The organism is Marmoricola sp. URHA0025 HA25 (assembly GCF_054059435.1).
This window is the reverse complement of sequence record NZ_JBSSCD010000001.1, coordinates 3,649,764-3,706,911: the sequence shown is the minus strand read 5'-3', so window position 1 is coordinate 3,706,911 and position 57,148 is coordinate 3,649,764. Positions and strand designations below refer to the sequence as shown.

Annotated in this window: 52 protein-coding genes (2 of these 52 only partly in view); 34 read left to right on the top strand and 18 right to left on the bottom strand. The window is 65.6% G+C overall.

What is annotated here, in order from left to right; all coding sequences use genetic code 11:
* Both ACVW00_RS18245 and ACVW00_RS18240 read left to right on the top strand, forming a co-directional pair.
* Positions 1-188, top strand: the final stretch of a protein-coding gene (locus ACVW00_RS18245; protein WP_457112313.1) for an acyl-CoA synthetase. It extends 1,375 nt beyond the left edge of the window; only the last 188 of its 1,563 coding nucleotides appear in the window; its start codon lies off the left edge, out of view; the stop codon is at positions 186-188.
* Positions 189-267: 79 nt separating this feature from the next.
* Positions 268-633 carry a hypothetical protein gene (locus ACVW00_RS18240; protein WP_457112312.1) on the top strand — a complete coding sequence of 122 codons (366 nt, stop codon included), beginning with the start codon at positions 268-270 and terminating at the stop codon, positions 631-633.
* A 136-nt stretch (positions 634-769) separates the two neighbouring features.
* On the opposite strand, the gene ACVW00_RS18235 is transcribed toward ACVW00_RS18240, so the two are convergent.
* Complete coding sequence (locus ACVW00_RS18235; protein WP_457112311.1) at positions 770-1,582, bottom strand: IclR family transcriptional regulator; 813 nt, start codon at positions 1,580-1,582, stop codon at positions 770-772.
* A 109-nt stretch (positions 1,583-1,691) separates the two neighbouring features.
* Here ACVW00_RS18235 and ACVW00_RS18230 point away from each other — a divergent pair, with 109 nt between their 5' ends.
* The 5 genes from ACVW00_RS18230 to ACVW00_RS18210 all read left to right on the top strand — a co-directional run bounded on the left by ACVW00_RS18230 (position 1,692) and on the right by ACVW00_RS18210 (position 6,523).
* Positions 1,692-2,279, top strand: coding sequence for a helix-turn-helix domain-containing protein (locus ACVW00_RS18230; RefSeq protein ID WP_457112310.1), 588 nt, complete (start codon positions 1,692-1,694; stop codon positions 2,277-2,279).
* A 121-nt stretch (positions 2,280-2,400) separates the two neighbouring features.
* Positions 2,401-3,213 carry a 2-keto-4-pentenoate hydratase gene (locus ACVW00_RS18225; protein ID WP_457112309.1) on the top strand — a complete coding sequence of 271 codons (813 nt, stop codon included), beginning with the start codon at positions 2,401-2,403 and terminating at the stop codon, positions 3,211-3,213.
* Between the two features lies 1 nt (position 3,214).
* The gene (locus tag ACVW00_RS18220; RefSeq protein ID WP_457112308.1) at positions 3,215-4,174 is read left to right on the top strand and encodes an acetaldehyde dehydrogenase (acetylating); all 960 of its coding nucleotides are present in this window, start codon (positions 3,215-3,217) and stop codon (positions 4,172-4,174) included.
* A complete protein-coding gene (gene dmpG / locus ACVW00_RS18215; RefSeq protein ID WP_457112307.1) occupies positions 4,171-5,184 on the top strand; it encodes a 4-hydroxy-2-oxovalerate aldolase in 1,014 nt (337 codons plus the stop codon). Before ACVW00_RS18220 ends, dmpG begins: the two co-directional genes overlap by 4 nt.
* Before the next feature lie 397 nt (positions 5,185-5,581).
* A complete protein-coding gene (locus tag ACVW00_RS18210) occupies positions 5,582-6,523 on the top strand; it encodes an alpha/beta hydrolase (RefSeq protein WP_457112306.1) in 942 nt (313 codons plus the stop codon).
* A 77-nt stretch (positions 6,524-6,600) separates the two neighbouring features.
* Here the strand turns inward: ACVW00_RS18210 and ACVW00_RS18205 are convergent, their stop codons facing one another.
* Positions 6,601-7,017, bottom strand: a complete 417-nt coding sequence (locus ACVW00_RS18205; protein WP_457112305.1) for a helix-turn-helix transcriptional regulator — start codon at positions 7,015-7,017, stop codon at positions 6,601-6,603.
* A gap of 74 nt (positions 7,018-7,091) precedes the next feature.
* On the opposite strand from ACVW00_RS18205, the gene ACVW00_RS18200 reads away from it, so the two are divergent.
* A complete protein-coding gene (locus tag ACVW00_RS18200; RefSeq protein ID WP_457112304.1) occupies positions 7,092-7,382 on the top strand; it encodes a hypothetical protein in 291 nt (96 codons plus the stop codon).
* A gap of 139 nt (positions 7,383-7,521) precedes the next feature.
* On the opposite strand, the gene ACVW00_RS18195 is transcribed toward ACVW00_RS18200, so the two are convergent.
* Positions 7,522-9,078, bottom strand: coding sequence for a bifunctional 3-(3-hydroxy-phenyl)propionate/3-hydroxycinnamic acid hydroxylase (locus ACVW00_RS18195; RefSeq protein WP_457112303.1), 1,557 nt, complete (start codon positions 9,076-9,078; stop codon positions 7,522-7,524).
* Positions 9,079-10,288: 1,210 nt separating this feature from the next.
* Complete coding sequence (locus ACVW00_RS18190; protein ID WP_457112302.1) at positions 10,289-11,056, bottom strand: SDR family NAD(P)-dependent oxidoreductase; 768 nt, start codon at positions 11,054-11,056, stop codon at positions 10,289-10,291.
* Between the two features lie 511 nt (positions 11,057-11,567).
* Here ACVW00_RS18190 and ACVW00_RS18185 point away from each other — a divergent pair.
* The 4 genes from ACVW00_RS18185 to ACVW00_RS18170 all read left to right on the top strand — a co-directional run bounded on the left by ACVW00_RS18185 (position 11,568) and on the right by ACVW00_RS18170 (position 16,241).
* Positions 11,568-12,113 (top strand): VOC family protein, encoded by a 546-nt coding sequence (locus ACVW00_RS18185; RefSeq protein ID WP_457112301.1) that lies wholly within the window; start codon positions 11,568-11,570, stop codon positions 12,111-12,113.
* A gap of 658 nt (positions 12,114-12,771) precedes the next feature.
* Positions 12,772-13,695 (top strand): sugar ABC transporter substrate-binding protein, encoded by a 924-nt coding sequence (locus ACVW00_RS18180; protein WP_457112300.1) that lies wholly within the window; start codon positions 12,772-12,774, stop codon positions 13,693-13,695.
* A complete protein-coding gene (locus ACVW00_RS18175; protein ID WP_457112299.1) occupies positions 13,696-15,228 on the top strand; it encodes a sugar ABC transporter ATP-binding protein in 1,533 nt (510 codons plus the stop codon). It abuts the gene before it with no gap.
* A complete protein-coding gene (locus tag ACVW00_RS18170; RefSeq protein WP_457112298.1) occupies positions 15,225-16,241 on the top strand; it encodes an ABC transporter permease in 1,017 nt (338 codons plus the stop codon). The genes ACVW00_RS18175 and ACVW00_RS18170 overlap by 4 nt, the downstream gene beginning before the upstream one ends.
* Positions 16,242-16,341: 100 nt before the next feature.
* Here ACVW00_RS18170 and ACVW00_RS18165 read toward each other — a convergent pair whose 3' ends face one another.
* Positions 16,342-17,286: a LysR family transcriptional regulator gene (locus ACVW00_RS18165; RefSeq protein WP_457112297.1), complete on the bottom strand. Its 945-nt coding sequence runs from the start codon at positions 17,284-17,286 to the stop codon at positions 16,342-16,344.
* A gap of 86 nt (positions 17,287-17,372) precedes the next feature.
* Between ACVW00_RS18165 and ACVW00_RS18160 the strand changes: the two genes are divergently transcribed.
* The 15 genes from ACVW00_RS18160 (at position 17,373) to ACVW00_RS18090 (ending at position 34,026) form a co-directional block, all read left to right on the top strand.
* Positions 17,373-18,299: a LysR family transcriptional regulator gene (locus ACVW00_RS18160; protein WP_457112296.1), complete on the top strand. Its 927-nt coding sequence runs from the start codon at positions 17,373-17,375 to the stop codon at positions 18,297-18,299.
* A 244-nt stretch (positions 18,300-18,543) separates the two neighbouring features.
* Entirely contained in the window at positions 18,544-19,524 is a 981-nt protein-coding gene (locus ACVW00_RS18155) for an ornithine cyclodeaminase family protein (RefSeq protein WP_457112295.1), read from the top strand.
* Positions 19,525-19,539: 15 nt separating this feature from the next.
* Positions 19,540-21,024, top strand: a complete 1,485-nt coding sequence (locus ACVW00_RS18150; protein ID WP_457112294.1) for an NAD-dependent succinate-semialdehyde dehydrogenase — start codon at positions 19,540-19,542, stop codon at positions 21,022-21,024.
* 77 nt (positions 21,025-21,101) lie between these two features.
* On the top strand, positions 21,102-22,121 hold the full coding sequence (locus tag ACVW00_RS18145; protein ID WP_457112293.1) for a dihydrodipicolinate synthase family protein: 1,020 nt from the start codon (positions 21,102-21,104) through the stop codon (positions 22,119-22,121).
* Positions 22,122-22,713: 592 nt separating this feature from the next.
* Positions 22,714-24,102, top strand: coding sequence for an aromatic ring-hydroxylating oxygenase subunit alpha (locus ACVW00_RS18140; RefSeq protein WP_457112292.1), 1,389 nt, complete (start codon positions 22,714-22,716; stop codon positions 24,100-24,102).
* A gap of 3 nt (positions 24,103-24,105) precedes the next feature.
* Positions 24,106-24,660, top strand: a complete 555-nt coding sequence (locus tag ACVW00_RS18135) for an aromatic-ring-hydroxylating dioxygenase subunit beta (protein ID WP_457112291.1) — start codon at positions 24,106-24,108, stop codon at positions 24,658-24,660.
* Positions 24,657-24,872: a ferredoxin gene (locus tag ACVW00_RS18130; RefSeq protein WP_457112290.1), complete on the top strand. Its 216-nt coding sequence runs from the start codon at positions 24,657-24,659 to the stop codon at positions 24,870-24,872. The genes ACVW00_RS18135 and ACVW00_RS18130 overlap by 4 nt, the downstream gene beginning before the upstream one ends.
* Entirely contained in the window at positions 24,869-26,119 is a 1,251-nt protein-coding gene (locus ACVW00_RS18125) for an NAD(P)/FAD-dependent oxidoreductase (protein ID WP_457112289.1), read from the top strand. The genes ACVW00_RS18130 and ACVW00_RS18125 overlap by 4 nt, the downstream gene beginning before the upstream one ends.
* Before the next feature lie 26 nt (positions 26,120-26,145).
* Positions 26,146-26,979 carry an SDR family oxidoreductase gene (locus ACVW00_RS18120; protein ID WP_135839609.1) on the top strand — a complete coding sequence of 278 codons (834 nt, stop codon included), beginning with the start codon at positions 26,146-26,148 and terminating at the stop codon, positions 26,977-26,979.
* Positions 26,980-27,112: 133 nt separating this feature from the next.
* Positions 27,113-28,066: an MBL fold metallo-hydrolase gene (locus ACVW00_RS18115; RefSeq protein WP_457112288.1), complete on the top strand. Its 954-nt coding sequence runs from the start codon at positions 27,113-27,115 to the stop codon at positions 28,064-28,066.
* Positions 28,067-28,078: 12 nt separating this feature from the next.
* Entirely contained in the window at positions 28,079-29,005 is a 927-nt protein-coding gene (locus ACVW00_RS18110) for a fumarylacetoacetate hydrolase family protein (protein WP_457112287.1), read from the top strand.
* A gap of 183 nt (positions 29,006-29,188) precedes the next feature.
* Positions 29,189-30,601, top strand: a complete 1,413-nt coding sequence (locus ACVW00_RS18105; RefSeq protein WP_457112286.1) for an FAD-binding oxidoreductase — start codon at positions 29,189-29,191, stop codon at positions 30,599-30,601.
* A 546-nt stretch (positions 30,602-31,147) separates the two neighbouring features.
* Positions 31,148-32,080 (top strand): VOC family protein, encoded by a 933-nt coding sequence (locus tag ACVW00_RS18100; protein ID WP_457112285.1) that lies wholly within the window; start codon positions 31,148-31,150, stop codon positions 32,078-32,080.
* A gap of 109 nt (positions 32,081-32,189) precedes the next feature.
* The gene (locus tag ACVW00_RS18095) at positions 32,190-33,341 is read left to right on the top strand and encodes an alpha/beta hydrolase family protein (RefSeq protein ID WP_457112284.1); all 1,152 of its coding nucleotides are present in this window, start codon (positions 32,190-32,192) and stop codon (positions 33,339-33,341) included.
* A 220-nt stretch (positions 33,342-33,561) separates the two neighbouring features.
* Entirely contained in the window at positions 33,562-34,026 is a 465-nt protein-coding gene (locus ACVW00_RS18090) for a nuclear transport factor 2 family protein (RefSeq protein ID WP_457112283.1), read from the top strand.
* A 549-nt stretch (positions 34,027-34,575) separates the two neighbouring features.
* On the opposite strand, the gene ACVW00_RS18085 is transcribed toward ACVW00_RS18090, so the two are convergent.
* The 4 genes from ACVW00_RS18085 to ACVW00_RS18070 all read right to left on the bottom strand — a co-directional run bounded on the left by ACVW00_RS18085 (position 34,576) and on the right by ACVW00_RS18070 (position 39,426).
* Positions 34,576-35,376 (bottom strand): alpha/beta fold hydrolase, encoded by an 801-nt coding sequence (locus tag ACVW00_RS18085; protein WP_457112282.1) that lies wholly within the window; start codon positions 35,374-35,376, stop codon positions 34,576-34,578.
* A 417-nt stretch (positions 35,377-35,793) separates the two neighbouring features.
* Complete coding sequence (locus tag ACVW00_RS18080; protein ID WP_457112281.1) at positions 35,794-37,419, bottom strand: glycoside hydrolase family 3 protein; 1,626 nt, start codon at positions 37,417-37,419, stop codon at positions 35,794-35,796.
* A 61-nt stretch (positions 37,420-37,480) separates the two neighbouring features.
* Positions 37,481-38,191 carry a beta-phosphoglucomutase gene (gene pgmB / locus ACVW00_RS18075; RefSeq protein ID WP_457112280.1) on the bottom strand — a complete coding sequence of 237 codons (711 nt, stop codon included), beginning with the start codon at positions 38,189-38,191 and terminating at the stop codon, positions 37,481-37,483.
* On the bottom strand, positions 38,188-39,426 hold the full coding sequence (locus ACVW00_RS18070; protein ID WP_457112279.1) for an ROK family transcriptional regulator: 1,239 nt from the start codon (positions 39,424-39,426) through the stop codon (positions 38,188-38,190). The genes pgmB and ACVW00_RS18070 overlap by 4 nt, the downstream gene beginning before the upstream one ends.
* A gap of 269 nt (positions 39,427-39,695) precedes the next feature.
* Here ACVW00_RS18070 and ACVW00_RS18065 point away from each other — a divergent pair, with 269 nt between their 5' ends.
* The 5 genes from ACVW00_RS18065 to ACVW00_RS18045 all read left to right on the top strand — a co-directional run bounded on the left by ACVW00_RS18065 (position 39,696) and on the right by ACVW00_RS18045 (position 45,316).
* On the top strand, positions 39,696-40,424 hold the full coding sequence (locus ACVW00_RS18065; RefSeq protein ID WP_457113137.1) for an ATP-binding cassette domain-containing protein: 729 nt from the start codon (positions 39,696-39,698) through the stop codon (positions 40,422-40,424).
* Between the two features lie 32 nt (positions 40,425-40,456).
* Complete coding sequence (locus ACVW00_RS18060) at positions 40,457-41,509, top strand: ABC transporter permease (protein ID WP_457112278.1); 1,053 nt, start codon at positions 40,457-40,459, stop codon at positions 41,507-41,509.
* Between the two features lie 40 nt (positions 41,510-41,549).
* Positions 41,550-42,545 (top strand): sugar ABC transporter substrate-binding protein, encoded by a 996-nt coding sequence (locus ACVW00_RS18055; protein ID WP_457112277.1) that lies wholly within the window; start codon positions 41,550-41,552, stop codon positions 42,543-42,545.
* A 14-nt stretch (positions 42,546-42,559) separates the two neighbouring features.
* Positions 42,560-43,453: a cyclase family protein gene (locus ACVW00_RS18050; protein ID WP_457112276.1), complete on the top strand. Its 894-nt coding sequence runs from the start codon at positions 42,560-42,562 to the stop codon at positions 43,451-43,453.
* A gap of 117 nt (positions 43,454-43,570) precedes the next feature.
* Positions 43,571-45,316, top strand: a complete 1,746-nt coding sequence (locus tag ACVW00_RS18045; RefSeq protein WP_457112275.1) for a glycoside hydrolase family 3 protein — start codon at positions 43,571-43,573, stop codon at positions 45,314-45,316.
* A gap of 192 nt (positions 45,317-45,508) precedes the next feature.
* On the opposite strand, the gene ACVW00_RS18040 is transcribed toward ACVW00_RS18045, so the two are convergent.
* The 6 genes from ACVW00_RS18040 to ACVW00_RS18015 form a co-directional block, all read right to left on the bottom strand.
* A complete protein-coding gene (locus ACVW00_RS18040; protein WP_457113136.1) occupies positions 45,509-46,243 on the bottom strand; it encodes an IclR family transcriptional regulator in 735 nt (244 codons plus the stop codon).
* A gap of 77 nt (positions 46,244-46,320) precedes the next feature.
* Complete coding sequence (locus ACVW00_RS18035; protein WP_457112274.1) at positions 46,321-47,193, bottom strand: dioxygenase family protein; 873 nt, start codon at positions 47,191-47,193, stop codon at positions 46,321-46,323.
* Entirely contained in the window at positions 47,180-48,271 is a 1,092-nt protein-coding gene (locus tag ACVW00_RS18030; protein ID WP_457112273.1) for a maleylacetate reductase, read from the bottom strand. Before ACVW00_RS18030 ends, ACVW00_RS18035 begins: the two co-directional genes overlap by 14 nt.
* On the bottom strand, positions 48,268-49,251 hold the full coding sequence (gene tsdA, locus ACVW00_RS18025) for a gamma-resorcylate decarboxylase (RefSeq protein WP_457112272.1): 984 nt from the start codon (positions 49,249-49,251) through the stop codon (positions 48,268-48,270). The genes ACVW00_RS18030 and tsdA overlap by 4 nt, the downstream gene beginning before the upstream one ends.
* 37 nt (positions 49,252-49,288) lie before the next feature.
* The gene (mhpA, locus tag ACVW00_RS18020) at positions 49,289-50,854 is read right to left on the bottom strand and encodes a bifunctional 3-(3-hydroxy-phenyl)propionate/3-hydroxycinnamic acid hydroxylase MhpA (protein ID WP_457112271.1); all 1,566 of its coding nucleotides are present in this window, start codon (positions 50,852-50,854) and stop codon (positions 49,289-49,291) included.
* Positions 50,855-50,885: 31 nt separating this feature from the next.
* Positions 50,886-52,154: an MFS transporter gene (locus ACVW00_RS18015; RefSeq protein WP_457112270.1), complete on the bottom strand. Its 1,269-nt coding sequence runs from the start codon at positions 52,152-52,154 to the stop codon at positions 50,886-50,888.
* Positions 52,155-52,586: 432 nt separating this feature from the next.
* On the opposite strand from ACVW00_RS18015, the gene ACVW00_RS18010 reads away from it, so the two are divergent.
* A complete protein-coding gene (locus ACVW00_RS18010) occupies positions 52,587-53,567 on the top strand; it encodes an NADPH:quinone reductase (protein WP_457112269.1) in 981 nt (326 codons plus the stop codon).
* A 146-nt stretch (positions 53,568-53,713) separates the two neighbouring features.
* On the opposite strand, the gene ACVW00_RS18005 is transcribed toward ACVW00_RS18010, so the two are convergent.
* Genes ACVW00_RS18005 through ACVW00_RS17995 form a run of 3 tightly spaced genes read right to left on the bottom strand, consistent with a single transcriptional unit; the run spans position 53,714 to position 56,282 of the window.
* Positions 53,714-54,403, bottom strand: a complete 690-nt coding sequence (locus ACVW00_RS18005; RefSeq protein ID WP_457112268.1) for a 3-oxoacid CoA-transferase subunit B — start codon at positions 54,401-54,403, stop codon at positions 53,714-53,716.
* Positions 54,400-55,095: a 3-oxoacid CoA-transferase subunit A gene (locus ACVW00_RS18000; protein WP_457112267.1), complete on the bottom strand. Its 696-nt coding sequence runs from the start codon at positions 55,093-55,095 to the stop codon at positions 54,400-54,402. The genes ACVW00_RS18005 and ACVW00_RS18000 overlap by 4 nt, the downstream gene beginning before the upstream one ends.
* The gene (locus ACVW00_RS17995; protein WP_457112266.1) at positions 55,092-56,282 is read right to left on the bottom strand and encodes a thiolase family protein; all 1,191 of its coding nucleotides are present in this window, start codon (positions 56,280-56,282) and stop codon (positions 55,092-55,094) included. The genes ACVW00_RS18000 and ACVW00_RS17995 overlap by 4 nt, the downstream gene beginning before the upstream one ends.
* Before the next feature lie 71 nt (positions 56,283-56,353).
* Here ACVW00_RS17995 and ACVW00_RS17990 point away from each other — a divergent pair, with 71 nt between their 5' ends.
* A protein-coding gene (locus tag ACVW00_RS17990; RefSeq protein ID WP_457112265.1) for a LysR substrate-binding domain-containing protein crosses the window boundary here: on the top strand, positions 56,354-57,148 show its 5' portion. The gene runs 93 nt beyond the window's last position; the window shows 795 of its 888 coding nt (coding positions 1-795); the start codon lies at positions 56,354-56,356; its stop codon lies off the right edge, out of view.

Genomic DNA, 57,148 nt, shown 5'->3' with positions numbered 1-57,148 from the left:
TCGCCATCGTCTCCCTGGAGCCGGGCGCCTCGATCACCTTGGACGATGTTCGGGACCACGCTGCGAAACACCTCGCGCGGTACAAGCTGCCCAGCCGGTTGATGGTCGTCGAGGCAGTCCCACGAAACGCCTCTGGCAAGCTGGACAAGGGCAGCATTCGTCGACTCGTCGATGAGACCAGTGCCTGACGCCGACCTGTCGTCCATCAGCCTCGGGGACGTCAGGGTGCTGCGTCGTGATGGAGGCACCAGCTCGGTCAGGTTGAGCATGGATTTCGCAGGGAGCGAGGGGGAGGTCGAGCTCACGCGAGCCCGCAAGAGCCGGCTTCGCCACGCCTACCCGGTGGGCGAGCACGACGTCGAGGTCGCATTGTCCGGCTTCGCAGCTCCAGGCGCCTGGACCGAGGTGCTGGGGAGAGTCGTCGCCGCGGTGGAGGAGACAGATCCGTTCTGTCGTCGAGTCGTGATCGCTACCGACATCGATGACCTGGACGCGCTCCGCTCCGCAGAGAGCGCCGGCTTCCGCTACGTGCTCGACGTCGACCTCCAGGGCGGCTCGTATCGCCTTGCTGTCGCTGAGCCTGAATGGGTCACCAGTGTCGACATGGATCTCGACCGCGTGCCGAGTGCGTGAGCCCTGCTTGTGATCGCAGGCCGCCGCCGCCCTCAGGTTCGGCGGCTGCGCGACTCAACGCGTTCAGTCCTGTCGGTGTGACCCCACGGGAGGACCGCGCCGAAGAGCTGTCGCCGTTCGCCCCCGCGCGTTTCTGTCAGGAGGCGCGGGACTGGAGGGAACGGAACGTCGCACCGACGCCGGCACGCTTCAGTGCCTGGGAAGCCACGTGGCTCACCTTCCGAAGCGCGGCCGCGTAGGCCCGGGGGTCGAAGCCTTCTGCCGGCCCGGACACGGAAAGGCCGGCGACCGCCCGGTTCCCCACGCCGAAGACGGGAACGGCAACGCAGGCCAGGCCGGGAGCGCACTCCTCGAGTTCAAGCGCGATACCGTCGCGCCGGATCCGGTGCAGCTGGAGCGACAGATCCTCGGCGTCGATGATGCTGTTGTCGGTTAGCCGCTGGAGCTGGCCGTGCGAGGTGATGAGGTCAAAGGTCGAAGGGTCGTGAGCGATGAGGGCCTTGCCGATGGCCGTGCAGTGCGCCGGTACCCGGCCGCCCACCCGCGACGGCGCGGGAACCCGTCGGTGACCGTAGAGCTTGGCCAAGTAGACGACATCGGTGCCGTGCAGGGTTGCAAGGTGAACAGTCTCGTGGGTGAACTCGTACAGGTCCGCGAGGAACGGCGTGAGCACCTCACGGATCCGGTCCTGCTCCGGCGAGTAGACCGCCGTGCCGAGGTCGTGCAGGCGCTGACCGAACCGGTAGGAGCTACCGATCCGCTCGACCGCACCGTTCCTCTCCAGAAGCTGCAGGACCCTGAACGCGGTCGACTTGCTGAGGGAGGCGCGGCGGGCCAGCTCGCTCACCCCGACGCCGCTCGCTGCCTGCTCGCGGAAACAGGTCAACAGACTGAACGCCTTGTCGATCGCCGCCCGGTCGTCGCGTTCGGTGGTCATCATGTCGCTCATGGGAGTCTCCGGGTACTAGCGGCGAGTTCTTATAGATGACATCATGACCATTGAAAGTGACGGTATACAAGAGTGACGAACGTGAATTATAAGTGACAGGGCGCGATTCATGGAGAGCAATCAGCTGGTGGCGCGGAACGCGAAGCGGTTCAGGGTCGAACGTGGCTTGAGCCTGGGCGATGTGGCGCGCCGGTCGGGGCTGTCCAAGCAGACGCTTTCCAAGCTGGAGAACGGTGTCGGCAACCCGACGGTCGAGACGCTCGCCGCTCTCGGTGCCGCGCTCGACGTGTCGCTGCGGCGTCTCGTCACCGAGTGGGGCACGCCGGTCTTCGTGCAGCGGGCAGAGCAGGGCGAGTGGCAGGCGTCGAACGGACACCAGGAGCGGGCCCTGGACGAGATCTACGGTTCCGGATACGTCCGAACGACGCTCTTGCGCATGACGCGAGGAGACGACTCGGGCGAGATCGACGCACATGCCCCCGGTGCGCTCCACCACATCTACGTGGTGACGGGTCGTGTTCGCATCGGTCCGGTGACGGACCTGGTCGAGCTCAGCGCCGGCGACTTCGTACGGTTCCCGGGTGATGTGCCGCACCGGCAGATCTGCCTCAGCGACAAGGCAGTCATGCACATGGTGACGACACTCCCGCAGGTCAGGCAGTTCGCGCCGACGGCGCGCCCGGTCGAAGGCCAGTAGCTGCCAGCGGTGCGGGAACTCCGTGTGCCGCTGACCGGAACGGGCCGCACACTGGGAGGGGTGACTGCCGAGAGTTGCGTACGTCAGGGAATCGACCCCGGGAGTGTCAGACGTGCCGACGATGGAGAACAGTGCAGTCACCGCAGCGTTGGTGGACGAGGCGGCGTCCCGTCTTCTCGAAGCAACGCACACCCATGCTCCGTGCGCGCCGGTGCGCGAGCTGATCGGCGATGATGACGTTCACGCCGCATACGCAGTTCAGCAGGTCCTGACGGCAGCACGTGTCGAGCTCGGCTCGACGGTGGTCGGACGAAAGATCGGGCTCACCTCGAAGGCCGTCCAGGAGCAGCTCGGCGTCGGCCAGCCGGACTTCGGCATCCTGTTCGACGACATGGCGTACGTCGCCGGTGACACCATCCCGTTCGACGCCGTGCTCCAGCCCAAGGTCGAGGCTGAGGTCGCTTTCGTCCTGGCGGAGGACCTCATCGTCGGCCCGCTGACCCTCGAACAGGTCCGCGGCGCCGTTGACTACGCTGTCGCGGCAATCGAGATCTGCGGCAGTCGGGTCCAGAACTGGGACATCTCGTTCGGCGACACGGTCGCGGACAACGCCTCCGCGGGCGCATACGTGCTGGGGCACGAGCGCCGGCGCCTCGAGGACTTCGAGCCTCGCGAGGTCGAGATGCTCATGACCGTGACCGGCCAAGAGGACTCGACAGGACACGGGTCTGCGTGTCTTGGCGACCCGCTTCTGGCGCTTCAGTGGTTGGCGGTACAAGCGCGGGACTTCGGGGCACCGCTGCTCGCGGGTCAGGTGGTGCTCTCCGGTGCTCTTGGCCCGATGCGGCCGGTTGTCTCCGGTGCAGTCGCGGTCGCCCGGATCTCCGGCCTCGGCAGCGTCTCAATCCGCTTCTCCGACATCCAGGAGGCCTGAGGTGAGCAGCTCGAACGGCAAGTCCAAGGTTGCGATCATCGGCTCCGGGAACATCGGCACGGACCTCATGTTCAAGGTCATCCGCACTGCTGAGCACCTCGAGATGGGAGTCATGGTCGGCATCGACCCCGAGTCCGACGGCCTCGCACGAGCCGCCCGGCTCGGGTACGCGACCACCTCCGAGGGCGTCGAGGGCTTGATCTCCCTGCCAGAGTTCGACGACGTCGACGTCGTCTTCGATGCGACGTCGGCGAGGGCGCACGAGTACAACGCCGCGAAGCTTGCGCAGTACGGGAAGCGGCTCATCGACCTCACCCCGGCCGCTATCGGGCCGTACGTCGTACCTGCGGTCAACCTCGACGAGCACCTCGAGGCGCCGAACGTGAACATGGTGACGTGCGGCGGCCAGGCCACCATTCCGATCGTCGCCGCGGTCGCGCGGGTCGTGGCGGTCGCCTACGCCGAGATCGTGGCGTCGATCGCCAGCAAGTCCGCCGGCCCCGGGACGCGAGCAAACATCGACGAGTTCACCGAGACGACGAGCGCTGCCATCGTGAAAGTCGGTGGAGCCGATCGGGGGAAGGCGATCATCATTCTCAACCCCGCAGAGCCTCCGCTCATCATGCGCGACACCGTGTTCTGCCTGGTCTCGGCTCCGGACCCCTCGACCCAGGAGCAGATCAGGGCGAGCGTGGCCAAGATGGTCGAGGACGTGGCCGGGTACGTCCCCGGCTACCGCCTCAAGCAAGCGGTCCAGATCAACGAGATTCCGGCTGACCAGCCGTTGATCACCCTGACGAACGAGGGCGCCGCGCGCCCGACGCACCAGGTGTCTGTCTTTCTCGAAGTCGAAGGTGCAGCCCACTACCTGCCCGCGTACGCGGGCAACCTCGACATCATGACGTCGGCGGCCATCCAGGTTGCCGAGCGCATCGCTGCCCAGAAGGGAGCCGTTGCATGAGCACCCCCATCTACGTCCAGGACGTCACGCTGCGTGACGGGATGCACGCGGTGCGTCACCGGATCACTCCCGACGACGTGAAACGCATCGTGCTGGCCCTCGATGACGCCGGAGTCGACGCCATCGAAGTCGCCCACGGCGACGGCCTTGCTGGGAGCTCGGTCAACTACGGCCCTGGCTCCCACACCGACTGGGAGTGGATCGAGGCGGCGGCTTCGGTCCTGGAGAACGCACGACTCACCACTCTGCTGCTGCCCGGCGTGGGAACCATCCACGAGCTCAAGACGGCCTGGGACCTCGGGGTCCGGTCGGTCCGCATCGCGACGCACTGCACCGAGGCAGACATCTCGGCGCAGCACATCGCAGCGGCCCGCGACATCGGCATGGACGTCTCCGGCTTCCTCATGCTGTCTCACATGGCATCTCCGGGGACGCTCGCCAAGCAGGCGAAGCTGATGGAGTCGTACGGGGCGCAGTGTGTCTACATCACGGACTCGGGTGGCCGGCTCACGATGAACGACGTCGAGGCACGGGTCCTCGCCTACCGGGATGTTCTCGCACCAGGAACCGAGATCGGCATCCATGCGCACGAGAATCTGTCCCTCTCGGTCGCGAACTCCGTCGTGGCTGTCGAGAACGGGGTCTTCCGGGTTGACGCATCCCTGGCCGGACACGGGGCTGGTGCCGGGAACTGCCCGATCGAGGCTTTCATTGCGGTCGCGAACCTCTCGGACTTCAAGCACGGTTGTGACCTGTTCAAGCTCCAGGATGCCGCCGACGACATCGTCCGTCCGCTTCAGGACCGTCCAGTACGGGTCGACCGCGAGACCCTCGCGCTCGGTTATGCAGGGGTGTACTCGTCGTTCCTCCGCCATGCCGAGAACGCATCGGAGCGCTACGGCGTCGACGTCCGCGACATCCTCATGGAGTGCGGCGAGCGTCGGCTTGTCGGCGGCCAGGAAGACATGATCATCGACATCGCGCTCAACCTCCAGGCGCACGCCTCCTGAACGCCGGTCCGGGCGCGGTACTCCTGATGCGGACGACGTAGTTGTACCCGGGCTGGTACTACCGGCTCTCGGTCGCCGAGGGGCTCCTCGGACACGCAGTCGCGGATCGAACTGCTGACCTGCCGCTGGCCCTTGCAGCGGCACGGTGGCTCGGGCGGCGGTGCTGGTTGACCGAGTCGCCGAGCCCGACCGGGAGTAGGCGGGCGGCTCGGCGCCACTGTGCAGACTGCACAGGGACCGGCCGAGACTCTGTGCCGGGCGACGTTGCCACTCGCGGAGTCCGCGGTGGATCGTTCGTGACGCTGCCACGTCGTGGCGCGCGTCGTCCCGTTCACACGCCGCGCAGCCGGACCGGCCAGCGGTTCACGTTGGTGCTGATTCGAGGATCGAGGACGAGATGACTACCCCCACGCCCACTCGCACAGACGTGCACTTCCGGTCCGAAGAGGACGACTGCGCGGCTTGGCTGTACTTGCCCGACGGTGCCGGCCCCGAGCACCAGGTTCCGGTCATCGTGATGGCGCATGGGTTCTCCGGTGTCAAGGAGCAACGGCTCGACGCGTTTGCCGAGCGTTTCGTGGCCGTTGGATACGCATGCCTGGTCTTCGACTACCGCCACTTCGGGGAAAGCGAAGGGCTTCCGCGAGAGCTCGTCAACGTCAAGCGCCAACTCCAGGACTGGCGCAACGCGGTCGCGTTCGCTCGGTCGGTTCCCGAGGCCGACGCAAACCGAGTCATCCTGTGGGGCACGTCGTTCGCTGGCGGGCACGTCCTGGTGACTGCCGCGCACGATCCCGGGATCGCCGCTGTCATCTCTCAGTGTCCCTTCACCGACGGTCAGGCGGCAGGCTTGGCCATGCCCCGGCTGACGGCCCTCAAGCTGATGGGCAAGGCGTTCCAGGATGTCCTTGCTGCTCGCCTCGGACGGGAGCCCGTACGGGTCGACGCGATGGGACGACCGGGAGACCTGGCCGTGATGACCTCCCCCGACGCGTTGCCCGGGTTCAAGGCGCTGCTTGCAGCCTCAGGTTTGGACCAGGCGAAGATGGCCGTGCCGGCTCGCGTCATGTTCGAGGTCGGGACCTATGTCCCCGGGAAGAGCGCCAGGAAGATCGCCTGCGCAGCGCTGTTCGCGGTGTGCGACGGCGACAGCGTGGCACCGGCGAAGACAACCATCCGTCACCTCTCCAAGGCGCCCAAGGGCACCGTGAAGCGCTACGACGTAGGCCATTTCGACATCTACGTCGGCGAGGGTTTTGAGCGTGTAGTCAGCGACCAGGTCCTCTTCCTCGCCGCCAACGTGCCCCCACGGCAACTTCACCACACCGGGTCCCTGTGACCGGCAACCCACTCGGCGATCTATCGGCTGACCGGCCGGCCGTCATCGCCATGCTGGCCGTCGTCTGCCGCGACCAATCACCTGACGATCTGGGTGCGGCTCGTCAAGCCCATCTTGCTCAGGATGCTCTCGACGTGCGCCTCCGCGGTCCTGACTGAAACCACGAGCCGTTCTGCGATCTCACGATTGAACAGTCCGGTGGCGACGAGGCCAGCAACCTCTCGCTGTCTCCTGGTCAGTGGGGGTATCGAAGACCCGTCGGTTTCCGGGCCCTCCTCCGTGCCCCCGGGCGGCCCAGGCTCTGCCAAGGCGTATGCCAACATCGCTTCCGGCGTCATTCGCGCTCCGATGCTCCGTCGCGCGTCGAACTCCTTCGAGCCAGCGGCATCTCGAACGGCGTCGCGGATCTCTCTGCTCCAGCGAACGAGGTCGGCATACCCGAACAGGCACTTCCCGACCCGTTCCCACAACGTGTCAGCAGCACCGAAGTGCATGGCCGCGCGGCTCGGGTCTCCCTGTCAGCGCGGGAAACTGCCCGATCGAGCCGTTCATCGCGGTCGCGGACCTGATGGACTTCAAGCACGGCTGCGACCTCTTCGCACTCCAGGACGCCGCCGACGACTTGGTGAGACCGTTGCAGGACCGTCCAGTCCGTGTTGACAGGGAGACCCTGACCCGGGGGTACGCCGGCGTGTACTCGTCGTTCCTGAGGCACGCGGCAGTTCCCTCTGAGCGCTATGGGGTTGACGTGCGGGACCTGCTGATGGAGTGCGGCCGTCGCGGGCTGGTCGGTGGTCAGGAGGACATGATCTACGACATCGCCCTTAGCGAGGTTGCCGCGCGGGAGCACAAGGCATGAGGACGCGCTGATCCTCGGGCAAGCGCGGCACCGCCCGCGAAGCGAACCTGGCTTGTGCCGCTTGCGGATGCGATCGGCTGTCTTGTGCGCTGCGGGCTCGATGGTTCCCCGGGCCGTCACCACGCCGTGTGGGAGACCATCATTTGGCAGGGGCGACGGCGGGAAACTCCGGGACCGCCAGACCGCCGACGTCGGTGGCGGCGATGAAGCGGTCCGGTCGTACCGCCAGGACGCGTACGCCACTCTCCTCCAACCACGGGAGCAGCGTTCGTGCGGTGTCGACGCACGTATCGGGTCCGGATGCGTGCGCGTTGGCAGGACTCACTGTCACGTAACGGATGCCCAGCTGATCCCACCCATCCTTCTCGGCAGGGCTTAGCACGGTGGCGGGATCAACGGCAGCTCCAAGCAGCACGAAACCGTCGCCGAGAAAGTCGTCGAGAAGCATTCGCCGGCCGTGCGTCGTGGTGACCAGCGGCTGCGGGATCATCCGACCTACGAGTGAGCCGGACGAGAACTGGCCTCGGAACCAGCCGGCCGCTAGCCGTGGAGTGGAGCGCTCCACAGTCGATTCCTGTGCACCGGTTCGTGGGGTGAGGCGAGCTTGCTCCTCCGGGGACAGCTCCTGCTTGATGATGCGGCCGAGCTGCACGGCGAGGTCGGTGTAGTAGGCGACGTTCGGGCGCCGCTCTACCTCGTAGGTGTCGAGCCACTGCGGGGACAGCCTCCCGTTGATCACCCGGCCAAGTTTCCAGCCTAGGTCGTGAGCATCACGGATGCCGGACTGCATCCCGGCGCCCGCCCATGGCGGCATCATGTGGGCCGCGTCGCCGGCCAGGAAGACGCGTCCAACTCGCCAGGTGTCAGCCATCCGCGTGTGGTGCTGGTAGAAGGCGTGCTGAAGAATCTCCACGTCATCCTCGGAGACGCCGAGGGCCTGGAGCAGCTTCCAAACCTCCGTGCTGGTCGGATAGTCCGCCGGCGACTCGTCGGGCCGCAGCGGAATCTCCCAACGGTGATTGCCTGCCGAAAGGGCGACGTCCACGGCGGGGCGATTCTTGTCGGACCAGAAGGTCAGGATGTCGCGGTCGGGCCACCACCGCTTGACCCGGCAGTCGATGACGACCCACGACACATTCAGCGTTTCGCCGACCAACCGTGCACCGATCGCCGAACGCGTCTGAGAGGAACCGCCGTCGGCTGCGATGGCATAGCGCGCCCTCACGGATGTCGATCGGCGGGTGGCGACTTCGGTAGCGGTGACGGTCACTCCGTTGGCGTCTTGCTTGACGTCCGTGACGTTGTAGCCAAAACGAGTGTCGATCTCAGAACGCTCCTCGGCGCAGGCGCGCAGCTCGGCTTCCAGGGCTGGCTGGTAGATGTTGTAGAAACGCGGTTCCTTGCCGAGGAGCGACGGCGGGTGCTCGACGCGGTAGATCTCAGCGTGGTCGTAGGTCAACCAGCGCGACGCGCGTTGCGGTTCCAGCGTGGGTGCAACCCGGTCGTCGACCCCGAGGGACTGAAAGATTCGCACCGTCCAGTCGTTGACCGTCATGGCCCGCGCTCGCTGGTAGACCCCTTCCTCGCGTTCGAACGCGATCGTCGTGGCACTCTCGTGCGCCAGTGACAGGGCCGCCAGGATCCCGGTCGGTCCGTAGCCGATGATCGCTACATCGGCGTCGAACTGGTCGTCCATCTTCATCCTTGTCAATATTCGGTAGATCCCGCGGCGATGCTCGTGCGGCTACTACGGGTTGGCCGGCCGTTCCTTCTATGAACGCGCAGGTAGTGCATTCTCAGGCGACCTGGACGTGCGTTCACGGCTGTGCCCCGACTGCTCCTGCTGCACCCGGATCGGAGTCATGCCCTGCTCCTCGGCGAAGGTGACGACCTGCTGGAAGACGCCGGGGTCGGTGTACTCGGTGCAGCATGACCTCGGCGATGTTGCGCTGTTAGGACCTCCGAGAAGACTGTCGACCATCTCAGGCGAGCGAACTGACCGTCGTTCCGCAGTGCGGCACACAGATCGCATCACCTTTCAATGGGCGGGAACGGCCCGGGTCTCGACCTCCGCGATCCCTTCGGTGATGAGCGCCTCAGGTGTGATGTGTGCCCAGGTCTTTCGCCTTCACCGCTCTCACGTCGGCTCGCAAGGCCCAACCGGTCCGCAGGCGCGGGATGAGCCCATGCTTGCCCCACGGATCATCGGCTCGGTGCGTTGGCGAAGTCCTCGGCCTCACGAATCATCGATCCAGCGCGTTTTATCGCGGCCATCGCGGGGAATGAGTCCGCAGGGTGTCGCACGAAGTAGCCGCTCTGTGTTGCACCGAGGCAGACGAGTCCCTCGAACATGAAGACGGCTCCCCGTGCGATGGTCGATCTGGCATCGCTGAAACGTGCCCCTCGCGGAGGTCGCGGTGAGGACCGCATGCGTTTCACGACGGGTTGCCAACCCGTCCTGAGATGGGTGACGCCTTGGTACTCGCACCGGCAAGGGCGTCGACTGCCGCCCGGAGGGGCGCATCGGTCATCGTGGCGGTCATGATCTTCCTCAGGCGGGGTTGCGGCCGATGAAGAGCTCCCGGAACGGGTCCATGCTCGGCTCGAAACCCGAGTCGATGAGTCCCTTCCGCAGGGGGTACATCTGGCCGTCGTGGATACGCTGTGTCGGCTGGCGCAACGGTCCACCGTTCTCTGCCATCCCGGAGGCCTAGCCACCCGATCTTCTGCGGAGTCGTCGGTTGCTCGGCACGAGTTCGCCTGACCAGTTCGTGGGCGGTGACGACACCGCCGTCACTGCCCACGCAAGATGCCGAGGCGCGGGGCGAGGCGTCCCGCACTCGACTCTTCCGGCAGTGTCCCTGCTGTCGGAAATGATGATGCACAGCGACCCCTTGCGACCTGCACTAGTGCATCCGGATGCCACCGTCGACGTTGAACGCCGCTCCGGTGATGTGCCTGGCCCGGTCGGAGGCGAGGAACGCGATCATCTCCCCGATGTCGCGGGGAGTCTGGTACTCGCGCTGGGGAATGAGGTTGCGGAAGTGCTCCACGGCCTCGTCCAGCGTCATGCCTTCCCGCTTGGCCCAGTCGTCGAAGTCGTGCATCCCAGTTTCGAGCAGGCCCGGGTGCACGGAGTTCACCGTGATGCCGCGCGACGCGTACTCCGACGCCAGAGCATGGGTGATCCCGATGACCGCCGCCTTCGACGCGGTGTAGGGAAGAATGAAGGGCGATCCCATCTGACCCACGATCGAAGAGAGGTTGATGATCCGACCGCTGCCCTGCTCGACCATCCCGGGGAGGAAAGCCCGTGTGGTCACAAAGGTCCCGCGCGCGTTGGTGTCCATCACGCGGTCCCACTCCTCGTCAGAGATGTCGGTCACCGCACACGTGGGCGAGTTGACCCCGGCGTTGTTGACGAGGATGTCCACCCGACCGAACACCTCCTTTGCCCGCGCAGCCAGAGCGACCCCGGAGTCACTGTCGCGAACGTCGTGCTCCACGCCGATGGCCTCGCCCTCGAGCGCATTCGCGAGCTGTGCAGCCTCCGAGCCGCGCAGATCAGCCACCACGACCCTGGCGCCCTGCTCTGAGAGGCAAGCAGAGGTTGCTCGGCCAATGGCGCCGGCGCCACCGGTCACCACCGCCACGCGTCCATCGAGGTCCGGCATCATGCGCTCCCTTCGAGGGAAACGACTGACGATCGGGCCGAGTCGAACCCGCGAGTGTTCGCCAGGTCGAGCGGACAGACCCTGTTGCGTTCCGTTGCCGCTGACCCCATCGAACGTTGCACTACGAACCTCCCGGTATCGACTCGAGTTGTGACCTGCCGATCGACAGTAGTCTCAGGTGTTACGTCCTGCTAACAATGATTGGTGATCCCTGTGTATCGGCCAGGGCAATGCCTCGTCGCCGAGCGCGTCGCCGTGACGAGGCCGTTCGCGACGGTCGGGACCGTAGCCCCTCGGTTCGGAACGGCGGTCACACCGCAGCAAGCGGCCAGTCCTGGTGATTGATGAGATCGATGAGCTGCCTTGGGGAAGAGTTGTTGTTCGAACTGTGATGAGCGGCACTAGCCTCGCGAGAGTCGTTGTCCCGACTCGGGCTCGGGCTCATGACGAGACGCGGGAGCCTCTCAAGGGCCCCTCACCCCTTTGACGATCATCACGGAGAGTCCCACCCATGCACGACATGTCGTTCGTCGGACGATCCTTCGATCAGCTCTGCTTCGTGGTAGAGGATCTTGACGCAGCTGTGGAGACCTGGAGGCGCAACTTCGGCATCACGGCATGGAGCGTGTGGGAGAACCTGTCCGTCGGCCAGACGGAGAAGACCTATTGGGGCGAGCTCGCCGAGTTCGAGTTCAGCGTGGCCTATGCCTTTGCTGGCGACGTCCTCATCGAGTTGGCCCGGCACGACAGCGGATCCAGTGTCTACAAGGACTGGATGGACGAGAAGGGCGTTGGGCCCCATCACATCGGGTTCCGCGTCAGGGACGCCGCTGAGTACGCCGCCGCGGAGGAGGCGTATGTCGCGCGTGGCATCTCCAAAGCAATGAGCGGCTTCATCGAGGGCAGCGGAGTGGGACGAGGAAGCTGCCGGTGGGGCTACTTCGACACGCGCCAGACCCTCGGGTGCTACACGGAGATCTACTACCTTGACCCGGAGCTGATGGTCAGCATGGAGCGGATGAAGCGCGGGGAGGTCTTGGTGTCTCCGCCACTCTAGTGGCGTAGGGCCTACCTCGCCGGACCATCGACTGCGCCAGCTTCCGTCCGTCGCGTCGCCTCACCGCAGGCGAGGCGAGGCTTTGGGTGAGGCGTTCCTCGTCCTGGCGGGCAACACTCTTCACGAGCACGGCTGACCGGCCGCGCTCGAACCGGTGCCCGTGACGCTGTTCGACTCCCGTCATCGGCGCAACACATCATCGAGAGCGATCTGTCAGGATCGTTATCATCGATGCACTCAGGCATGACACGGGTGGCCATGCCGACTTCTAGGCGCGCGCGGTTTCTGGATGAACCACCAGAAGTGATGTCTGCGCATGCAAGATAACGATTTCTGCAATCGTTCGTGAATCCCTACAGTTCGGTGACGAAGGCCACACCGGCCGCCGATCTGGAGGCAAACAGTCATGCGTAACACCTCATTCCGACGACAAGCCGTCGTTCCTTTGGTCGGGATCGCCCTCGCGTGTGGGCTCAGTGCCTGCGGGTCGGACTCCTCTTCGGGCAGTGGCGATTCAGACTCTGGTGGTGGCGCCAGCACGAGCGTCGCCAGCTCCGCTGCTGACATCGACGCTAAGCTCGAGGCTGACTACAAGGGCACCTTCACGGCGCCACCCAGCTCCGCACCCCCTCACAAGGCCCATGAGAACGTGTGGGTGGTGGCATGCGGCAAGGTCGTGGTCGGGTGTGAGGCTCCCGCGGAGGGTGCCGTCGAGGCAGGCAAGGTCCTCGGGTGGAACATGACCATCGCCGACGGAGCTCTGGGGGTTGGGGACGGCTACAGCGTGGCCATCCGCCAGGCCGTCGCGGCGAAGGCCGACGCGATCATCGTGACCGGTATCGACTGCGACTTCGCCAAGGGCGGGCTGCAGGCCGCGAAGGATGCCGACATCCCGACGATCCTCTTCGGAGGCTTCGACTGCAAGGACACGCCTCTGTTCACCTCTGAGGTGAAGTACAACGAGGCGTACCCCACCTTCGAGGGCTTCTTGAAGGGGTGGGGCGCGGCGAAGGCGCGCTGGCTGATCAAGGCGACCGACGGCAAGGCCAAGGTGATCAACACCAGCATCACCGACTCCAAGACCGCTCTGTTCCCCGCGGAAGGCTTCGCCGACGAGCTGAAGAAGGACTGCCCCGACTGCAGCATCGTCGACACCCTCAAGTTCCAGGTCGCGGACGTGGCTGGGCCCCTGGCGCAGAAGTTCTCCGCCATTCTGCTCTCCCACCCGGACGCGAACGCGATCCAGCCGACCTTCGACTCGTTCATCCTCGCGGGGTCGATGCCGCAGGCCATCGCGTCCACGGGACGCAAGATGACGATCATCGGCGGCGAAGGTCTGGCTCCGGGCATCTCCCTGATCCACGCCGGGCAGGTCGGCGCGGCGATCGGGTGGGACAACGGCTGGGCGGGATGGGCCGCCATCGACACCACCATCCGCGTGCTGGCCGGCGAGGACACCGTGCCCGAGGGTTGGGGTTGGCAGACGGTCGACGCCGACCACAACCTCCCCGCCGATGGCAAGGGATATGCGGCCAACTTCGACTTCCGGAGCGCCTACAAGGCCGCGTGGGGTGTCTCCTAAGTGAACTCGCTCCCGGCGCTGTCGGTTCGTCAGCTCAGCAAGCACTACGGCGCGACACGGGCCTTGGTTGACGTCGACCTGACGACGCAACGGGGCAGCATCCACGCACTGGTCGGAGCCAACGGGTCTGGCAAGTCCACGTTCGTCAAGATCCTGGCGGGGATCGAGCGGGGGGACCACGGCGGCACGATCGCTGTGGGCCCCCAGGTCGTCCCGGCCTCAGGCATGAGCCCGGACCTGGCCAATGACCTGGGGCTCCGCTTCGTCCACCAAGACGTCGGTCTGTTCGACGGGCTGACGGTGTCGGAGAACATCGCCCTCGGACACGGCTTCGGCGCCCAGAGGCTCGGGCGGATCCGTTGGCGCCGGCTCGAGTCTGAGGCGGAGGCCCTCATCGACCGCTACCAGATCCACGCCACACCACGCTCCACGGTGGGTTCGCTCAACGCGGCGAGCCGGACGATGCTGGCGATCGCCCGAGCCCTGGGCGACGATCCTGACGAGGGGGAGCGCATCCTCATCCTTGACGAACCGACGGCGTCGCTGCCAGAGCGGGAAGCTGATCTGCTGGCTCAGATGCTCAAGCGGTTTGCCGCAGGTGGCCAGACGATCCTGTTCATCAGCCACCACCTCCGCGAGATCCTGCAGCTCGCGGACAACGTCACCGTCCTTCGCGATGGTCGTGTCGCAGCGGATGTCCCGGCCGCGGACCTGACCGAGGACCAGCTCGTGACTCACATCTGCGGACGGCGGATCCTGCAAGCCGCCGTGGCGGCCCGGAAGTCCGACGGCGGAGAGCAGACTTTGGCCGTCGAGGGGTTGGTGAGCGGGCGGCTCAACGGAGTCTCCTTCAGCGCGGACAGGGGAGAGATCGTCGGGATCGCAGGGCTGCAGGGTTCGGGACGCTCGACCCTGCTGCGCACCTTGTTCGGCCACCTCCCAGCGTCGCAGGGATCCGTGCGGTTGCGAGGCGAGACTCGAAGACTGGCGGAGCCGGCAGACGCGATTCGGGACGGCATCGCCTACCTGTCGGAGGATCGTCAAAGCGAGGCCGCGTTCGGTGGCCTCAGCATCAGGGAGAACGTGGTCGCGGCGTCGTTGCGCGAGTTCTGGCGCGGCTTGCGGATGGCCCACGGCGCGGAGTCGCGGGAGACACAGAGGCAGATCGAACGGTTCGGCGTGGTCACCTCCGGGCCGGAGCAGACACTCGACGCGCTCTCGGGTGGCAACCAGCAGAAGGTCGTGCTCTCCCGGTGGCTGCGGCGCAAGCCGTGGCTGCTGCTGCTCGATGAACCCACGCAAGGCGTGGATGTGGGGGCGCGGGCCGACATCCACGCTGCCCTGCGTCGTGAGGCCGAGAACAACACCACGGTGCTCCTGGTCTCCTCGGACTTCGAGGAGCTTTCCCTTGTCTGCGATCGCGTGCTGGTGCTGCGCGACGGAGTCGTGGCGGCCGAATTCCACGCCCCGGACATCCACCCCGACAGTCTGGTCCAAGAGTCCTACTTGGAACGTCAGGAAGAAGCGTCATGACCGTCACGGCCTCGGAGACCAACACGAACCGTCCACAGAGCAAGAGCCACGGCCTCTTCGCCGGCCTCGGGCAGCGGTACGGACTGCTCGTCATCCTCGCTGCGGTGGTGCTCTTCTTCAGCACCTACAGCAAGACGAGTGAGGCGTTCCCCAGCCAGGCCAACCTGATCACCCTGATCGGGAACTCGACAGTCGTCTCCGTGATCGCGCTCGCCATCGTCGTGCCGCTCACCGCGGGCGTCATCGACCTGTCGGCGGCGGCCACGACCGGCGCGTCGTCGATCGCCACCGCGACCCTGATGTCGCGGTTCGACGGGCCGCTGTGGTTGGCCGTCCTGGCGGGGCTCGTGATCGGCGCCGCCGTCGGCGCCACCAACGGTCTGCTTATCACCCGGCTCGGGTTGGACCCGATCATCGAGACGTTGGGCATGTCCATCCTGCTCGGCGGCGTGGCGATCTGGTACACCGGCGGGCTGACCATCACCGGGAACATCTCGACAACCCTGACGCAGTTCGGATCGCTGAACTGGTGGGGCCTGCCACGGCTCCTCGTGGTCCTGGTCCCGGTCGTCCTCGCCACCTGGTACCTGCTGGAGCACACGCCCTACGGGCGCCAGCTCAGCGCGATCGGTAGCAACCCGAAGTCAGCTCGCCTGGTCGGCATCCGGGTCGAGCGCATGATCCTGTCGAGCATGACCATCGGGGGCCTTCTCGCGGGGATCGCAGGGGTCCTGCTGTGCGCGCGGGCGGGGTCGGCCGACACCAACGCGGGTCCGAGCTTCCTCTTCCCTGCGCTCGCCGCCGTGTTCCTCGGTGCGACCACCATCAAGCCGGGACTGCCCAACCCCCTCGGCGCCATCGTGGGCGTCTTCTTCGTGGCGATCGCCGTCAGCGGGCTCAGCATCGCCGGAGCCGCAGCCTGGGCGCCGGGAGTCTTCAATGGTGGCTCGTTGCTGTTCGCGGTCTGGATGACGACTACGTTTGCGCGACGGCGGGGTAGAGCCGGACGATGAGGGGCCGCCCGACAGGGCAACGGGGGTCCGGGTCAGGCCGCCAGTGCTCGGCGCGGACCCGTATCCTCCGAACGAGGCTGATCTGCCTGGAAGCGGTCCGTCAGGCGATGTCGACCGCCGAGCCCACCAGTCGTGCGGCATGGGTCCTCAGTGCCTCGCGCAACCAGGCGTGGCCGGGATCGTTGTCGAGCCGACGCAGCCACACCATGGTCTCGCTGATCGGCTGGAGTTGCATCGGTGGTTCGACCAGTCGGATGCCCGCCGCCGCCGCGATGCGTGACGCGGGTATCCGCGGGATGAGAGTGATCAGGTTGGTGTGGCGGAGCATGAACGGGGCGACGGCGAATCCGGCGCGCACCTCCACGCGCCTCGGGATGCCCAGCACGTTGAGGTTGGAGTCCCCGGCCGAGGGGCTACCGTCGGTGCCCTCCGCGGCGAGGTACGGCATCGTGCTGAATTCCTCGACTGAGATAGCGCCTGTGACGTGGTCGTTGTCCTTGTCCGCCGCCAAGACGTAGCGATCGCGGTAGAGCACCTCCCAGCGCACCTCGTCGGACCAGATCTCGGAGCGAGACGCCATGAGCTCCCGTGGTAGGACCACAAGGTCGGCCTGACTCCGGAAGAGGGTGGGGGCGAAATCCTCGTCGAGGGGCTGGATCTCGACTCGGATGTTGGGTCTGACCGGCGTGATGTCGACGAGCAAGGGGTGCAGGAGTCCGACGGCGGCGTGACCTGTCGCCATGATCACGAACGTGCGCTGATCCGTATCGGGGTCGAAAGACCGGGACCCCGTGAGCGCCGCCTGTATCTGGATGAGCGTCGCGCGGACGGGATCGATCAGTGTCTCGGCGACCGGCGTCGCCACCATCGAACGGCCGCTGCGCATCAGGATGGGGTCGTCGAAGAGCCTCCTGATCCGGGCCAGTGTGGAACTCATGGCCGACTGGCTGATTCCGAGCCGCTGAGCCGCGCCGGTCACGCTCCTCTCATCCATCAGCGCCTCAAATGCTACCAGGAGATTGAGATCGACGCGGTTCAGGTCCACGACTGCGATCATAGGACCGCCCCTTCTCGGAGGCGACGCGGCATCGAAAGCCGGCCCGTGCGTCCTGGTCTGTCTACGATGGCCTCGTGGACCTCGCGGACGTCGATATCAATCTGTTGGTTGCATTCGATGCATTGATGACCGAAGGCGGCGTCACGGCTGCAGCAAACCGGATGCACGTCGGCCAGTCGGCCATGAGTGCCACGCTCTTGCGGCTCCGTCGGCTGCTGGACGACCCGGTCCTGGTGCGGACCGGGCGGACGATGGCGCCGACGCCACTTGCCCTCTCACTGACGGGTCCCATCCGCGAGGCCCTCAACCAGATCGACCAGGTCCTGACAGAGCGGCCCACCTTCGACCCCGCGCGGGATCACCGGACGTTCTCCATCAGAGCCAGCGAGTACGCCACAGTGGCGGTTCTGCACCCACTGAGCGTCAAGCTCCGCAACATTGCTCCGAACGTCAGTCTCCGGATCTCCCCGGTCATGCCGAGGTTCATCGAGGACCTGACCCACAACGACTTCGACCTCGTCATCGTCCCGCCGCAATTCGTCGGCGCCGGCAGCCCGGTCCACTCCCAAGTCCTGTACGAAGACCCTTACGTCGTTGCCGTCGACAAGTCGCACCCCGACGTGAAGGACAGCATCGACCTGGCGCTGTTCACATCGCTCCCGTATCTCGCACAAAAGAGCTCGGGGAACCGGGCGTTGGTGGAGGTACAGCTGGACCGGCTCGGCATCGAACGTCGAACCGAGGTCACGACGGACTTCGGTCTGGCGCCGTTCCTCCTCCGAGACACCCTGCTGGTGGCCCTGATCCCGGTGAGCTTCGCGTCGTTCCTCGCCGAGGGGGTCGGCCTCAAGCTGCTCGAGCCGCCGATGCGACTGGACCCAGTGACGGAGTCGATGTTCTGGACCTCCCGCCGAGACGACGAGCCGGCTCACCGCTGGCTCAGGGCCCAGCTCGTCGAGATGGCGGGCCCCTTGGGGTCGCAGCACAGTCGCGGCGACTAGAACTCGGCAGCACCGCGGCCCGAGGCTACGCGGCGCCAGCGACACCGCACGTCGGAGGGGAGTCATCGACGAAATCGGTGTGTCGATATTGATGTTAGCCGTTTCCCCTGATGTGACGACCTCCATACAGTATGGCTGCCGGCCCTGAGGCGAGGAAGTTGCGGGGAACCAGCTGCCGAGGCGCCTGGAGCGAGCCTCGGTGTCGCTGAGCCACTCGGTCCATCAGGCACAGGAGGTCCCGCCCATGACCCTGCTTCTCGACGACGCAGTCGTTCGCGAGGTCTTCTCCTGGAGCGCAGCGGCAAGCGCGCTGCGCGAGGCCTACGCCGCCGACGTCGAGCCCGCGCGCTTCCCACCCAGGAGCATGGCTCGCGGCGACCAGGCCTGGCTCCGGACTCTGAGCGGCGCGCCGGGGGACACCGGGCTGATGGGTCTGAAGTCCATCGCAGCCGCGCTGAGCTCCAGGCGCGTGAGCTACCTGATCTCCCTGTTCGACCAGTCGTCGGCCGAGCTCGTGGCGCTCCTCGACGCGCACTCGATCACCGGCTACCGGACCGCTGCCACCTCCGCACTAGCGGCAGACATGCTCGCCACGAAGGGCGCCATGTCCGTCGCCGTGATCGGTTCGGGCTTCGAGGCGCAGAACCACCTCCGTGCCGTCGCCGCCGTGCGAGCGGTCGCCGAGGTCCGTGTCTTCAGTCCTCGACCGCAGAGCCGTACACGGTTCATCAGCGAGCTGTCGGAGCTCGGTCTTGCGATCTCCGCGGAGGACGAGGCGGAAGCGGCCGTGCGGGATGCGACCCTGGTGATCTGCGCGGCACGCTCCCGCGACGAGTCCCCGACCCTGCTGGGAGAATGGCTCGCTCCCGGGTCGACGGTGGTCTCGATCGGGTCCACCCTCCCCGAACAGCGTGAGGTGGACCCCGAGACGATGCGGCGCGCCGATCTCATCGTGGCCGATGAGCTGCGGGAGGTCCTGGATGAGACAGGTGACGCTCTCGCCGCCCGTCGCGACGGCGTCGACCTCGAGAGCAAGACGGTGTCCCTGTCCGACCTGGTGTCCGGCCGGGTGCCGGGACGACGGGACGACCAGCAGGTCCTGCTCTACAAGTCCGTCGGTGGCGCGATCCAGGACCTGGCCGTCGCCGCTATGTGCGTGGCCCGCGCCCGGCAGGCCGGACTCGGCGCCACCCTGCCGGTCGAGATCACACCCGTGGCGAAGTAGGCGAGGACGATGCACGTGACAGTGGAGAATCACGACGGTCTGTCCCGACGAATCCGCACCACTCCCTACGTCGACGGCCTCTGGGTCGACGTAGGCGAGTCCGGCACGATCGATGTCGACAACCCCGCGACGGGGGAGGTCGTCGCCACCGTTCCGGCGATGAGTCGCGGGCAGGTGCGTGACGCCATCGAGGCCGCGCACCGCGCGTTCCCCGCCTGGCGCGACCGGTCCGGCAAGGACCGCTCGACGGTGCTCCGGGCCTGGGCGGAGCTCGTCACGGCCAACATCGAGCACCTCGCTCACCTAATCGTGCTCGAGGAGGGCAAGCCACTAGCCGAGGCTAGGGGCGAGGTTGCGTATGCCTGTTCCTTCATCGAGTGGTTCGCTGAGGAGGCCAAACGCATCAGCGGCGAGGTGTTCATGGCGCCGCAGGCATCTGGTCGCATCGTGGTCCTGAAGGAGCCCGTCGGTGTCTGCGCCGCCATCACGCCGTGGAATTTCCCCGCCGCGATGATCACCCGCAAGGCTGCGCCGGCGCTGGCCGCCGGGTGCACCATGGTGGTCAAGCCGGCCGAGCAGACCCCGCTGACCGCTTTCGCACTGGCTGAGCTGGCCGTCGAGGCGGGCGTGCCGCCAGGGGTCTTCAACATCGTGACGGGCCATCCAGAGGAGATCGGACCCGAGCTCACGACACACGAGCTGGTGCGCAAGATCAGCTTCACCGGATCCACGCAGGTGGGTCGGCTGCTCCTCGCACAGGCGGCGGGGACGGTGAAGAAGGCGTCGATGGAACTCGGCGGCAATGCCCCTATCCTCGTGTTCGACGACGCCGACCTCGACATGGCGCTCTCCGGTGTCATGACGGCCAAGTTCCGCAACTCGGGGGAGTCCTGCATCGGGGGCAACCGCGTCTACGTGCAGGCGGGGATCTACGACGCCTTCGCCGCTGCACTCGCGGAGAGGGCCGCCTCACTCGTCGTGGGCCCAGGCCTGGAGACCGACAGCCAGATCGGGCCTCTGATCGACCAGGCGGCCGTCGCCAAGGTTGAGGCGCACATCGCCGACGCGACCGTAGGCGGCGCCTCGGTCCTCAGCGGCGGGACCGTCGACCCACGCGGTGGCCGATTCTTCACTCCGACCGTCCTCGGCAACGTCCTGCCCGGCATGCTCGTGACCAGGGAGGAGACGTTCGGCCCGGTCCTGCCGCTGATCAGGTTCGAGAGCGAGGCCGACGTCGTCGCGTGGGCCAACGACTCCGAGTACGGGTTGTCCGCATACGTGTTCACCCGGGATGCCGAGCGGACCTGGAGGGTCGCGGGAGCCCTCGAGGCGGGCATGGTCGGGATCAATACCGGACTGATCTCCAATGAGATCGCCCCCTTCGGCGGCATCAAGCAGTCGGGTCTTGGCCGCGAGGGGTCGGTCCACGGGATCGACGAGTATCTCGAGCTCAAGTACCTCGCCTGGGAGAACGCCCGCGGCGTACCTCTGTCCGAGTGACCGCCCCCCGACATCACTTCCCGACCCTACGCGCCGACCCGGCGCACAGATCGCCTATCGAAACCTGAGGAGTTGCCATGCCTAGCTACACCCGACCCGAGGCCCGCGAGTGGGCGCGCGAAAAGCTCATCGGTGCAATCAACTGCACCATTCCCTCGTTCACCTCCGACCTGCGGGGAATCAACGAGAAGGCAATTCGGCACGACATCGCCCTCGCCAAGCAGCACGGGTTCATCGGCACCCTGGGGGTCTCGGAAGTGGCGATCTCCGTGCCGGAGTACACCGACTTCTTGCAGATCTCGAAGGACGAGGGCGGCGACGACTTTGTGCTCGTGCACCACGCGAGCTGGAGCAACCTGGAGCAGAATCTCGAGGCGTTGAAGGGTGCGGAGGAGGCGGGGGCGGACATCGTGCTGCTGGCCTACCCGCCGAACTTCTACCCGGAGACCGAGCAGGAGATCTACGAGTACACCAAGGCGGTGTGTGACGCGACCGACCTCGCGGTGATCCTCTTCCCGATGTACTTGTGGGGCTTCAGCCCGCGGATCCACCCCTCCGACATTCCCGTGCGTCTGATCCGCCGGCTCCTGGACGATTGCCCCAACATCGCTGTGATCAAGGCTGAGGGTGGGTTCCCCCACTACATGGGGGCGATCGAGTGCCAGCGTCACTTCGGCGAGGAGGTGGTGATCTCCGTGCCCATCGAGTCGGACATGATCTCGCTGGGCCAGCTCTTCCCGATCCAACTCTCCGCCACCAGCGATCACGAGTACTACGGACCGATGATCCCGCGCATCATGGAGTTGCTGCGGGCAGAGAAGTTCGACGACGCCAGCGAGCTGTTCTGGCAGATTCACCCCGGTCGCAAGGTGAAGGCGAGCCTGGGTCCCGTGATCGGTGGCGGCGCATTCATCAACCGACAGTTCTGGAAGTTCCAGGGCTGGCTCCAGGGCTACAACGGGGGGCCGTTGAGGCAGCCCACTCAGCGCATCCACGACGCGCAGATGAAGGCTCTGCGCCAGGCGCTGGTGGACTCGCAGCTTGAGCCGAGCATGGACCCGTTCCGTGAGTTCTTCATCGGACGTAACCCGGTCTGATCGTCCCATCCGGGATGCCCTCAACCAGATGGCAGCGGAGATCGAGCTCGACAGGGTCGGCATCGATCCTCGAACCGAGGTCCGGACGGACGTCGGTCGAGCCCGTTCCTCCTCCGCGACACCCTGCGGGAGACGCTGGTGCCGTCATGCTTCGAGTCGTTCCAGCGGAGGGTGATGCGCTGAAGCTGCTCAAGCCGCCGATGCGGGTGCATCACAGACGCAGGAGTCTGCGTGCGTTGGCTTCCATGTCGATCGGCAGCCGTTCGACCTCGGCCGGAGAGGGCTGGCCCGAGGGCTGCGAAGGCGGGCCGTTGTGGCAGGTCACTTATCCCACTCAGCGCGTGACGCGCAGATGAGGGCTCGTGGGCCCGTTTCGTGAGTTCTTCACCGGTTGCGATCCGGCGTGATCTGGGGCGTGGAATCGACCGCGTGGCGGGTTGAATGATCGACGTGGTCGATGGATCTGGATTGATGCCAGGCGTCTTTTCATGATGTGACCGGTGCCATACCGTGGACTCATCACGGGAGTGTCGAGCCGCACGCCTCGGGTCGCGGTGCCATCGCAACAACGCCAGTTCTGCAAGGGAGAAGCATGACCGTCACGACGCCTGCCACGTCTGCCCACGCCAGTGTTGCCGCGACCCTGGAGCGGGTCGAGCAGGCTCTCGACAACGATCGCCTGCCCGTCGAGATCTTCAACGACGAGGCCGTCTTCAAGGCTGAGATGGATCAGATCTTCGGCACCTGTTGGGTGTTCCTCGCGCACGAGAGCGAGATCCCGAAAGCCGGGGACTTCGTCCAGCGACGCATCGGGGTTGATCCGGTGATTGTCACGCGGGATGGCAAGGGTGGAGTCAACGTGCTCTCGAACTACTGCCGCCACCGCGGTACGCAGGTCTGCCAGACCGACGCGGGCAACTCCCGGTTCTTCAAGTGCCCGTACCACGGCTGGACCTACTCGAACGATGGCGACCTCGTGGGCACCCCGAACAAGCATGGGGCCTACGCCGAGAACTTGGATCTCAAGGAGTGGGGGCTGTATCGGGCGCCGCGGGTGGACAGCCGGTACGGCTTCATCTTCGCCTCGCTCGCGGCCGAGGGCCCGACGCTGGACGAGTACCTCGGCGGCGCGGGGTGGATGCTCCAGATGATGGTCGGGCTGCACCCGGATGGCATGAGGGTGGCGGGACCCCCGGAGCGCTACAAGCTGAAGGCCAACTGGAAGACGGGCTCCGAGAACTTCGCGGGCGACACCTACCACGTCGGGACGCTGCACTACAGCAATGAGGAGATCGGCCTCGCACCCGACCTCAAGAGCAACGTCGAGGTGACCCGCACCTACGACTTCGGCAACGGCCACTACACCATCGGCTTCCCGTTCGTCGAGCTGGCCGGGCCGTTCGCTGCGTTCTGGGGTTACGACCCGGAGACGGCTGCCAAGTTCGACCTGAGCGGACTTGACGAGACGCAGCGCCACATGGTGGAGAACGAGCCACCGATCGTCGGCACGATATTTCCGAACCTGAGCTTCCTGCGGTCGCCGGCCCCGATCCGTGTCGGCGAGATGGAGATGGCCGTCATCACGACGTTCCGCCAGTGGCAGCCTGTCGGCCCAGGTGAAATGGAGCTGTGGAACTGGCAGTTCGTGTGGACCTTCCAAACCGAGGAGCAGGCTCTCGAGGCCTACACCATCGGTCAGTTCACGTTCGGTTCCGCCGGCACCTTCGAGGTTGACGACACCGTGGCCTGGGAGGGAGCTCCCAAGGCGGCGAAGAGCCCCTGGATGCGCCGGCAAGAAATGGAGTTCAGCTTCGGACAGGCCCATACGAGCCCCGTGAACCGCGAGCCCGACCCGACCTACAAGGGTCCTGGGATCAAACGCCCCAGCGGCTTCGGCGAGCACAACCAAATCAGCTTCTACAGGCATTGGGTCAACACGCTGCGCCACGGCACGCAGGCGACGAGCGTTCAGGAGGGCTGACGCATGGCAATCACCGAGGCGAGTCCCGCAGCAACGGCGCCGGTCGACGCGATGGCTCCGGTCGACCCGGAGTTGCTCGCAACCGTCACGCAGTTCTTAGCGCTCGAAGCCAAGCTCTTGGACGAGGGCCGCGAGGAGGACTGGTTGGAGCTCCTCGACGAGGAACTGCTCTACGTCGTCCCCATCAGGCTGGCCACGGAGAACCGGGCCGATGAGATCCAGCGCGGCGCCTTCCGCATCCGCGACACCAAGTACCACGTGCGCATGCGTCTCCAGCGGCTCGGGACCGGGCACGCCTACTCCGAGATCCCGCCGTCGCGGACCATGCGGCTGGTGGGCTCCGTCCTGGTGCAGCGCACGGCGGAAGCGGACGTCGTCGACGTCACCAGCGCGCTGCTTGTCTACCGCCAACGCGGCATCGACGACCACTTCGACCTCATTCCCTGCCGACGCAACGACACGCTGCGGCTCACGGCAGAGGGTCCTCGACTCCTCACTCGCGAAGTGGTGCTCACCGAAGTCGGCATCGCCACACCCAACCTGGGCATCTTCCTGTGACAGGACAGGTCGAGGTCCTGCTCGACACCAAGCTCTGCAACAGCTACGGCGTCTGCGTGACGATCATGCCGGACGTCTTTGACACACCTGCGGGCAGTCCTATCGCTGTGCTCCTGCGAGACCGGGTCGAGGCAGACGAGAGAAATGACCTCGAAGAGGCCATCCGGGCCTGCCCAGCCCAGGCGTTGGCCTTGCGCGAGTCACCGTCATGACCACGAAGGGTGCTGCTCTAGAGAACGCGGTCATCGTCGGCGCGTCCGCGGCGGGCCTGAGCGCGGCCGACGGACTGCGCGAGGGAGGGTACGACGGACGAATCATCATCTTGGGCGATGAGCAACACGAGCCCTACGACCGGCCGACCCTATCGAAGAAGCTGCTTGTCTCTCAGGGGGAGCCGCAGCTGCACGCGCTGCGCACACCGGAGCGGCTGGAAGCCGACAACGTGACCCTTCTGCTCGGCCACCGGGCGGTGGGCCTCGACGTCGACCGCCACTACGTGGTGACCGAGAACGGCGACGCCGTCCCCTGGGACGCCGTGATCATCGCGACCGGGAGCCGGCCGCGAACCCTGGTAACCACCGAGGCGGAGCCCCTTCCCGTGCTCCGCACTCCAGCGGACCTCCGCCTCTTGCGCGCGGCGGCGGCGCGCTACGGCCAGGTCACCCTGATCGGCGCTGGACTGATCGGGCTGGAGATCGCTGCCAGCCTGTCCGGGCACCAGGTCGAGGTGACCGTGATCAACGACCTCGAGCTCCCGTTGCGCAACATCCTCGGCGAGCCCGTGGCCGAACAGGTCCGCGAGCTGCATCGGCGTCACGGCGTCGACCTCCTGCTGGGCGTCAGCGTCGAGGACGTCAGCGGTGGGCCGGGCTCGTACGCGGTCCAGCTCTCGAACGGCAGCACACACCGCACCTCGTTCGTCCTGGTCGGCATTGGCGTAGAGGCCAACGACGAGTGGCTCGACGGGTCAGGCGTGGCGCTGGATGCGGGTGTGGTGGTGGATGTGGCAGGTCGCGCGAGCGTTCCAGGGGTCTGGGCGGCGGGTGACGTGGCTCGGCTGTTGTCGCACCCCTCGCTGCCCGAGTCGACCCGCGTCGAACACTGGACACACGCCATCGCGCACGGCCGCCACGTCGGCCTTAACGTCGCGAGGGGATCCCACGACGCCTACACCGCCGTGCCCTACTTCTGGACTGAGCAATACGGGCGGCGGTTCCACGGCTACGGCCGCATCCGGCCTGACGACACGGCACTGGTCGTCGAAGGAGCTCTCGACGAAGAGGAGTACTTGGTCCTGTACGGCAGTGGCGAGAAGCTCCACGCCGTGGTCTCGTGCGGGTGCGTCCGGTCCCTCAGGGGCTACCGCAAGCTCCTCGAACGCAACGGCACCTGGCGCGAAGCTCTGGACCTGGCCGGCCACTCCGACCCAGTCCACGACGTCGCCCTCCACACCAGATGACGCAACAACTAACGTAAGGAAGAACGTTGAAGCTTCTTGACGACCACATCGTCCTCGTGACCGGCGGTGGTTCCGGTTTGGGGCTGGGTGTCGCGCGGCACCTGCTGACAGAGGGTGCGCAGCTCGCGGTGCTCGAAGTCGACCCTGACAAGGTGAAGGCTCTGAGCGAGGAGTTCGGTGACAGCGCGCTGGTGCTTCAAGGAGACGTGCGCAGCATCGGAGATCTCCAGGACGCGCGCAGCGCGATCGTGGAGCGTTTCGGCAGGTTGACCTCGATCGTCGCGACCCAGGGGATCTGGGATGGCAACGTTCCGCTGGTCGACATCCCTGTCGAGCAGATCGACGCGCTGTTCGATGAGGTTTACTCCATCAACGTCAAGGGCTATGTCCTGACCGCGAAGGTGTTCCTTGATCTGATCCAGGCCGAGCGGGGTGGCCTCGTGCTGACGGCGTCCCAGGCGGCTTTCGCTGCTGATGGTGGCGGTACCGCGTACACCTCCAGCAAGGGTGCGGTGCGCAGCCTGGTGAACCAGCTCGCGTTCGAGCTCGGACCGGAGATCCGAGTCAACGCTGTGGCGCCTACGGGGATCGCCAAGAGCGAGATCCGGGGCCCCGCAGCACTCGGTCTCGAGCAGTCCAAGCAGTCCGACATCCCAGCCGACGCGTTCCGGTTCGAGTTCGAGTGGCTGACTCCGCTACAGCACCTGCCCTCGCCGGAGGAGTACGGCCCGCTGTACGCCTTCCTCGCGTCGCGCCACAACACGGTGATGACAGGACAGACGCTCATCGCTGACTCCGGCACGTTGAACCGCGCCCTGGGGTCGATGACCGCCCTAGTCAGGTCGATGCCGGACCGCTGACCGGCCCCTTCCCCGCATCCGCGGGCGAACCCGCGTTGCGGTCGGTGTCTGAGCGACGCTCGAAGGCACGCCGTCCGCGGTACCAACGCGGTGCCGTGTGTTCGCTTCTCCCTCCTACCGAAGAAGGGCACCCATGAGTCACCGTGTGGAAGGCGGGCGGTTTGCGCCTCCGGAGACCGCTGTCGAGGTCAGCGACGGCATCTTCGCCTACGTGCAGCCGGACGGCAGCTGGTACATCAACAACACCGGCTTCATCGTCGGCTCGCGCGGTGTCGTCAGCGTCGACGCATCATCGACGGTGGACCGGACCCGCGCATTCTTGGCAGCCATCGCCAGAGTCACCGAGGCGCCCGTCCGCACCTTGATCAACACTCATCACCACGGTGATCACACCTACGGCAACTTTCTGTTCGAGGGTGCCACCATCGTCGGTCGGGAGGGCATCCGCGAACTCATCATGCAATTCGGTGGTCCTGAGGCTCTGCCCCCGGTGTGGGACGAGGTCGACTGGGGGGACGTCACGCTCGCTCCACCGTTCTTGACCTTCACCGACCAGGTGAAGGTCTACACCGACGACCTCGAGTGCCAGGTCACCTACGTCGGCACACCGGCGCACACGACGAACGACTCGATCGTCTGGATCCCCGAACGACGTGTCCTCTTCAGCGGCGACCTGCTGTTCAGCGGCGGGACCCCGTTCCTGATGCAGGGCTCCATCGCCGGCTCGCTCGAGGCTCTCCAGCGACTCTCCGCCCTGGGCGCCGACACGATCGTCCCTGGGCACGGACCCGTGTGTGGACCCGAGGTGATCGACACGGTCACCTCCTACCTGCACTTCGTCCAGAAGGTCGCCGCCCAGGGCATGGCTGCTGGCCTCACTCCGCTCGAAGCCGCTCATGAGACTGACCTCGGCGACTTCGGCGAGCTGCTCGACCCCGAACGGATCGTCGGGAACCTTCACCGGGCTTACGCCGACCTCCACGCAAAGACGAGCGACACCGCGCTGGGAGCTCCGATCGACGCGGTCGCGGCCATGGCGGACATGGTCACCTACAACGGCGGTAAGCCGCTCTCCTGCTACGCCTAGAAGGGAACTAGCATGCGTTGGGCCAGCCATATCAGCGGCAGAGACGGTCGAGAGCACGCCGCTCTCGTCGAGGCCGACAGCCTGCTGAGCGTCGAGGAGTCGCTGCTCGAGCTCTTGCAGTCGGACGGCACCCTCGGTGCCCATGCCGCCAGGGCCCGGACAAACCCGTGGGACGTCGTTCCTCTCGCAGGAGCGTCTCTCGTCGCACCGGTGCCACGACCTCCCTCCGTCCGGGACTTCATGGCGTTCGAGCAGCATCTCGTCAACTGCTCCGCCGCCATGGGTACCTCGGTCCCCCCGGTGTGGTATGACCAGCCGGTCTTCTACTTCACCAACCCCGCTGCGATCACGGGCCCCTACGACGACGTCCCCATGGCGCCCGGCACCGCTCAGTACGACTACGAGCTCGAGGTCGCGGCGGTCATCGGACGACCTGGGTCGGACCTGGCGCCGGCGGACGCGGAGGCCTACATCGCTGGTTACGTGTTGTTCTGCGACTGGAGTGCTCGAGACCTGCAGAGCAAGGAGATGACCATTGGCCTTGGTCCGGCCAAGGGCAAGGACACGGCGACCAGCCTCGGCCCCTTCCTGGTCACACCGGACGAGCTCGAGGCTCGCCGATCGGGGAAGGGCTACGACGTCGCCATGACGGCATCGGTCAACGGCACCACCTACAGCCAGGGAAACTGGCGAGACCTCTTCTGGTCGTTCGGGCAGATGCTCGCCTACGCCTCCCGGGGCACCGAGCTGCGGGCCGGCGATGTCATCGGCAGCGGAACCGTCGGCACCGGCTGCATCCTCGAGCTGTCCCAGGTGCACGGGGGAGACCGCTACCCGTGGCTCCAGCCCGGCGACCGGGTCGAGCTCGACGGCGGCCCGCTCGGCCGGATCTCGGCGCAGGTCAGCCCCAGCGCGGCTGACCCGGTTGCGCTGTCGTGACAGCCTGCCGTCGGAACCAAACGGTTGCGCACGCTCGGTGGCTGAGCCTTGATGCGGGGCTGATGGTCGGGGAGCCCACCCAAAGGGGTGGACATGGGCGCCCGAGATCTGTCGTTTAAGGACGCCGGAACGACCCGCGAGGTGCCGGAGCGCATCGACGCCCGAGCAGTCAGTCGCATGTAGATGCACGAGCTCAGGGGACCGGCGCCCATTGGCGAGCTGGCAGACGTCCTCCCAGTCGGCTCCGTCCTGGTGGACCCCGACCTCGTCACGACGTACCGCTACGACCGCGCCAAGGACCCTCGCGCGGGCACACCCCGAGCTGTAGTGCGTGCGACGTGCACGTCCGACGTCCAGAAGGTGTTGAAGTGGGCCAGCGAGCACGGCGTGCCCGTGGTGCCACGAGGTGCGGGGTCCTCCCTCTCGGGTGGCGCTTCGGGCATTGACGGAGGTGTCACCCTCAGCCTCGAACGGATGCGTGACATCACCGTCGACCGTCTCAACAGGGTCGCGGTCGTCGGCGCTGGTGCCATCACCGCGGACGTGAAGTCGGCCGCGGCAGCGCGCGGCCTCTGGTACCCACCAGATCCGTCGTCGGTGGAGCTGAGCTCCATCGGAGGGAACGCGGCGACCAACGCGGGCGGCCTGTGTTGCGTGAAGTACGGCGTCACCAGCGACTACGTCCTCGGGATGGAGGTCGTCCTCGCCGATGGGACAGCGCTCCGCCTCGGCGGGCCTCGACTCAAGGACGTCGCGGGACTGGCGCTGCTCAAGCTCTTCGTCGGGTCAGAAGGCACTCTCGGCGTCATCACGGAGCTCACGCTCCGCCTGCTCCCGCTCCCAGCTGGCGCGGCGACGCTGGTGGCATCCTTCAGGTCGCTGGACGCGGCCGTCGAGGCGGTGGTCGAGCTGACTGCTCGAGTCCGGCCGTCCATGCTCGAGCTGATGGACAAGATCTCGATCAACGCCGTCGAAGACATGACTCGAATGGGCCTGGACCGTGCCGCCGAGGCGCTCCTCCTGGTGGGCACCGACTCGCCGGGCGAATCCGCCGTCGAGGAGCTCGCCCTGATCCACGAGGTCTGTGGTCGCCACGGCGCTAGTGAGACCTACACCACGACAGACTCTGCCGAAGGCGAGGCCCTCCTTGCGGCACGCCGCGCTGCCCTACCTGCGCTCGAGACCCTCGGTTCGCTCCTCATCGAGGACGTCGGCGTGCCGGTTCCGGCGCTGCCCTCGCTGGTGCGACGCATCCAGGCGACAGCGGCTCGCCACGATGTCCTCATCGCCGTCGTTGCGCATGCAGGCGACGGTAACGTCCACCCGGTGATCGCCTACCCGACCGGCGACTGCGACGCAGAAGCTCGCGCGCGACGTGCCTTCGGTGACATCATGGACGCTGCGATCGAGCTCGGTGGAACGATCACCTGTGAGCACGGCGTCGGTCGTCTCAAGGCACCGTGGCTGGCCGATCAGGTCGGTCGAGACGTGATGACGGTGACCGCACGGATCAAGGATGCGTTGGATCCGCGCGGCATCCTCAACCCCGGAGTCATCCTGGAGACCGGGGACCCCTCGCCGGAGGTCAGCTCCTGAGCGGGTTCCGGTGCTGGAGGACCGAGACCGGCTCGTTGGGACATCGTGCGGCTCGGCCGGGCTCACTATGCTCGCGGCTCGGACTCGGATATCGGATATCGGATGCGATCGTGGTCCCATCGCCACGACGTACGCAGGCTATTCGTCAACCATTCACGCAGCAGGTCAGCATTTCATTCCAATTCCGATCTCAATGATATCCGTGGCCGGTGAATGTCGGAATAGGTACGCGAGCCAGCAATGTATCGAACTATACGTCTGTAGGCGCGCCCACTGGATGGGCAGACCCATTGACGAGATGGATCGAGACCATGCCCGTCCGTGCCCAGTCCAGCGGGGTCGCCGTGTCAGGCGGCTGAGGTCGACGCCCATAACCCAGCGCCGTTGGCGTGCCCGCGGCTACGTTGGCGCCTCGGCCCACGGTCCGGAGAATCGACGGAGTCGATGCACTGATATCGAAGGTCATTGTTGGTGAAGATGTGAGGTTCGGTACTAAGTTGTGAATTGCCGGCGATTCGTTCGGTCCCCGCGTGAGGAGCGTATTTCATGTCCCTGGCTTTCCGGCCCATCACCCATCTGCGTCACGTCGGAATTGCTATTCCCAGCTATCGACAGGCCGTGGACTTCTACCAGAACGTCTGGGGTCTCGTCCCGGTCGCGCAGGACAGCGGGGTGACGTTCTTCGGGACGCCAGCCGATCCAGAGCACTACATCCTCCGGGTCCGTGAGGACCGACAGAAGCGGCTCGACCTGATTGCGTTCGCTGCCGACTCGCCGACAGACGTGGACCTCCTGGCCGAGCGACTGATCGAGAGGCAGATCAAGATCGATCGGGACCCGGACAAGCTGAGCACTCCGGGCGGTGGCTACGGTGTGCGCTTCTTCGATCCTGACGGCCGACTCATCGAGGTGTCGGCCGATGTCGAACTGCGGCCGTCCCGCCGGCTCGAGGAGAAGGAGTCCATTCCCCAGAAGCTCAGCCACGTCGTCATCAACTCGACGAATGTGCATGCGACGAAGGCCTTCTACGAGGACGTCCTGGGGTTCCGGTTGTCCGACTGGCTGGGCGACTTCATGTGCTTCATGCGGTCCGGACCCCAGCACCACATCTTGGCCATCTCCCAGGCTCCGAGCCACTCGCTGAACCACATCTCGTTCGAGATGCGCGGCCTCGACGAGTACATGCGCGGCACGGGTCGGATGATCCGCCACGGCCACCGGCCGTTGTGGGGGCCGGGGCGCCACGGCGCGGGCGACAACACCTTCTCCTACTTCCTCGACCCGTTCGACAACATCATCGAGTACACCACCGAGCTGTCTCTCGTGGACGAGGACACGTGGCTGCCGCAGGTCTGGGACCCCACCTCGCCCGACACCCAGGACCAGTGGGGGACCGGTGGCGCCATGACGGAGGTCATGCTCCCCATCATGCTGAAGCAGCGGGACGACCTGGGTCTCTGGGCGCCGTCCCCCGTGTGAGTCCAGGTCCGGGGCCGACTGCTTCCCCTCGGTGGGGCAAGGCCTGCGGACGAGCGAGTAGTGCAGAGGAGTCCAATCCATGACTGAGCCGCACCCGGAGGTGCACTGAATGTTCGAGTACTTCAGCGGGCCTAGGTACATCTGGAACCTCAGCGTCTGCGGGACACTGAACTGCGGCGGCGCCATCGACGAGGTCGACCGGGCGTGCCGGCCGGCTCGCGAGGCGCAGGACATGGACTCCGGCAGCAAGCTGTTCATGCAGGGCTGGAAGGCGGTGGCGGACGAGGTCGCCGACCTGGCGCGCGCCTCCGAGGCTGCGGGCCACCCGCGGACCGCGGGGCAGCAGTGGTACCGCTCCGGGCTCTACGCCTCCCACGCCGAGCGGATGCTGGGGAACTCCGATCCGGGGCGGCGCGAGCTCTACCAGCAGGCGCTGGATGCCTTCGCCAAGGTGTTCGAGATCGCCGACCCGGCGACGACCCGGGTGGAGGTCCCGTTCGAGGGCACGACGCTGCCGGCGTACTTCTCGAATGCGTCCAAGGACGGCGAGCCCGTGCCGTGCATCGTGATGTGGAACGGCCTGGACTCCACCAAGGAGCAAATGTACACGTCGGGCTGGCCGCAGGAGATGCGCGAGCGCGGCATCTCGGTGCTGATGGTCGACAACCCGGGCTCGGGCGAGGCGCTGCGCTTCCAGGACCTCAAGTCCCGTATCGAGTCCGAGCACTGGGCCGCGGCTCAGGTCGACTGGCTCGCGTCCCGCTCGGACGTCGACAGCGACCGGATCGGCCTGGTGGGCTGGTCGCTCGGCGGCTACTACTGCCCGCGCGCGGCCGCGTTCGAGAAGCGGTTCAAGCTGCTCGCCATCTGGGGCGCCAACCACAACTGGGGAGAGGTCCAGAAGAAGCGGCTGCAGCGTGAGGGCGAGAACCCGGTGCCGCACTACTGGGAGCACGTCCTGTGGGTGTGGGGCTTCGATGACGTCGAGAAGTTCATCGAGTACGCCGAGGGCGTCAACCTCAACGGCGTCGTCGAGAAGATCACCGTCCCGTTCCTGATCACGCACGGCGAGAACGACCGGCAGATCCCGGTCGACTACGCGCACCAGTCCTACGACCAGGCCGTCAACAGCCCGAAGCGGGAGCTGCGCATCTTCACCGTCGAGGAGGGCGCGGCCGAGCACGTCGGTCTTGACCACATGCCGCACATCAACGCCTACATCGCCGACTGGGTCGAGGACACGTTCGCCGCGATCTCCTGAACCTCGCTCGGCGGGTCGGGCACCGCAGGGGGACAGGGCACCGCCGCCAAAGACATCACCGGCTGGCCTCGCGTCTCCCCCGGGCTTGCCCGCCACCGGTTGGATACGGAGCACGACATGAGGAGCGGTCCTCCGTAGAGGTCGGGACCTGCCGTGCCGCACCAGCCATACGTCGATCTAACTGAAGATGCCCATCAAACCCTCGAGAAAGCGAACGACGATGCCCGTCTCCCAACCACCAACCGACCCGACCCAACAGCTCCAGTGGCTCGTCGATCGAGCAGCGATCAGTGACGTTCTCGTAGACTTCGCGCGCGCACTCGACGAGAAGGACTGGGAGGGTTACGCGAACCACTATGTGGACGACGGAGTTCTGAGCTTTCCGGGCGGGGCCGGCCACGAAGGTCGGACCGGTATGGCTGACTTCGCGGCTGCGAAGCTCGGCCGCTACGCCGGCACTCACCACCTCGGCAGCAACTACGCGATCAGCGTGGAGGGCGATGTGGCGACAGCACGGGCATATCTGATCGTTGTCCACATCTTCGATGCAGCTGATCCGACCCGGCATGCGGATGGCGGCGGCTGGTACAACTGCCGGCTCCGCCGTACCGCCGACGGCTGGCGGCTGACCGAGGTGGCGCTCCAGGTGTCCTATCTCTCCGGCGAGATGATGCTTCCGCTCTGACGGCGATGTCATGCGCTCCCGGCCCGCGTGGGCCGAGGGTCAGGGGCGGCCACAGACGCCGCGCGGTCTACGGGAGCGCCGCGGTCTCTGGATCGTCGACGGGGCGGCCGACGATGTCGCTGACGTAGGCGCGCGAGGCGGGAAGGAGTCGGGTCGGAGGCTCCTGGGGGAGCATGGGATCGCGGAAAGGGAAGTGTCGGTCGCGCAAGCGCCACCCGGCCACTGCTGGCCGTGAGCGCGGACCGGTCTGTCTGACCGGCAATCATCAAGAGTCCAGCATTCGACAGAATGATTCCAGAAAAGGATCCCTGCAACCTCAGGACAGCACTCTCTCCGATGCAGACCTCGCCGAGAACAGCGCCTTGGATGAGCAGCTCTACCCCGGTCCTCACCGTCACACCCGCTGAGAGTGCCCCACGAATCGTCACACCGCTGTCGACGGCGTCGACATGGAAGTCACCCTTGAGGACGGTCATGTCCGATCTCCTAGCGGCCAGGATGGGTCAAGCCTTGCGAGCACGCATGGACCGTTCGCTCGTCCTCCCCATCTCATAGTCCATCCGCGAACGAACGAATCAGTGCCGCCATTGCTTCCGGATCGGTCAGAAAAGCGTCGTGAGCTTCGCGGGGAATCTCAACGATCCGGCTGTTCGGCAACACTCGGTTCAGCTGTCGAGAGGTCTGGGTAAGCCAAGGCGGACTCAGCTCACCGATGATCAGCAAGACCGGGGCGTGCAGCGCGGCGAATCGAGCGAGGTCAGGGTCGAAGGTGTCGATTGCACGAACCTCCCGAGCCCAGGTACTGACCATGGAAGCTCGCACGGGCCACACGGGAGTGCGACGGAAGTCATTGATCGCGGACTCAGGCAACTTCAAGAAGTTCTTCAGTCCGAAGGCAAGAGCACCGTCGAGATCCTCTTCCTGAACGACTCGTTCGAACTCCGGCAGCGCTTCGCCACCGACCGGGCCATCCAACGGTATCGGCGGTTCGTAAAGGATGAGGGCGTTAGGCGGTTTGCGAACCGCTTGCTCGAGGGCTATGAGCCCGCCGTATGAGTGGCCGAGAAGCACTGCGTCGGGGCCAGCGAGCTCCAGGACAGCTGCAATGTCTTCGCGTTCGCGCTCGATGGTGTGCAGTGCATTGTCTCCGCTTGATGCTCGGCCACGCCGATCGATCGCGTACGTCATCACGTCGTCCACCAGCGTCTCGGCGAGTACTTGCCAGTCGCGGGCGGCGCACAGAGCACCTGGTGAGACGACCAGCGGCCGGCCGTCGCCAGTGATGCTTACGCCAATTTCCGTGCCATCCGGCGAAACGACGTGCTTCTGCTCGGTACTCGTCTCGGTCATTCCTTGTCTCCTGCCAGGGCTCAGTAAGGATCGTTGGACTCGAATCGTTGACGCCGGCGTTCAGCCTCGAGCGCATAAGGTCCGGAGAGATCTTGGATCGCGCCGGCGTACGCCAGATGGATCAGGATGAACTTCATAGGGCAGCGCCAAGTCCGGCTCCTCGGCTGCTCGCATGCAGGGCGCTCTCCAGCAATCGTCTTCGCGACAGAGCCCACTCTTGCTCTCATGGAGCGCGCCGACTGCGGGTGATAAGGCCTTCGCGATTGCTCTGGAGGGCGAAATCAGCAACTCCATGAACGAGGCCCACCGTCGACTCAATCTCGGGCCGATGAGTGCCTGTGATGAGTCCGCCCGGTCCGCGGTTCGAACACTCGGTAGCACTCGCAACCGCGGAGATGGGAAGGTCCGGACTCATGACTACGACCGAGTTTCGGAGCAGCCAGCAAAGGGATCGACGGGGCTGCTGCCCTCGAACTCGGCTCGACCGGCAATGCAGTCGAGGATCGCGTTCACAGTGTGGGGCGAGGGGCTGTAGCCATTGACTGCTGTCCCTATGGATGGCATGTCCTGGAGGTGGTAAGGATCTGCGACAGAAACGAGCATCGAAGGCACATCCGGCCACCTTGGGGCGTCGGGGCCCTGCGGATATGACCAGCGCACGCGTGAGGTGTTCGACTCGCTCGTGAACGTCATGTTCGCGAAGTAGATCACCAGGTCCGCAGTGCCTTGGATCTGGCGTTCGCTGCGAGGCGTCCGACCTTCACCCGGAATTGACCTGAGTTGTACCTCGCAGCCGAGCTGTTCGAGACCACGTGCAAATTCGTGGGCGAGTCCGGCGGCCGGCTGGTAGAACGTTGCGCTGTCGCCAATCACGTAGACGAGAATCTTGCGATAGCGGGCAGCATTGACCGGCAGAACGTGATCCGCGTCCTTCACCAAGGTGATCGACTGACGTGCAACATCCTCAAGCCATTGATGAGGAACGTCGGCAGCGGCTTCGCGGCGGTCAAGTTCCGCTGTTCGTTCATCCGGTGTCTGGAGAAGGCCAAGCCGCGCCTTGGTGGTGAGCACGCGTGTGACTGCTTCCCGCAGACGATCCGCGGGAAGCGCTCCGGAACGGGTTGCTGCAAGGAGCGCTTCAAAGTCCTCGGCCACGTAATCTGAGCCGAGCAACATGTCGCAGCCTGCGTTGATCGCTTCGACCACCGCCTGGTCGCGGGGCATCACCCGGGTGAATCCGGCCATTAGATTGTTGTCCGACACGACCATGCCCGTGAAACCGAGCTCGTCCCGGAGAAGGTCGACGAGCAACCTTCGACTCAGGGTCGCGGGGCGGAGATCCTGTCGATCAGAGCCGTAGCCCGGCAGCGCGATGTGCGCAGCCATCACCGTCATAACGCCCGCATCGATCGCTGCCTTGTACACGTGCCCGAATGTGGACGACCAGGCATCGTGCCCCAGTGAGTTGATCGACGTCAGCAGGTGCTGGTCACGATCGTCGACACCATCGCCCGGCCAGTGCTTGGCCGCGGCCGCGACGCCACCAGCCTGAAGGGCAGTGATGTACGCAGCACCCATCTTCGCAACCAGCTCCGGATCGCTGCCGAATGCCCTGGTGTTCGTGATCGGGTTGCGATGGCTGAGAGCGATATCGATCACCGGCGCAAAGGCCCAGTTGATGCCCATGGCCCGAGCCTGGGTCGCGCAGAAAGTTCCCAGTCGTCCGGCATGCGTGGGATTCCCGGTGGCGGCGACCTGCATCGGACTGGCGAACAGCACGCCGTCGGTGATGAATGTGTTGGTGCCCGACTCGAGGTTGGCCGCAATGAGGGGACGCACCCGACTCCGCGACTCGAACTCCTTGATCGTTTGGGTGGTCCGGGTTCGGTTGGACCCGCCCGAGATCAGGAAACCCCCAGGTTTGAGGCCAAGCTCCTCGTACGGCCGCAACGTCGTGGTCGCATCTATGTCCCTGTGGTAGACGCACAGCAACTGGCCAACCTGCTCCTCAATCGGCAGCGACAGCAACAGGTCGTCGACCAAGCCTGTGAGGGCCACTCGATGAGCTCGCGGCGAGGCCGGGTCGGCTGCGAAGGAGGACACGTCAATCTCTCCTGACGTCCGGGGGGTACGGGCCGAAGACCACGTCCAACGGGATATCGGTGAGCGACGCGACGACCAGATCAGCGTGCGCGAGGACGTCTCGATCCCCGACTCCTATAGCAACGCAGCCTGCACGATGGGCGCCGTCAATGCCTGCGAGTGAATCTTCGATGACAACGCAGGCGCGGGCGGGCACACCGATGGCTTGCGCGGCGCGAAGGAAGATCTCCGGGTCCGGCTTCGTGTGCCTCAGCGCGGCTGCGTCGACGATCGCGTCGAAGTAGCCGGCGATGCCGACGCTTTGTAGGATCCTCGCGGCGTTCCGGCTCGACGACGCGAGCGCCAGAGGGATCCCCTTGGCACGCAGCCACTTGAGCATGTCAGCTGCGCCGGCAAGGAGAGCTGTGGCGTCGAGCAGATCAACCTGCTCCTGGTACCAGGCGTTCTTCCAGTCGGACATTTCCATTCGCTGATCCGTCGCAAGCTCCATTCCGCCCGTACGTACGACGATCTGGAGTGCCTCGTCTCGGCTCACGCCCTTGAGGAGGTCACCGGTTGCCGTGTCCAGAGTGAAGCCGAGTTTGGCGGCGACCTGCTGCCAGCCTTCGAAGTGCAAGCGTGCGGTGTCGACCAGCACTCCATCGAGGTCGAGGAGCGCTCCTCGGAGTGGAAGCCGCGGGGCAAGCTCGGAGGTCACGTTGATGTTGTTCATGCCGAGGTGCTCGGCTGCGCAAGCTTCTGGCCAGAGGAGATGTTGAAAAGCGAGTCAGCTACGGGAATCTCAAGCTGTTCGCGCAGCGCGGCAAGGGCGAGTTCGACCGCCCCGACGACTTCGGCGCGATCTCCCAGTTCTGCGGAAACCACCTCGACTTGCTCGCCGAGCGTGCGGGCGGCGCCGGTTCGAACTCCGCGCTGGACCGCGTCGACCAATGTGTTGCCAACTGAGCTGAGCTCGCCACCCAGGATGATGCGCGAGGGGGCAAGGAGGTTCGTGACATTCGCAAGGACGAAGCCGAGGTGCTGACCTGCGTCGGCGACCGCACGCACGAAGGACGGCTCGCCTGCCAGGCAGCGCGCCACGATGTCCTGCAAGGAGGGCTCGGAGCCATGGACGCGTGCCAACGCGGTGGCAATGGCGCCGCCAGCGGCGTAGAGCTCGAGGCATCCCCGACCACCGCAGGCACAGAGTGGTCCGGTGTCGTCGACCGACATGTGCCCGATCTCGCCGGCAGCATTGAGGCCTCCGTGGTAGAGCCGCGAGCCGAGGACAAGTCCTGCACCAAGGCCGTGCGCCGCCTTGACGTAGATGAAGTCAGCGCAGTCATTGCCCGCTCCACGGCGCGCCTCGCCGATCGCGCCCAGGTTCGCGTCGTTCTCGATGACCACTGGAACACCGAGGGCTTGAGCGATCCTGCCGCTGACGTCCTCGACCGACCATTCCCTTGCGAGTCGTCCGGGACGTGTCGGCTCGAATGGCACCGGCACACCGATCGCTGCCAGCACAACCGCCGACGTCGAGCGATCAGCGTCCTGGACCACACGGTCACGGAGTTCGGAAAGCCGCGACAAGTCAGACTGGAGCCGCCAGGCCACCCCTCTCGGGTCCGTGATCTCGGCCAAGATGGTGCCAGCTGAGTCGGCGAGCGCAATCCGCACATGTCGATGGCCGAGGTCGACACCCAGGACGAGTTGTTCACCCTCGACCAGCGACACCTCGGTGACCCGACGGCCGCCACGGGTGCTCGACGCGACGCGCACGACCTCGTCGGCGACCAGTTCCTTGACCAAAGCGGATACCGCTGCCGGGGAGAGCCCTGTCTCGCGGCTGAGCTCAGCCTGGCTGAGAGGGCCCCGGCTGCCGAGCGCGCCGAGGAAGCGTCTGCGGTTGGCGCGTCGCAACGACTGTGCGCTGCCTGCGCCACGCCGGTCGCCGAGAGGAAGATCCATGCCCGAAGACTCGCCCAGGAGCCAAGGCGATGTCAAGAGATGAACGCATGAATGCCAGCGGCAAAAATGTTGAGCGCGACTGTGTTCACATCATGAACCAAGAGGATGGATACTCACTACTTTTGGTTCATCTCTTGACAACAGTGTGACCGCAGTCTCATGGTTGCCGCATCACCTCTTCGGAGGGGACGCGGCGGCCTGAGTTCCGCATCGATCGATTTCCTAAGGAGTGCGACGTGAGCGCAAGCACCGTGATCGGCTGCCGGCGTGTGGCGAAGCAATTCGGGCACGTGCAGGCTCTGCGCGACGCGACAGTGACCGTGCATCCCGGAGAAGTGGTCGCGCTCGTGGGCGACAACGGCGCCGGCAAGTCCACTCTCCTGAAGATCCTGCTCGGCATCGAGCGCCCCGACTCCGGCGATGTCATCATGCGCGACGAGCCGGTCGACCTTCACGGTGTACGGGATGCACAGAGCAGGGGCGTCGATGCAGTTCACCAGGACCTGGCACTCGCGCCCGACCTGTCGGTCGTCGACAACATGTTCCTCGGTCACGAGGAAGTTCATTCCGGCATCGGGTCCCGCTTCGGCGTTCTCGCGCGCCGACGCATGGCCGACCGCGCTTCGGCAGCACTCGAAGAACTCTCCATCAGACTCCCCTCGTTGACAGTTCCCGTCCGAGAGCTCTCGGGCGGTCAGCGGCAAGCCGTCGCCGTTGCTCGAGCGGTCATGTGGTCGAGCACGGCGGTGCTGATGGACGAGCCCACCGCCGCGCTCGGGGCACGGCAGTCGGAGATCGTGTGCGAGCTCATGCGGACCGTTGCGGCTCGCGGTCTCGGCGTCCTTGTGGTCTCTCACGATCTGCCCCGCATCCTCAAGGCGGCCGACAAGGTCACGGTGCTGTGGCGCGGAGCGTCGGCTCTGGAAGCGCCCGCGGATGGACTCACCGTCCCGGATCTGGTCGCAGCGATGGTCGGCTACAACGCGGGTGCGGCATGACAGTCCGCGTAACAGGATCTGAGGTTGGCACCTTGAGCGAAAAGACCGAAGGACCAATCGACGACCGAGCGTTGCAACCGACCTCCACACTCGCCGCGCTCGCACGGTCGAGGGCGACCTGGGTGCTCGGCCTCGATCTCGCGCTCGTCGTGTTCTTCACCGTCGTCTCCGACAACCACGTGTTCGGCTCGCTCGCAAACGCGCAGTCCCTTCTCCTCGGCGCCACCCAGGCCATTCTTCTCGCGCTTGGTCTGTCGATGATGCTTGGAGCCGGGATCTTCGACCTCTCGCTTGGCGCGAACCTCGTGCTCAGTTCGGTCGTCGGGGCCCTGGTGATCCGTCGGTTCGAATCGGCCCCCTCGAGCGGCGCCTACGGGCATGAGTGGCTCGCCATTCTGGTCGGGCTGGGCGTGTGCCTGTGCGCGGGTATTGCCTTCGGCGTGCTCAACGGAATCCTGATCGCCATCGCCGATGTCAACTCCCTGATTGCGACGCTCGCAACCCTCGGTATCGGTACCGGGGTGGCATACCTGTTCAGCGACGGATCGGACGTCGCTGGAATGCCGGTCGCGCTACAGACGAGTATCGGTCTCAAGACGGTCGCCGACGTCCCAGTGCCTGCGGTCGCGGCGATCGTCGCGACGGTCGTCTTATGGGCTGTCGTGCGGTACACCCGGTTCGGCATGCACACTCAGGCCATCGGGAGCTCGAGGTCTGCCGCCGAGCGAGCCGGCCTTCGCGTCCGGCTCCATCTCATCGTCTTGACCTCCCTCGGCGGCGCGTTGGCCGGCCTGGCGGGGTTCATCGACCTAAGTCGCTTCGGATCGACCGCTCTGGCCGGACATCAGAACGATGCATTGGCCGCCGTGACCGCCGTGGTCATCGGCGGCACCCTCCTCCAGGGCGGCCACATCTCGATTGTCGGCACCGTCTGGGGCGCGTTCCTTGCCGTCATTCTTCAAAGCGGACTCGTCATCACAGGCGTGCAGTCGTTCTGGCAGCTCATTGTCATAGGTGTCGTCCTGCTGCTCGCCGTGGTCATCGACCGCATCACCACCCAGCGTCGTGCTCAAGCGAAATCGTGAGCACACGGAGCGTCATTCCGCCCACCTCGAAGGAACCCCTATGAACAAGCACCATGTGACGACCGCTCTGGTAGCGGGTGTGACGCTCGGACTGACCCTCACAGGTTGCGGCTCCGACAACGCCGCATCCGGCTCAGGCAGCAAATCCTCCGACATCCGGCTGGCGGGCGTCCTCGCCAACACATCGGACCCGTTTTGGTCCAGCGTTGCCTGCGGCGCGCAGGATCAGGCCAAGAAGCGCGGTGTCACCCTCAAGATGTTCACCTCGACGTCGACCGACAACAACGCGATCGCAAACAACTGGCAGTCGGCCACCCTGTCGAACCCAGACGGCGTGCTCGCAACCCCCTTCAACAACAACCAGTTCATCGCTCAGTACAAGACCTTGATGCAGAAGGGCGTGCCTGTAGTCACCGGAAACCCCTCACAGCCCCAGGCGGAGTACAAGTCGGTCACGAGCGACACCGACACGGCGCAGTTCGTCTCCGATGCGCTGAAGAACGTCGCGGACGGGGCAGGCACCATGGTCTACATGGGCGGAGCGCCCGGCATCCCTCCGCTGGAAAACCGGACCAAGCCCTTCGTCGCAGCAGTCGAGTCCGCCCGCCCGGATCTGAAGCACCTCGATGACGAGTTCAGCGGCTTCGACATCAACAAAGCTACGACGGACGCCTCCTCGCTCATCATCGCGCATCCCGACCTCAAGCTGATCATCGCAGCAGATGGCCCGGACGCGGTCGGCGCAGCAGCCGCGATCCAGCAGGCGAAGAAGGTCGGCGACATCGCGCTCATCGGATTCGACGCAGTCCCGCCGGAGGTTGACGCCCTCAAGAAGGGCACGATCTCGGCCCTGATCGCGCAGGCACCGTTCAAGATCGGCGCGACCCAGGTCGACGCTCTGGTCGACTATCTCAAGGGCGGTTCGAAGGGCCCCGTCACCTCTAAGGGTCTTGTGAAGGTGGGCAACAAGCTGTTGACCGCAGACAATGTCGATGACCCGGCCAACGCCGACTACGTCTACAAGGCGAGCTGCTGACCGAGAGGATCTGCATGCAGGAGGATGAGTTCAGGGCTCTCGCGAGCCGGGTCGACCGGTCCCGACGCTGGCCAGAGACACCCGAGCGTGGGGCCCTGAACTTCATCACCCGGCAATCCACGAGCCAGGCGCTGCACGCAGCGATCAGTGGTGAGGTGATCAGTTGCGCCGACCGGGCAGCCGCCCACTCCGCCATCACCCAGGACGAGCCCCGGCCATTGAAGACCCGCCTCGACCGGAGCGCAGAGTGGCTCGCGGTCAACGAGACACTCACACTCGAGCAGCACGGGCCGAACGCCATGACGCACCTTGATGCACTGGGACACTTCTATTACCAGGGCAGCGGGTTCGGCGGAGCAGGCGAAGACGCCGTGACGGACTCCGGTGTGACCATGAACGACGTCGTCGCGGCCGCCGGTGGGATCGTCGGACGAGGATTCCTCCTCGACCTTCCACGGCTGTTAGGCCTCCCGTACCTGCCGCTCGCGCAGACCGTCACGCTGGCTGAGCTTGAGACTTGGCTAGGACGGGCCGGTTCGCCGCGCAGCGGTGACATCCTATTCGTTCGCACCGGACGGCCTGTCGCACCGCTTCCCCCACGCGGTCAACTGCCGGAAGTGGGGGGTCTGGCGCTCGAGTGCGCCACGTGGATCTTCGACTCCGAGTTCAGTCTGGTGATCTCGGATGCCGGCATGGACTCCCCAAAGCCAGTGGTCGACAACGTCGCCACACCCTGGCACGTCCTGACCCTGACACGGATGGGCGTTCCCCTGGTTGACTTCGCTGACCTCGAGCAGATCGCCGCGGCCTGCGACCGTGAAGCTCGCTGGACATTCCTCGCCGTCGTCGCCGTCTTACCCATTTCGGGCGCGACGGCTTCCCCAGTGAACCCATTGGCCATCATGTAGAGCTCGCTTCGTTGGAGGAGAATGTGCTGGGTGTCTGATCGAGCGAGCTCGCATGCCGGATCCGGTCAAGGGGTCTTGGACCCTCTTGACGGCCTTGTGAACGACGTGTTGGCCAGGATGACCACGGCAGAAAAAGTCGGCCTCATGTTTCATTGGTCGATCAGCTTGGTGCGAGCCGCGCCTGAGCATCCACGACGTCCAGAGGTGCTCCAGGAGATCCGGAACCTCGTCTTGGACCAACACGTCACCCATTTCAATCTCCGTGGGGCAATCAAGGATGACCTCACTCCACGCGCGGCCGCCGAATTTCTCAACGAGATCCAAGACCTTGCATCCAGCTCACGCCTCGCGGTTCCAGTGACGATGTCAACCGATCCGAGGCACGGGCCCTCCTCGCAGCTCGGGATACGCATCTCATCGGGCTACCTATCCGAGTGGCCCGAGCCGCTTGGGCTGGCCGCCATCGGAGATGCCGCGCTGGTGGAAGAGTTCGCTGCCGTCACCCGCGCGGAGTACCGGGCGCTTGGAATCCATGTAGCTCTCCATCCTCAAGCTGACATCGCGACAGAGCCTCGCTGGATGCGGATCGGTGGCACCTTCGGGCAAGACCCGCGGGTCGTCTCCGAACTGGTCGCGGCATACGTCCGAGGGCTCCAAGGACCCACCCTGGGATCGGATGGGGTCGCGGCGATGGTGAAGCACTTTCCCGGCGGAGGGCCGCAAAGAGACGGCGAAGACCCGCACTTCGCTTACGGCAAGGATCAGGTGTATCCCGGCGGCTTTTTCGATCTGCACATTCAGCCGTTCAAGGCTGCCATCGCAGCGGGCGCCTCCCAAATCATGCCCTATTACGGGCGACCAGTCGGGGTGGGACGCGAAGAAGTCGGCTTCGCGTTCAACCGTGACGTGATCTCGGGCATCCTCCGAGAAGACCTGGGATTCGACGGCATCGTATGCACGGATTGGGGCGTGCTGACCGATCACGCTTTTGAAGGCGGCGTGCTGCCGGCGATGGCTTGGGGCGTAGAGCATCTCGATGTGTCCCAGAGAATCGTGAAAGCGCTCGAGGCGGGCGTCGACCAATTCGGGGGAGAAAGGTGCACGGACGTTCTCCTCGAACTCGTGGACAGTGGAATCGTCCCGGAGGAACGAATCGACACGTCCGCACGACGGCTCCTCAGAGAGAAGGCTCGCCTCGGTCTGTTCCAGGAATCGAGAGTCGACCCCGCTCAGGCAGAGGAAATCGTCGGGTCCGTTCTGGTGACCCGAAGGGGTCGTCGCGCCCAGAGCAAGGCCGCCATCCTGCTCAAGAACACCTGTGTCGGTGGTGAGCCACTCCTGCCTCTGACGGCGGCCTCGCGTTGTGAGGTCGACGGGATCGACATCGAAGCGACCCAACAGTTCGTCGAGGTCGTGTCAAGCGATCCCGACGCTCCGAGGATCTTGCGCATTGCGGCTCCCTTCGAGCCCCGCACGGAGGGTTTCGAACGGTTTCATCACGCCGGACGGCTGACCTTCGCACCTGACGAACTGGATGATCTGCTCAGGCGAATCGGTCCCCGAACAGTTGTCCTCATCGAGATGGACAGGCCGGCGATCATCCCTGAAATTCTCGACCGGGCCGGAGCCGTTGTTGCCTTCTGTGGCGCCTCGGACAAGGCACTGCTCGACGTTGTCTTCGGCCTAGTGCGTCCAGAGGGGGCGCTGCCGTTCGACCTGCCCCGTTCGATGCAGGCGGTTCAGGATCACGACTCGGACATGCCAGGAGGTATGTCGAATCCGCTCCTTCCATTCGGATGGAGTGTCGACACGACCGGCTGGCAGCCAACGTCGGACGATCCCGAAGAGATGCCATGTTCCTAGGTCGCTGAGGCGGCGGTTCGTCTCGGTGCACTCTGCGGCTCATCCAGGGACCAGGAGATGCTCCCGCGGCGAACGGGTTGTCTGGATACCGGGGCTTGGAGCGGTCCCTAAGCCTCGGCAGGGCCTTCGTGCCGCGGGTCGGGTCGATCGTCGGCACCCGCTGCAGCGAGTCGTGACCGGGGAGGTCGAAGATCACGGAGTCCCAGGAGGGGCTGAGCCCAAGTCCTCCGAGATCTGCCGGACCGTGCGGACAAGCTCACCCTCGAGTCGTGCCATCTCCGGGGCGCTGGCATGACGTGCCGGGAGGGCGAGGGCGATGACAAGCGGTAGTGACTCGCCCGCCGGAAACACGGGCGCGGCCAACGAGGTCACACCGGGAATGACGCCACCGGAAGTCTCCGCCACCCCGCGACTACGAACCTTTTCCCGGAGGCGTCGCAACTCAGCAGGTGTCGGGGTGCCGTGCGCGTCAGGCGCTAGCTGGCTGTCCAGCACCGGGCCGGTGAGCGATTCGGGCAGATACGCCAAGTAGACCAAGCCGACCGACGACGTGAGGAGGGGCAACGTTGCCCCGACTCGGACCGTGATCGGCAGAGCGAAAGAGCCGTAGTCCCATCGGACGAGCACCGGCCCCTGGTCGCCCCAGACAGCGAGATTGACCGCGTGCGTCGTACGGTCGCGCAAGCCGGGCAGGTGCTCGGAGACCAGTCCGACCTCATCCATTCGGCGCAAGGACTCAACGCCGATACGACGCGCTGCCGGACCAAGGTCGTACAGACCTGAGCGCTGCGATTGGGTGACGAGTCCGACGCGGGCAAGACTCACCAGGTAGCGGTGGGCCTTGCTCGGTCCCATCCCGCTGTCATGAGCAATCTGGGTGAGACTCATCGGCCCGAGCCCGCGCTCAAGAGCTTCCACGATGGTCATTGCCAGCTCGACCGATTGGATGCCCTTGCGCGGGTCCTCGGCGTCCGTCACGAGGGCAGGGTACCCAATCGTCACGACTACTCAGAGGTCGTCGGTGTGAGCACAAAGTCAAACGTGCTCCGCCACATTGGATCGCCGGCCGGGACCCGCTCGTACGCCGCGATCAGAGATCGTTTCACCCCAAACACCGCGTCGGATGTGAGGTAGCTGTCACCCTCGACGAACGTGTGGGTCACCAGTCGTTGGTGGCCCGGCGCGCTGATCATGAAGTGCATGTGCGCCGGGCGGTAGGGATGCCTGCCGAGGTGGCCGAGCATCTGCCCGACGGGGCCATCGTCTGGGATCGGATACGACGTCGGCTTGATCCCCCGAAACTCGTATCGGCCATCAGGCCCAGTGAGAAACCGCCCGCGGTTGTTCCATTTCGGTTGAACCCCCGGCTGCTGTACGTCGTAATAGCCGTCAGCGTTGTCGGACCACACGTCCACGCACGCGTCCTCCACGGGCGCACCGGAGAGGTCGAGGACGCGCCCGGCGAAGAGGCAAGCCTCGCCCTTACCGTCGAGACAGATGTCGTCGCCCATGGTGCGGATAGGCGCGCCCTGGACGTGGAAGGGACCGAACACGGTGCTCTCGGTGGCGCCCGGGGGACGGCGGTGGTTGATTGCATCGACGAGCATCGAGACGCCCAGGACGTCCGAAAGAAGAATGAACTCCTGACGCTCCTCACTGCAGAGCTGCCCCGCGCGGGTGAGGAACGAGATGGCGCTCTCCCACTCGGCCTCGGAGAGAGCGACGTCCTTCACGAAGGCGTGCAGGTGCCCGACGAGGCTGGCCATCACCACCGCGAGCCGTTCATCGGTCGCCGGCCCGGTCCGTTCGAGTACGACGTCCACCGACGCGTCCTCCGTGAAGTACTGCATCATCGTCTCCAGCTCAGGCTCGGTCATGCGGGCGCTTTCCTGTCCACGCCTGGTGCAGCAGGACCCGCACACCGTCGTGGTCCAATGGCCGCGGCGACCAGTACGGAGCGGCGAGCGCCATGTCGGCGACCTTCTCAAGGTCGGCCTCGGTCACCCCGAGGTCCGCCAGCCGAAGCGGCGCACCGATCGATGAGGCAAAGTCCCACAGGCCGCTTCCGATGGGTTCCCCAAAGATCTCGACAGCAGTCGCCAGCTGGTTGCGAGCCGCTTCCGCCACGTAGGCGATGGTGTGCGGCAGCAGGATGGCGTGGGTGTCGGCGTGCGGGAGATCGAGGCTGCCCCCGAGGACGTGGCAGAGCTTGTGGTGCACCGACATCCCCACCCCGCCGAGGACAGTGCCGCAAAGCCATGCCCCGTACAGGGCGCGATCCCGAGCATCTCGGTCCTCGCTATCCCGGACCAGAGCGGGCAGCGCCTCCGTGAAAGCACGTAGACCCTCCGTAGCGAGCACGGAAAAGATCGGGCTGCCGTCCCGGGCATACAAACCTTCCAACCCGTGTGCCATCGCGTTGAGGCCACTGGTCACGCTGAGTGCCAGCGGAAGTCGGTCGGTCAGCGACGGGTCATAGATCACCGTCTCCGGCAGAATTTCCGGTCCACTACGGGTCCGCTTGACTCCGTCCTCGGTCTCGCCCAGCACGGCTGTGACCTCGGAACCTGCGTAGGTGGTGGGGATGACAACTTGAGCAACGCCCGTCCGCGCTGCGATCGCCTTGCCAATACCTGTGGCGGAGCCGCCCCCGACGGCGACGACACCGTCAGCGCCGAGTGTCGCCATCACGGCGAGTGCCTCGTCCGTAACGTCGACCGGGGTGTGCATGGTCGCCCCCGCGTACTGGCCCGCCGCAAGATTCCCGAGCCCAGTGACCAGGTCAGCACCTTGGGCCGCTTGCTCCGGCGTGGTCAGCACTAGCGCTCGACGTATTCCAAGCGACTCGACCTCATTGCCAACGCTCGCCAGCGATCCGCGCCCGAAGACGATGCGTGAAGGGGCACCGACGTGGGTGAACTCGAGCGGCAGGACTGGGGTCATCGGGGTGCTCACAGTTTGAAAAGCCTAGTTGCGTTGGTTCGGCCGATCTTGGTGCGGTCGCCTTCGGAGATCGACGCCGAGTCGAACCAGTTGGCCGCGTGGTCGATGTTCTCGAACGGCCAATCGGTGGAGAACATGATGCGGTCCGAGCCGATCTCGAGGAGCGCGTCGATGAGGGTCTGGGTCCGGAAGTTGCCCGAGGTCGTGATGTGGAAGTTCTCGCAGAAGTAGTCGACGAAGCGGCGCTGTGCCGGGTACGACTTGGGGAGGTCCACCCACGCGTTCCGGTTGTCGATGCGCCACAACATTGCCGGGATTCCTTCACCCATGTGGCCAACCACGATCTGCAGCGACGGATGTTCGTCGAACAGCCCGGACGCCATCAGGCGCAGTGCATGAACAGCCGTCTCCTGCGCGAACGCCCACGTCGGGCCGAGCAGCCAGGGATGCCCATCGTAGATGCGGGCGTCCTGCGGAAGAGGGTTGCGCGGGTGCAAGTAGAAGGGCACATCGAGAGATGCGACCTCAGCCCAGAAAGAGCGGTACTGAGGGAGGTCGTAGTAGAGCGGGACCTGACCGGAGCCATGCGAGGCACTCTGGGAGAAGCCGTTGACCAGCGCTCCGACGAAACCGAGGTCGTTCACGCAGCGGTGCATTTCCGCAGCCGCGGCATCAGGATCCTGCAGCGGAAGGGCAGCGAAGGCGCGGAAGCGATCGGGGCGCTTGGCGCACTCCTCCGCGAGCGCATCGTTGGCGAGGCGCGCGACCTCCACGGCACGGACGGTATCGGGGATCGCTTGCACCGCCGGTGCATTGAGCGAGAGGATCATGATCTCGATCCCGTGCTCGTCCATCAGTTTGAGGCGCCGATCCTGCACGTCGAGCAGTCGGTCTTGAAGCTCCTCCCAATATGTGCCCGGTACGAAGCCGGCCGAGTCCTGCAGCGTCTCCGGTATTGCCCAGTGCTCCTCGAGCGCGATCTTGCCGATCATGGGTTGTCCTCTCATCGATCATGGGTAGAAGCAGCGCTCATGCAGGTGCGCGGAGTTGTCCGAGCAATTCCTTGGCGAGGCCCGCGAGTTCCTCGCCGTCCCGCGCTACGCCGTACACATAGCTGTCCGGGCGGACCAGCGCCGCCGCGTTCCCGGTCGCCGCGAACCACCGGGTGTAGACACCCCCCGTGTCGGACACGTCGGCCGGCTCGAACATGCTCGCCAGACTGAAACTGACACTCCGACCGCCGAGCGCCGCGATAGATGCCCGTGTCGACTCTGGCAGCGCGGCGATCGTCGCGGCGCTGTCCACAACCATCAACCACCCGGTCCCGACCACCTCGTCAAAGAGCGCGGTGCCTTCGGTTGCTGAGGAAACGAGTCCCTGCGGGAAGAGCTCGCCGCCACCAGTAGAGATCAGCCGGCCCGCGAGCGATGGATAGACGAGCTTGTCAGGCTTCTCGTTGGCCAGGCGAGCCGCGATCATGCTGGCGTCGCGGTGCTTTGCCTCCTCGACATCGCGCATTGTCTGAACTCTGCCGAGCTCGACCGCCTTTTCGGTGATGAACCGGACGTGTGGCTCGCGCTCCTCCTGGTAGCTGTCCAGAATCTCCTCGGGGTGACCCCCCAACACCATGCCCAGCTTCCACGCCAGATTTCGAGCGTCGCGAATGCCAGAGACCATCCCCTGGGCAAGGAATGGAGGCATCTGATGCGCTGCGTCACCCGCGAGCAGGACCCTTCGATCCCGCCACCGCTCGGCAATGCAGGAGCGAAAGGTGTAGTTCGCAACACGGATGAGGTCTGCCTCGTCCGAGCTGACGTAGTCGCCCACTCGGGCCCAAACCTGCTCGGGCTGGGTCGCTTCATCGCGCGTGGTCTCAGCCTCGAGTCGAAACGAGAACCGGTGGTAGCCAGGGCCAATGTTCACGATCGCGATCGGTTCGGCGGGGTTGCAAACCTGGCGGAACGTCGGCAGTCCTGGGACGTCGCGGCGGAGCTGGAAGTCGCAAACCAGCCAGTTCTCGAAGAAGCCGTAGTCGTCGAGGCCCGCATCGATCGCTTCGCGAACGAAGCCGTTACCTCCGTCGCAACCGACGACGTAGCGCCCTCGTACGGTGGTAGTGGCCTGGTGGCTGTCGACCGCCGTCAGGGTGACCCCGTCCGCATCCTGCTCCAGGCCGATCACCCGGGTGCCTCGACGCACGTCAATGTTGGGTATCGAAGTGACGAGGTCGTCGAGAACCGACTCGACGTGCGGTTGGTACATCATGTACTGAGCCGGCCAACCGCACCGCCCTGGATTGTCGTATTCGATGTCGAGCAGCACCTCGCCGCGGCCGTTGACCCAGACGTACCCGCTCTGCACGTTCGTGCCTGGCAGCATCTTCTCGGCGATGCCCAGTTTCTGGAAGGTTCGCATTGTCTCGTCGTCGAAAGCGGCAGCGCGGGGCAGGTTGTAGAGCCCCGCATACCGCTCCAAGGCAACAACGTCGAGTCCCTGCTGCCCTAGGAGGGCGGCCAACGTCATGCCGGTCGGCCCGCAGCCGACGATGATGACATCGACCGGAGGACTGCTCTCGGTATCCGTGTGCGTGGTCATGATGGTTTCCTTGTGGTCGGCGCGACGGATGTCAGCGAACGGGGGCCGCGAACGCTTCGCCGGCACCCTCGATGGACGGCCGTCGGTCGGCGATGACCGGGACGCATGCGGCGAGCAAGGCGCCGACGAGCCCAGGGATCGCGAAAAGGTAGAAGTTCCATCTCACGTCAAGCGATGAGGTCAGAATCGCGCTACCCATCGTCGGACCGACGATCGCACCGATGCGGCCGATCGACAACGCCCACCCGATGCCAGGGCCGCGGAGGTCGTCCGGGTACTTGGTAACAATGAAGGCGTTGGTGAGCACCTGCGAGCCAATGAAGCCGAGACCGCTGACGAACATCGCGACGAACAGCACGACGAGCGGCGGCCTGCTGCTCATCACGAGCAACGCGGCCGAACCTGCCAGGAACGAAGTCACCACGACGCGCTTGATGCCGAACCGCCCCGCGAGCGCCCCTCCCGCGATCATCCCTGCCGCGGCTCCCAACCACATCGCAGCGGCCTGCAACAGCGACGAACCCAGCGAGTATCCGGCCGCTTGCATGATGGTCGGGAGCCACGTGCTGATGCCGAAGACAAGAAGGAGGCCGCAGAAGGAGATTGCCCAGAACAGCAGAGTAGGAATCCACACGCCGCGTCCGAAAAGGGCCAGAAGGCCACCGAGGTCGTTGCGACGGGCAGCAGTGTGGATGGTGGGTGTGTAGGGGCTTTCGGGAAGAAGCCGCATTGCCAGCGGCAAGAGCACCACGGCAGGAACAGCGCCGATCGCGTAGATCCAACGCCACGACTGTTCAGGCAACAGCGCGCTGGCCAACAGTGCGGACAGCAATGCACCGCCCGCGTAGCCCGCCATCATGGCGCCCACATTCCGGCTGCGACGATCCGGCTGCGAGATATCTGCGACGTACGCGGTCAGGGTCGGCAACACGACCCCGATCCCTACGCCGACGACGGTCCGGGCGACCGCGAACTGGTCGAACGAACGCACGAGCGCGCAGGCGAGCATGCCTACCGAGAAGAGCCCAGCGCCCGCGAACAGCAGCCGTCGGCTGCCGAATCGGCGGATCAACAGCGCACACAGCGCGGCGCCGACAAGCATGCCGATGGCCAGCAGCGAGCCGACGTGACCGACCGCCTGCTTGGTGGGCGCGAGGTGGGACTGGAGTAGCGAGGGAATAGTGACGCCGTACGACGCGAGGTCGAAACCCTCGAGCGCGGCGAACCCGCCGGCGATGAGCAGGACGAGGCGTTCGCGACCGGTCCCGGCTCCGAGGCCAGCTGGCAAGTACGTCGTCATGAATGAGCCTTTGCGTTAGAGGAAGATCCCGCTCTCGCGGCGGACTGTGAAGACGGTCACAACGGTAGGATTCACCTATGAGGAAGTCAATGCACAATCGTGAAAATATCTGCAAAGGCTCCGAACGAGCGCGTCCGGACGATCAACTACGTGACGGGCGACAGCGAGTACGGTCCACCAAGCCCCCTGCTGCGCACTCGGGCTGCTCGGCGCCCAGGGTGGGCTCAGGCAGGGCAGGGCTCGCGCGCGACATGGACGAGGGCGCAGCGGAATTTCTGCGCAACCGAGTAGGCACTTGCTCAGGTCTCAGAAGGCGAATCCATGCTCTCGGCCTATATTCGGAAACTTCACTGCACAACACGTTCCGAGAGTGCGAATGTCGCGCAGGTGGGTCCAGATCACAACGAAACCGAAGTAGAAGGGCGCTGAGGCGTGCTCGCATCTTGGTATGACACGCAAGGACCAGCCGCCGAAGTGCTTCAGGTCGGCGAGCTCCCCGATCCACAGCCTGGCGCTGGGGAGGTCCGCGTGAGGGTCACGATCTCCGGCGCCAATCCGGGCGACACCAAGAAGCGGCGAGGTTGGCTCGGCTCGTCAATGTCATATTCGCGAGTCATCCCGCACAGTGACGCGGCTGGTTTTGTGGACTCGGTCGGGGAGGGCGTCGATCGGGACAGGATCGGGCAACGGGTCTGGGTCTTCGGCGCGCAGTCGTACCGTCCCTTCGGCACTGCCGCGCAGTACACGGTGGTCCCCGAGGGGCAAGCGGTCGCGCTTCCGCCTGAAGTGAGCGATCAACTCGGGGCCAGTCTCGGGATTCCAGGCATCACGGCTCACCGAGCGGTGTTCGGCGACGGGCCGGTCGAGGGCACGACCGTGCTGGTTCACGGTGTCCTCGGCGGCGTGGGATCAATGGCAGCTCAACTTGCTCGTTGGGGTGGAGCGACCGTCATCGGGACCGTGGTCAAGAACGAGGATCTGGCCGAGGTTGACTCCTCCGCCGTGTCCTGTGCGGTAGCTCTCGATGAGGCAGACCCCGCCGGCAGGATCCTCGAAGCGGCGCCCGCCGGCGTGCACCGCATTGTCGAGGTTGCGCCGTCCGACAACGCGGATCTCGACTCGGCCGTGGCTGCGAACAATGCAGTCATCGCAGCGTACGCAACACGCACAGAGCGGACAGAGATCCCGTTCTGGCCGCTCTTGTTCGCGAACGTCACGCTACGCCTGGTTGGCAGTGACGACTTCTCTGCCGAAGCCAAGCAGCAGGCGGCCCGTGATCTCACCACGGCCAGCCAGGCTGGGGACCTGACGGTACGTATCGCCCAGCAGTATGCGCTCGCGAACGTCGCCCAAGCCCATGACCATGTGGACGATGGTGCGCGTGGCCGAGTTCTCATCAGCATTCCCGAATGACCTGTGTCCGTGGCGGAACAATATGAATTGCCACCACTGGCAGGTGCACGGGGCCACGCGATCGGCCGACGGCTCTTGCCACCGCCGCCGACGACGATCGACTTGCTGGCAGCATCGTGGCCGACACACAAGGGCGTCCGACCTCCTCACCCAGGTTTGGGGACCACTCCGACATCGAGGCGGCTGCGAAGTTCCTCGACACTGATACCCCACGTTTCTAAGACGACCACCTCGTCGCCGCCCACCTCGAAGACCGCGTAGTCCGTGTAGACGCGGCTGACACAGCCGACTCCGGTGAGCGGGTAGGTGCAGATAGGGACAAGCTTGGGTGAGCGGTCCTTCCCGAAAAGCGTCATCATCACGAAAACATCTTTCGCCCCGATCGCCAGGTCCATGGCGCCACCGACGGCGGGGATTGCGCCGGGTTTGCCGGTGTGCCAGTTAGCGAGGTCGCCGGCAGCGGAGACCTGATATGCGCCGAGGACGCAGACGTCGAGATGCCCGCCGCGCATCATCGCGAAGGAGTCTGCGTGGTGGAAATACGACGCGCCAGGAAGCTCCGTCACCGGCACTTTGCCGGCGTTGGTGAGGTCGGCGTCGATGTCGCCTCCGTGGGCGACGGGACCCATGCCTAGCATGCCGTTTTCGGTGTGCAGTATGACGTCGCCATCGACCGGGAGATGGTCGGCGATCCTTGTTGGGTGTCCGATGCCGAGGTTCACGAACGACCCGCCCGGGACGTCGCGGGCGATGACTGAGGCCAGTTCGTCCATCGTCAAAGCGCCGCGGTCGAGATGTTCGAGTGTCGGCGTGGTGGCGCTCGTGGCCTTGCTCATCGTGCCCCCTCAACGGTGTAGTGGCGACGACGGACCGCGACCACTCGGTCAACGTAGATTGAAGGCGTGACGACGGTCTCGGGATCGATGCTGCCCGTGTCGAGAATCTCGTCGACCTGCACGATCGTCGTGGTGGCTGCCGGCGCCATCACGGGGCCGAAGTTTCGCGCTGTCTTGCGGTAGACGAGGTTCCCGAGCTGATCGGCGCGGTGCGCCGCGATCAGGGCGTAGTCGCCTCGGATCGGGTACTCCAGTAGGTACTCGCGGCCGTCGATTCGCCGCGATTCCTTGCCCTCGGCCAAGGGCGTCCCGACCGCGGTCGGGCTGTAGATGCCACCGATCCCAGCGCCGGCGGCACGCATCCGCTCGGCGAGGTTGCCCTGCGGCACCACCTCGAGCTCGATCTCACCGGACAAGTAAAGGTCGTCGAAGACGTAGGAGTCGGCTTGGCGCGGGAACGAGCAGATCACTTTGCGCACACGACCTGCCTTAAGCAGCGCGGCAAGGCCGACCTCGCCATTCCCGGCGTTGTTGGCCACGATCGTGAGGGACTTCGCACCTTGGCGAATCAACGCGTCGATGAGGTCGAACGGCATCCCCGCAAGTCCGAAGCCTCCGACCAGAACCGTAGCGCCGTCCTCGATCCCGGCGACCGCCTCGTCTGCGCTCTCCAGGATTCGGGTCCGGCTCATCCGGCCGCCTCCTCGTTCTCCAGGACGACGGCCAGGCCCTGTCCGACGCCGATGCAGATGGCCGCGACCCCCCACCGCTCGTTGCGCTCGCGGAGGACCTTGGCGAGGGTGCCGACGATCCGTCCGCCGGAGGCACCCAGCGGGTGGCCAAGAGCGATCGCGCCACCACGGGTGTTGGCGATCTCGGGATCGATCGGCCACGCGTCGACGCAAGCGAGCGACTGGACCGCGAACGCTTCATTCAGTTCGACTGCGCCCACATCGGACCAAGAGATTCCGGCGCGGGCAAGTGCTGCGTTGGCGGCCGCAACCGGCGCGTACCCGAACGACTGTGGCTCCAGAGCGGAGGCAGCTCGGCCGGCGATTCGAGCTGTGGGGGCGGTACCGATCCGGTCGGCGGCCGCTGCTGAGCCCAGGAGGACGGCAGAGGCTCCGTCGCTCAGCGGGGAGGCGTTCCCAGCCGTGATCGTGCCGTTCTTGCGGAAGACCGGGAGGAGGCGGGCCAGGTCATCTAGCGTGCTGTCCGCCCGGATGCCTTCGTCGCGCGCTACCTCGGAGTCCTTCACCTGGACGACGAGATCGTCGTAGAAGCCCTCTTCCCAGGCTCTATGTGCCAAGTGATGGGACTTGGCTGCGAAGGCGTCCTGCCGTTCGCGGGAGATACCAAAGCGCTCCTGCAGCTGTTCGTTGGCCTCGCCGAGGCTGACCGTCCACTCCTTGGGCATCGCCGAGTTGACGAAGCGCCAGCCGAGCGTCGTGGATACGGCGGCGACGTCGCCGGCGGGGAACGCTCGGGTGGGCTTGGGCAGCACCCATGGCGCGCGCGTCATCGATTCGACACCGCCAGTCAGGACAACGTCGGCGTCGCCGGTCTCGATGGTTCGCGATCCGAACAGGATGGCGTCAAGACTCGACCCGCACAGTCGGTTGACCGTCGTTGCCGGCACCCCGACCGGGAGACCGGCGAGGAGAGCGGCCATCCGCCCGACGTTGCGGTTGTCCTCTCCGGCGCCGTTGGCGTTGCCCCACACCATGTCGCCGATCGACGCCGGGTCGAGGCTGGGCATCCGCGCGAACAACGAAGAGATGAGACTCGCCGCGAGGTCGTCGGGACGGACCCCTGCGAGACCGCCGTTGAACTTGCCGAAGGGCGTGCGCAGCGCTGCGTATACGTAGGAGGAGGTCATCACCGGAGATTAGGCAGGCGGCTTGATATTGTGAAGTATCAATATGATACGCATCTGAGACGAGTTTCGATATGGATCTTCTACGGCACCTTCGGTATTTCGTGACGGTCGCCGAGGAGCAACACTTCGGCCGGGCCGCCGAGCGCTTGCACATAGCGCAGCCGCCGCTATCTCAGCAGATCCGCCGGCTGGAGGCCGATGTCGGGGTCGAGCTGTTCGTCCGAACCACCCGGCGCGTCGATCTAACTGATGCCGGCAGGGTCTATCTCGAACGTGCTCGCACCATCCTCGCCTCCGTGGACAACGCGGCCATCGAGGCACGACGCGTTGCCGCCGGCGTCGTCGGCCATCTGGTGATCGGGTGCGTGGGATCCGCGACCTACAGCGTGGTGCCGGCGCTATCCCGACGCCTGGCGGACGAACTTCCCGGCGTCGACTTCTCCTTCCGCGGCGAGATGCTTGTATCCGAACAGGTCGACGCCCTAGGAGACCGCACGATCGACATTGCCCTCCTCAGGCCGCCCGTGTTGGACAGCGCCCTCACAGTTGCGTCGCTCCGGATGGATCGTCTCGTTGTGGCTGTACCAAGTGGCCATCGACTCGCGGCGCGTAAGCAACTGCGTGTCACCGACCTCGCCGACGCCGACCTGATCATGCACTCCGCTGGCCGCCGCTCTGCCATGTACGACGTGGTACGGCGCCTGTTCGCCGAGGCGGACGTGGCGCCGCGCGTCCGACACGAGGTCGGTGACACCTCGACGCTGGTTACTTTGGTAGCGGGGGGCCTTGGCGTTGCTGTTGTACCCGAGCCCGTAAGGGCCCTCACCATCGATGGCGTCGCCTTTCTTCCTCTCCGCCCGACGACA

Excerpts from the sequence above, each read along its gene's own strand:
- ACVW00_RS18230 (WP_457112310.1), top strand. The coding sequence starts at position 1,692 with ATGGAGAGCAATCAGCTGGTGGCGCGGAACGCGAAGCGGTTCAGGGTC.
- pgmB (WP_457112280.1), bottom strand. The coding sequence starts at position 38,191 with ATGAACAACATCAACGTGACCTCCGAGCTTGCCCCGCGGCTTCCACTC.
- ACVW00_RS18170 (WP_457112298.1), top strand. The coding sequence starts at position 15,225 with ATGACCGTCACGGCCTCGGAGACCAACACGAACCGTCCACAGAGCAAG.
- ACVW00_RS18095 (WP_457112284.1), top strand. The coding sequence starts at position 32,190 with ATGTTCGAGTACTTCAGCGGGCCTAGGTACATCTGGAACCTCAGCGTC.
- ACVW00_RS18190 (WP_457112302.1), bottom strand. The coding sequence starts at position 11,056 with ATGCCGGACCTCGATGGACGCGTGGCGGTGGTGACCGGTGGCGCCGGC.
- ACVW00_RS18135 (WP_457112291.1), top strand. The coding sequence starts at position 24,106 with ATGGCAATCACCGAGGCGAGTCCCGCAGCAACGGCGCCGGTCGACGCG.
- mhpA (WP_457112271.1), bottom strand. The coding sequence starts at position 50,854 with ATGACCACGCACACGGATACCGAGAGCAGTCCTCCGGTCGATGTCATC.
- ACVW00_RS18115 (WP_457112288.1), top strand. The coding sequence starts at position 27,113 with ATGAGTCACCGTGTGGAAGGCGGGCGGTTTGCGCCTCCGGAGACCGCT.
- ACVW00_RS18070 (WP_457112279.1), bottom strand. The coding sequence starts at position 39,426 with ATGGATCTTCCTCTCGGCGACCGGCGTGGCGCAGGCAGCGCACAGTCG.
- dmpG (WP_457112307.1), top strand. The coding sequence starts at position 4,171 with ATGAGCACCCCCATCTACGTCCAGGACGTCACGCTGCGTGACGGGATG.
- ACVW00_RS18210 (WP_457112306.1), top strand. The coding sequence starts at position 5,582 with ATGACTACCCCCACGCCCACTCGCACAGACGTGCACTTCCGGTCCGAA.
- ACVW00_RS18005 (WP_457112268.1), bottom strand. The coding sequence starts at position 54,403 with ATGAGCAAGGCCACGAGCGCCACCACGCCGACACTCGAACATCTCGAC.
- ACVW00_RS18125 (WP_457112289.1), top strand. The coding sequence starts at position 24,869 with ATGACCACGAAGGGTGCTGCTCTAGAGAACGCGGTCATCGTCGGCGCG.
- ACVW00_RS18045 (WP_457112275.1), top strand. The coding sequence starts at position 43,571 with ATGACCACGGCAGAAAAAGTCGGCCTCATGTTTCATTGGTCGATCAGC.
- ACVW00_RS18200 (WP_457112304.1), top strand. The coding sequence starts at position 7,092 with ATGGACTTCAAGCACGGCTGCGACCTCTTCGCACTCCAGGACGCCGCC.
- ACVW00_RS18145 (WP_457112293.1), top strand. The coding sequence starts at position 21,102 with ATGCCTAGCTACACCCGACCCGAGGCCCGCGAGTGGGCGCGCGAAAAG.
- ACVW00_RS18105 (WP_457112286.1), top strand. The coding sequence starts at position 29,189 with ATGCACGAGCTCAGGGGACCGGCGCCCATTGGCGAGCTGGCAGACGTC.
- ACVW00_RS17995 (WP_457112266.1), bottom strand. The coding sequence starts at position 56,282 with ATGACCTCCTCCTACGTATACGCAGCGCTGCGCACGCCCTTCGGCAAG.
- ACVW00_RS18155 (WP_457112295.1), top strand. The coding sequence starts at position 18,544 with ATGACCCTGCTTCTCGACGACGCAGTCGTTCGCGAGGTCTTCTCCTGG.
- ACVW00_RS18100 (WP_457112285.1), top strand. The coding sequence starts at position 31,148 with ATGTCCCTGGCTTTCCGGCCCATCACCCATCTGCGTCACGTCGGAATT.
- ACVW00_RS18235 (WP_457112311.1), bottom strand. The coding sequence starts at position 1,582 with ATGAGCGACATGATGACCACCGAACGCGACGACCGGGCGGCGATCGAC.
- ACVW00_RS18225 (WP_457112309.1), top strand. The coding sequence starts at position 2,401 with ATGGAGAACAGTGCAGTCACCGCAGCGTTGGTGGACGAGGCGGCGTCC.
- ACVW00_RS18050 (WP_457112276.1), top strand. The coding sequence starts at position 42,560 with ATGCAGGAGGATGAGTTCAGGGCTCTCGCGAGCCGGGTCGACCGGTCC.
- ACVW00_RS18110 (WP_457112287.1), top strand. The coding sequence starts at position 28,079 with ATGCGTTGGGCCAGCCATATCAGCGGCAGAGACGGTCGAGAGCACGCC.
- ACVW00_RS18015 (WP_457112270.1), bottom strand. The coding sequence starts at position 52,154 with ATGACGACGTACTTGCCAGCTGGCCTCGGAGCCGGGACCGGTCGCGAA.
- tsdA (WP_457112272.1), bottom strand. The coding sequence starts at position 49,251 with ATGATCGGCAAGATCGCGCTCGAGGAGCACTGGGCAATACCGGAGACG.
- ACVW00_RS18055 (WP_457112277.1), top strand. The coding sequence starts at position 41,550 with ATGAACAAGCACCATGTGACGACCGCTCTGGTAGCGGGTGTGACGCTC.
- ACVW00_RS18000 (WP_457112267.1), bottom strand. The coding sequence starts at position 55,095 with ATGAGCCGGACCCGAATCCTGGAGAGCGCAGACGAGGCGGTCGCCGGG.
- ACVW00_RS18240 (WP_457112312.1), top strand. The coding sequence starts at position 268 with ATGGATTTCGCAGGGAGCGAGGGGGAGGTCGAGCTCACGCGAGCCCGC.
- ACVW00_RS18035 (WP_457112274.1), bottom strand. The coding sequence starts at position 47,193 with ATGACCGAGCCTGAGCTGGAGACGATGATGCAGTACTTCACGGAGGAC.
- ACVW00_RS18205 (WP_457112305.1), bottom strand. The coding sequence starts at position 7,017 with ATGCACTTCGGTGCTGCTGACACGTTGTGGGAACGGGTCGGGAAGTGC.
- ACVW00_RS18140 (WP_457112292.1), top strand. The coding sequence starts at position 22,714 with ATGACCGTCACGACGCCTGCCACGTCTGCCCACGCCAGTGTTGCCGCG.
- ACVW00_RS18040 (WP_457113136.1), bottom strand. The coding sequence starts at position 46,243 with ATGACCATCGTGGAAGCTCTTGAGCGCGGGCTCGGGCCGATGAGTCTC.
- ACVW00_RS18085 (WP_457112282.1), bottom strand. The coding sequence starts at position 35,376 with ATGACCGAGACGAGTACCGAGCAGAAGCACGTCGTTTCGCCGGATGGC.
- ACVW00_RS18185 (WP_457112301.1), top strand. The coding sequence starts at position 11,568 with ATGCACGACATGTCGTTCGTCGGACGATCCTTCGATCAGCTCTGCTTC.
- ACVW00_RS18090 (WP_457112283.1), top strand. The coding sequence starts at position 33,562 with ATGCCCGTCTCCCAACCACCAACCGACCCGACCCAACAGCTCCAGTGG.
- ACVW00_RS18195 (WP_457112303.1), bottom strand. The coding sequence starts at position 9,078 with ATGGACGACCAGTTCGACGCCGATGTAGCGATCATCGGCTACGGACCG.